The following is a 57671-nucleotide window of genomic DNA, read 5'->3' as shown; positions in this document are numbered from 1 at the left end:
TGCCCGTTCAAATCTTGTCGCGGATAGGCGACTACGAGGAAAGGAGTGGTCATGAATCATCAAATGCGGATATCGCGTAGATCTAGGGCTTTGTTCAGGGCACTGTCAAATGACTTTCTTCTGCGCGAACAGTTCGTCACCGACCCAGCGACGATTCTTTCTGAATATATAGAGGGCAAAGCGATGCCTACGGAAGTGGCCGCGGGTGCGAACCAGCTTCTGTATGCGGTGCTGGCAAACCGTCCGATGTTGAACTGGCTTCGGGAGTACGCTCGCGAACCGGATATGGTTTTAACCAATAGTCGCTTCGCCGACGGCCTGGCGAAGGCAATAGGTCGTCACGGAGACGCTACTGTGGCGGCCGCGCTTATCCGGCTGGGATCGATTGAAGGAGCGCCAGTGGGGCAGGCGCTCGACCTTGTCCGGTTGATCGGGGCAGCGCTTGGAGGCCCGGGGCGGGGAGCTTCTGGAACTGAGTTCACACCGGGGACGGGCACGCAGGTGTCTCCAGGCACGGGTACGCAGGTTACGCCGGGCGGTGGCACACAGGTGTCGCCGGGCACGGGCACGCAGGTGTCTCCAGGCACGGGTACGCAGGTTACGCCGGGCGGTGGCACACAGGTGTCGCCGGGTACGGGCACACAGATAACGCCAGGAGGCGTTCTTGTCCCCAATTGGTGGGTTGAATTCGAGATAACGCTTCGTGCTCTCATCGAATACGCCACGGAACTCTCTGAGGCCGGCGCTCTTGCCGCGACCGGACTTGAAGAACGTTGAACACGCGGGATCCGTTTATCCGTCAATGAGTCTCTCGAAGAGGCGAGCAGCTCTTGTCGACGCGAGTCCTCGATTCAGTGCGAACGCGCAGCCAGAAGGGGCGACGGAAGCACGGCGCCGGCAGGCCGTGGAGCTCTTCATCGCGGGTCGCCTAGAGGAGGCAGCCGGTTTGTTCCGTGCTGAACTGAACTTGGGTGATGAGGGGGTGTCGTGGATGACCGACGTGATCGTCAACGCCATGCACGCCGAGACATTAGGGGACGCTGGCGAGCTGGCCGCCATTTTCGCGCATGCATGCCACGGTGGGCAGCTCACGAGTACAGAACGGGCGGCCGATCGGGATTCCAGCCAGCCGCGGCCAATGCTGTCGGCGGACAAGTTGCGCCACGACATCGAACAACTTGAGTATCTGAGACGGCATCACATTGTCGGTGCGGAGATCGATGTCATTATCGCGAACTATGAAGCGATAATCGCGCGCCTTGATGCACAGGGCAGGGAGACTCGAACGCTGATGTCGGACGAGGATGTCGGACGCATTGGGCACGTGTATAGCCGTATTGTGCACGTGCGCGATACGCCTCGTCTACGGCAGGCACTATCGCCCGGATGGTCACGCTCAGACGTCGAGCAACGTTATCTTCATCATCCGCAAGGCATCGTCGTAATTGACGACTTTCTCACACAGGACGCACTGGACGACATTTGGCGCTTCTGTCTCGAGTCGACGGTTTGGTTAGGCAATCGATACTGGTATGGCCGGCTTGGCGCGTTTTTCTTGTCTGGCTTTAATTGTCCATTGCTTTTGCAGGTGGCCGAGGAAGTGCGGGCGGCGTTGCCGGACGTAATCGGGCATCGGCACCCACTGCAACAGCTATGGGGCTTCAAGTATCCGTCGTATCTGCCACCTGATTCGACTATCCACGCTGATTTTGCTGCGGTCAACGTGAACTTCTGGATCACACCGGACGAGTCAAATCTTGATCGATCGACGGGGGGGCTTGTCATCTACGACCATGGCGCGCCCGCAAACTGGGACTTTCGCTCTTACAACGAGAAGCTGGACATGATAAAGGCCTATCTCCAGCAAAACCGCGCATGCGCCACGCGCATCCCCTATCGTCGTAACCGCGCGGTGATCTTCAACTCCGATCTTTTTCACGCGACGGACGAGATGAACTTCCGGCCAGGCTACGAAGATCGAAGGATCAATATCACCATGCTGTATGGTGTGCGTGAGCTCGATGAGCGCTATTCGGCCGTGTCGGCTGATGGCTCCCCAATGCAACTGCAGTCTGGCGTTTCACGGATGTGGCGCTCTCCTGCGTTACTGAAAATCAGGGTGGGAGGATAGCGTGCTCTCAAGCTATTCTTTCCAGGGCCAGGACCTTTTTGTCATCCATGTGTGCGGAGGTCAACGAGGCGGATTTTTTATCGACTCTGGTGCATCGGACGGTGTGCTGGGAAGCAACAGCTTGCTGCTGGAGACCGAGTATGGTTGGAATGGCATCTGTATCGAGCCTAACGAATCACTTTTCGCGCGTCTGGCCGCACACCGATCCTGCATCTGTCTTAACGCCTGCCTCTATGACAGGGAGGGGGAAGTCGATTTTCTTGAGGCCGCGGATGTATACGGAGGCATTGTTGATGAATACGACCCTGGACATCTCCAGTTCGTACAGGCGTTTATCCGATCCAAGGGGATGTCCAGCTGCGGGAGTCAGGCGATAACGGTCAGCAAGCGATCCCTCACCATCCGTTCGATATTGCGTTCCTGCAGCGCCCCGGATGTCATCGACTATTGGAGTCTTGACACAGAGGGTTCCGAGTTGGCGATCCTTCGCAGTTTTCCGTTCGACGAGTACCGCGTGCGCGTCCTCACGGTAGAGCACAACAACACACCGGCACGCGAAGAGATCGCCGCGTTTCTTGCCACACACGGATTGCGTCGGGTGAAGTGCCTCGGCATTGACGATTGCTACGTGTGGGGCCACGACGTCGAGCGACCTGCGTGGCGAAGTGCTGTGTGGGCAGGGCGGGTCGGTTCGGCTACGTCTGGCTCTATCGTATGAGCCGCGGACCGGGGCGCCATTACGGATGGTTGACATGATGACGTCATCACGAAGTGAACTCGCTCCGGTTTTCGTGCTCGCACCAGCACGTTCCTGCAGTTCGCTTGTTGCGGCCATGCTCGGCCAGCACCCGGAACTCTATGGCTTTCCCGAGCTTCGCCTGTTCCGGGCGGCGACCGTTGCCGAACTGCTCATCGAACCTCAACCGGGGGCGGGCATGCCAGCGCGCGAACGTACAGCGGGCCTCGTCCGCGCCCTTGCCCAGTTGCATGAGGGTCGACAATCCGTCGAGGCGGTGGAGCGGGCTTTCGATTGGTTGCGGTCCCGCGCAGCATGGGATGTTACGGCGGTTTTCGACCACCTGCTCGCGCTCATAGCCCCGCTGACGGGGGTGGAAAAGTCGCCCGAGACAACGCGTTCCGACCATGCGCTGAGTCGCGCATCCAGAGCCTATCCGTCGGCGCGCTATCTGCATCTGGTTCGCCATCCATGGTCCACGGTGGCCTCGATGCTCAGCGCATGGAGCGGGCTTAGCTACTGGAAGGTTCCATCCAGCGCTGCTCCCCAGTTGTGCCTCGATACATGGCGAGAACAGCATGCGCGTATTGCCGCGTTCGGAGAGCAAGTCGGACCGGAGAGATTCCTCCGGGTGCAGGCGGAGAACCTGATCAACCATCCCGGTGAAGTGCTTCCGGTGCTGTGCAGATGGCTAGGAATCAGTTCCGATGAAGCATGCATTACGGCAATGGTTCATCCGGAGCGCTCTCCGTACTCGACGTGGGGGCCGTCAAACGCCGGCGGTGGATTCGATCCAAAGTTCTTGACCAGTCCGGCGCTTCATGAAGTGTCGGTTCCCAGCTCGCTGGCGCCGCCAGCGGAGTGGTCGTTCAGGGTGCCGTCCCTGCAGGGAACGATGGAGCTTGTCCGGCAGTTCGGCTACGACGCAAATCGGGCCAGACGTGAGGATGTCGGGATGACGCGCTTCGGTGCTTCGGCCGCGTCTCGCACGCGCACGCCCGCCTGCCGGGAGTTGACTGTTTCAACGCTGGTTACAGCGCTCGGCGAGACCTGCAAAGTAGCGCCGAAGAGGGCCACATGGCGCGCGATACTTGCAATGCCGCCCGAAGCGTTCCTGATTTCGGGTATCGGAAAGCATCGTAAATATTTGTCGGCAGACAGCATGGGGAGGGTAGGGACTGCACAGCGCGGTGCGACAGTGTGGTTTACTGGTCTGCCCTGTTCCGGTAAGACGAGCGTCGCTTCGGAGGTTGCTAGGGTATTGCTGAATTCTGGCAATTGTCCAGTTGTTCTGGACGGAGACGAGCTTCGCCGTGGCCTAAGCGCCGACCTAGGCTTTTCGGCCACGGACCGGAATGAACACGTACGACGGGTCAGCGCGCTTGCGCATCGGCTCGCGCGGGCTGGAATCGTGGTTCTCGTGGCATTGGTATCACCGTACCGTGCCGGCCGCGGAGCTGCGCGCGATCTCCATCGCGCGTCAGAATTGGATTTTTTCGAGGTTCATGTCGACACGCCACTCGATGAATGCGAGCGTCGCGACACAAAGGGGCTATACCGCCTGGCCAGAGCCGGCCGTGTACCAAACGTAACGGGCATCGACGGACCTTATGAGCGACCGGCCGCGCCGAATCTTCGTCTTACGCCAGCCGACGGCGATGTTCGTGAGCAAGCGGCACTGGTTCTTCGTTTGCTCGTTCATCGCGTGTCGTTAAAGGATAACAATGCGTAAGATTTTTAATCAGTCGGGCATCCAGATCATCGACGACGTGCTCGCCCCTCATGACCTGGCTGTACTCACGCCATGGGCAGAGCGGTTAACCTATCGCGGAGTGCATATCGACAGGTGGAGGTCGGTGTGGCGGCTTGGCGATGGCGAGCCCTTGCGTGGTCCGACGTGGCTAATGTCCAGAGTAGACGCAGTTTCGCGGCATGGCCTTGGGGTGAAGTCATGCCCAGCAGAACTAGAGCCGCTGGCTGCAGTGCTGCGCGTCATGTTTTTGGATGGCAATCGTAGTTCGGCCCGCGCCAGCCTGACGCCCTGGATCTATCCTCCGGGTACTGCACTTGGACTTCATCGTGACGATGGTGATCTAGACGGCTCCTATATTTTTTACTTTTCCCGCGATTGGGATGTGCACTGGGGCGGACTACTGCATTGCATGGTCGAACCTGCAAACGACAGTGTTCCCGCTCGCGCGATTCTCAACCCAGACGAAGAGCGGAAGTCCGTTTGTTTGGCCGGACCGGGAATCTGGGTGAGTCCAGCGCCGAACCGCCTAGTTATCCTAGATTCGTACGTGCGCCACTTCATTTCTCGCGTGGATTCCAACGCCGGTGATCGACCACGCCTGACCATATCTGGGTTCGCACATCGTCCCATATAGCCCGATTGAGCGAGCGCCGCCGGCCAGTCAGATTTCGCCCGTTTGTTATGTTGCACAACCGCTGTGGGCAGGTCTGCCACGCCGGACGCCGGTGAATCGCATCCGTCCTGAGACGACCGAGTTGCCCCGAAAGCAGCCATTAATCTTCCGCAAGCCTGAGCGACCGATGCGGGTCGCGTGCAGCCGATCACAGCCTCTCGACGTTCGGGCTGCACATGCCTATTGCATGAGGCAGCACACGGCCACTAGCTGCCGTTCGCTTTCGTAGTCGCTTAGCGATTCGAGCGGCCGCTCCGCTTCGGTCACCGGCCCTTCAAATCGAGCAAGACTCCAAATAAGGTCTGGCATGTGCTTGGGCGGTTTCGCTCCCTACCGGAAACTACTCCTCAAGCTAAGACCACGCACGTTCTTGTCGGCAAGACACATTCAAATTTTCGGGTGAACGACCGTTTGACTTGCCCCAGCAATCAGGACCGGACCTCAGGAAGTTCGCTTATGGAGAGAGGAAGACGGACATGACGAATCGCCTCGCCCTCAGGCCTCAGATGAGGTCTGTGTCTCTTAGAAAGGCCCCAAGTCCTCCAGCGGTCCCTTCGGCGGCAACTCAGGCAGGCGGACGTTAACCTGCACGTACTCCCATTTTCCCTCATGCCAGGCATCCCGGATACGCTGGTCGAGCGCAGCATCGCCCGTTCGAACGCCGCCCACCGGATCCCCGAGGTCGCCGTCGATGGCGCGGCCGATTTCCGTACCCCATTTGCGCGCGACCTCCGAGCGCGACGGCGATTGCGGAAAGCTGCCGCCCGGCCCCCGGCCCTTGGTGTCACGCACCTGAATCTTCCCAGTCTCCGGATCGAAAACGATGCTGTCGGGCCCATCCGCATTCACGACGCCGGGCCGCTGGATGCCGACCTTGCCTTCCCCACCAAGATGCTTCGGGGCAGTCTGTTGGTTGTAGTCGCCGCTTTCGGCTATAGTCGCGCGATCGAAGGTATTCGCGCCTGACCGTGCTTCTCGCGCGCCCACGACAGGCGACTTCTGACTCGTGAACGGGTCCTCGTAGGTCTTAGGCGAATCACCGAATGCATAGCGTTCGGCGTTCGCCGACTCCACCCTATCGAGCGGGTTTTCAGGAGCCAGAGCGTTCGGCACCTCCGATCCGAGCGCTTCCGACGTTTCGTCAAGCCCGGCCAACCACGGTTCGGTCGCTCCGCCCGCCATTTCTGCGCCTTCCAGCGCGCGAAACTTGGTAGCCGCTGACAGCGCCGACTCTGCCACTCCCTCAGCGCCGAATGGCGCCGCAGCGGTGACGACTGTCGTCACCCAGCCGCCTCTCCGGTAATTGTCCAAGAGTTGGGCGTCGCGTATCAAATTCCCAGTGGGTACAGGCGGTCCGAACTTGGCCCAATCGAGCGTTAGCTTTGGCGGCCTCAAACCCAACGGGGAACCCAAACCTAGCGTGAAAGTGTTTACGACGCCTTCCGGACCAAAGTGCGCGATACCTTCGATCATGCTCACCAGGGAATCCCACATGCCGGCCTTCGCGGCACTCCAATTTTCCTCGGATCGGGAGGCGTCAGCGGACGGCGGCGACGAAACAGGCGGGGGTGCGTCCGGGGTCGGCTGTCCTGCAGCTGGTGAAGATTGTGACCGTGGCGGGGGTGCCAGTGACGGGTTTGGATCGGGTGCAACGTCGGGAAGCGAAGGATGAAGCGAAGGAGGACTCGACGGCGATTCCGGAGGGGACTGCGATTGAAATGAAACCCCTCTACTGCTAAACGAAATCTGGAAGCCTGCCGGGCCGTCGTTGGAAGCTAACCGGAGATCCTGATTTGGCGCGGATGCAACAAACGCATCCCGGAGGTCGCTAAATCCATCCCCGGCTGCCAGTTCATCTCCTGCACTGAGGACGTCTGTCACGTAACCGAAACTTTTCGGGAGCTGGTCATCGCTTAGAGTTGTTTTGTATACCTCACTGGAAGGCCAATCGGCTTCCGTTGTAAAGGCGTCTGCATTCTGGAGCCCGGTCATGGGATCGCCGCCGGGCCCCGAATCCAGTTCTCCATGACTATTCAAAAACGTTCCGACGATAATTCCGAGTACTGGGGAAATGCGGGCTGCCGAAGATGACGCTGTGCCCCACGCAGTGTTAACTACTTGCTGCAGGAGGCTATCGTCACCGGAACCGTCGAACGTGTCGTCAGACATGATTGGTTCTGGCTCAAACAATGGTAACAGACGTGTCGTCAGGGTCGAAGCGGTAGCCCGACGGCACAATTGGATTTGGCGGGCTACTTCCATCCTGGTTGAGGCATTCGACGATCAGGTGCCACGTATCGTCGCCATCGTGGCTCCGTGCGGCCACAACGTACCCGCTTATGGACGTTGGCTTTCCTGCGGATGAACCGAAAAGAGCTGTCGTGATTGTCACGGTTGTCTGGTTTACCACGATTGGCCCACGAAAAATCACAATTGCCTCTATTAGAACCACATCAGAGTACTCGACGCGTAGTACGGGCTCGCCTGCTCTGACGGGGTCGCCGAGATTCTTGTACACACCCGTGACTACGCCGGGGATTGGCGACATGAGAATGGTGTTCAGATAAGCGATCTGCAGTTGATAGACATCGGCGTCAATAGAGACGCGTTCGTTGCCGAATATTGTTGCAAGGTCCGGTATATTCTGAGAAGCCTGTAATGCGGCAAATCGCTGATCAATGAGGCTGATCTGTGCACGCTGATACTTCGCCAACTCATCATAAAATGGATGTCTGAACGCTTGGCTATAGGTCTGCACTTGTTGATCTACATGCGCCTGACTAGCGTTAGAATTTGTTTGATAGCTTGACCCCACCTCACCAGAGGCAGAGGTCCCAGAGGTTTGACCAATGGCGGCCCAGGTGCTAGCCCCCCACAAGGAAGCGGCAGACGATGGTGCAGCCGCAGAATACGGCCCCGGCCCTTGAGGCGTATCCCATGGTTTCGGCGGCGCATTCGGCTGCAAGGCTCCCAGGGTATTGGAAGAGCCAGTTGGAGTGACGATTAACGTTTCGTCGGTCTGGCTGTTCGCCGCATATCCAAAACCGCTGGTGTCCGAACTTAATGTCGAGATTACTGCGTCAACAACTCCCTCGGCCTCGGCTGCCCTCCCTGCATTTGCGTATGCATCATTAAGCACCTGCCATCGACCCTCGTTGATGTTGTTAAGACTGGACAACCTAGCGGTCTTTGAATCGGGATTTGCAGGCCCTTTCAGACCAAAGTCGGGCGGATTGAAATAGTACTGTCGCGCAAAGGAGATGATCGTATCCTGTTTCGCGTACTTCGTTAGGTATGCGTTCTGGCGCAGGCTGATCGCCTTCTCGAGCGTCGCCTTTCTCGGTTCAGCCCGCAGTGCAGCCAAAGTAAACGGCGCCACGTCGGCCTGGATTTTCAGAAAATCGTACAGCAGACGTGAAGAATCTCCCCCGGACAAAGTTGATCCGGACGCGCTAGCCCCCGAAACTGTCGTGGAAATCGTCAACGCATTTCCACGAGAGCCGCCCGTCGCTGCCGTTAGAATGAGGACCGTTACCGTTGAGGCATAAGTGAATTTTTTTGTGTTTTCGTCGTTCGATGCTTGGAGCGTGGTCACGGCAGACGCAAGGGTCAAATCAAGTGTCGGGCCAATGAGAAGCTGATTTCCTGTGGTTAGCGAACTGACAAAAGTCCACTGAGTGCCATTCATAACGATTGTAGTGTCGGCTGCAGGATTCGTTGTGAATGTGATATTTCCACTTGCGGGAACAGTCGGCCTGGAGCCGAGGATCGCATGGAACAGATCAAAGTTAAAGGCGGGCACAGTTGCGCCAAGTAGACCCCGGTTTGGGTTGAGTGTCAGGTTCAGAAACCCGAGAACACCATCCGTATCAAAACAGAGATGCGAAGCCATGAATGGTCGCACTTGCAATGAAACGGCTTTTGCTGGGAGTCCCGGTTGCGATGAATCGGCGGCGGCGGGCGCAAGCACCGGTAAATTGCCCGGTATGACGCTGGCCTTCAGAGATTCGGCTAAGTTCATTTGTCAGTCCGTGATGATGCACGCGACGACAGAATCGAGCCCCGGCTCGCATGTAGCATAGACGCCCGATATCTTTGAAACCTGTATCGAGGCGCACTCGCCAGGTTGAAGGGTTCCTATCTGCGTTTTAGTGCCATTGACCAATGTGCCGAACGTTACGTCTTCCCCGAAAACGTCATTGCGGATATGTAAAATCAGCGGTTTATCGAACGAAACCGGGTTCGGGATACCTAAGGAGCCCCACAGGAAGTCTATGCCGGGCCAAGGCCATTGATCTGGAGTCGCCGCCCCTGGCCCGCGGACTCTGACTTCATAAGCTGGTCGGCCCTGGTGCATGTACAGGGAGCCTAACGCGGTAGTTGTCGATGAAGTAGATCGCACTTTATGGCCTCGGACATTCGCCATTCGATCAATTTTCTTTCAGTTATAGGCGACCAATATTACAATTTCCAGTCGCTTTGCGACCATTGTGCTTGCACCCGCTGTTCATCCGCGGCTTCAAGGTCGGCTTTGTCGACGCGGCGCGCCGGACCGCACAGATGGCCTATGACCTGGGCTTTGACGGGGCGCCGGTGTTTTTCAGCTGGCCGTCGCAGGGCCAGTTCAGCCCGCTGGCTCCATTGACGCCTCGGCCGCCAGCCACGACCTGCTGGGCCACTCGAACTACCGCGGGCGGACCGCTGTCCGACATGTTCGCCGGCCAGCCGGCGGTGCTGCCTGCGGACGTCATCGCTGCAGGGCCGTCTGTACTAGGTGTTCATGAAGTGACGCGAGCACGCTGTGGGCGCTCCAATGCCGCTAACTCCTTAGCGGCAACGCGGATAATGGGAGGAAAATCGACCAAAGCGCCTTGCGTACCTGGTTTTGCCTACGCTTAGTTCTAGGTTCCATTCCCGAAAGGGCGATCGCGAACCCCACGGCACAACACTAATGCACGTGTGACCGATGTTCCTGACAAAGCTGCCTATAAGGACTTCCCTTTTTTTGCAAGCTGGGGTTGATTTATCCATCCATCCTCGTCCATCCATTCGATTGCCATGTCATCGGGGTACACATTCGGCATTCAGCGGCGAGACAGACTGCACACCTATAAACGGCCTTGTTGAGCACTATCATTGCGGGTGCCCGGGCCCGGATAGTAACCGCGCAGCAGGACTCCATCCGTTGGACGGCGAATACATTTCGTGTAGCGCCTCACAGCTTTTCGAGTTCGCCCGCTGCCGGTCTGACCTGTCGCTATCCTTGCCTTTGCGTCCTGGATTACGAAGTCACGCTTTTAGGTGACGCTGCGAATTTACCTGTTCATGCTGTTGTCCTACCGTGGCTGGGCCGGTGTTGAGGGAGTGGAGACATACGAGGGATCGAAGCGCTCGCCCTTGGCCAGAATTGCCCAGAGGATGCGCGCGTGCTTGTTGGCGACAGCCACCAGCGTTCGATACCAACCCACGCGTGCCTGGAGCTGAACGATCCAGCGCGAGAGCCGGTCGGTTCGTCGATGGGCGCTCGTTACTGCCGAGCGCGCGCCTTGGAACAGCAGCGTGCGCAGATACGTGTTGCCCTGTTTGGTGATGCGGCCCAGGTGGGTCTTGCCGCCGCTGCTCTTCTGTTTGGGCACCGTGCCGATCCAGGCGGCAAATTGGCGGCCGTTTTTGAACAGGCGAGCGTCGCCGACGGTAGCCACCGTGGCCGACGCGGTGAGCGGCCCGATGCCGATGACCGCCATCACGCGCTGCGCGTTGCTGTCGTGCTTCACGTGCGTGGCGACTTGCGCGTCGCACCAGGCGATTTGCTGGTCGAGGCCCTGCAGGTGCTCCCAGCCTCGCAGCAGCGCAGTGCGCGCGACACCGTTCAGTTCGGTGGCCCCGTCCTCCAGTGCCTCGACGAAGTGGGCACGAAATGCATTGATGCCTTGCGGCAGGAACACGCCGAACTCGACCAGCTCACCGCGCAGCCGGTTGACGAGCGCGGTACGCTCCTCAACGAAACCGTCCCGCATCCGGTGCAGCAGCAGCACGTTTTGCTGCTCTGCCGTTTTGACGGCCACGAAGCGCATGTGCGGTCGGCCCGCGGCCTCGCAGATGGCCTCGGCATCGAGCCTGTCGTTTTTCACGTGTTTGCCGCCCTTGCGGTAGGGCGCGGCGAGCTGCGGCGCGATCAGCCGAACCTCGTGGCCGAGCGCGCGCAGCTTGCGCCCCCAGTAGTGGGCTGCGCTGCACGCTTCCATGGCGACCAGGCACGGCTCGAGGTTGGCAAACCATTCGAGAAACTTCTGCCGTGAAATGGCTTTCCTGACCACCACGCGTTCCATGCTGTCCACGCCGTGTACCTGGATGATGTTCTTGGCCAGATCCACGCCGATACGAGTAATCTTGTCCATGACTTTCCCCTTCCCAGATGAGTTGTCTAGCACCAACCATCCTGGCATATCGCTATGCCACGAGATCGGGAAAGTCCTTACTAATTCGCTGGAGTCACGCTTGGTCCGGTGGCCGGAGTGGGTCGGTATGCGACCGAGGTGTGGCTGGTGCGCAGGGTACCCTTGCAGTGAGTGCGAACCGCCAAGCCGACTCTCTTGTAGCCGAGGGTCGTGGTCGGTGACTTGCGAAGTATTCCCCCTAAAAGGGGAAAGCTCCACGCGGCCAAGCCCACGACATAGGGGGCTGCATTTCACAGACCCCTTGCAGGTCGCCTGAAAGACAAGGGGGCCTCTGCCACCGCCAATTGCAGGCTGCGCGATGCGTTTGTCAGTTCCTGCATCTGGCCGGCGTTATCCCTTTGTCAGCCACGGATTCGTCACGAGACGCATCATCGCCGGGAACATGTTCCCCACTCCGGCAAATTACTGCCGGGTCGCAAAGTCTTGCCGTAGGGGTGGTGCGCTTCACACCCTCCTGAAGTGCTGCGAGCCACCAGCCGTAGGGGCGACTGAATCGGTCGCCCCTTTGCAGTGCGCCTGCGCTAAGTGCTTGATTTACCTGATAGCGACTCGTGATAGGTCGGATTCGCGCAGCGGATGCAGGCGAGTCGCGCGCCGCCGCCCGTGCGACCGGCCCATGACGCCTTGAAGCATTCCCCAAAAATGGGTATGCCCCCACGCTCTGTTTTTACGTCGAAATGGCGCGCTTACGATTGCTTGATGATTGTTGATCGTTATCTGCGGGTGCAACAGCTATTGCACCCTTTCTTGTCGCCAGTTGCACGCTTTCGGCCGTCGTTTGCACACTTTTCGCGGGGTGCAATTTATGCACCGTTTGACGACCTCAAATGGACTTTGCAAACCGAGCTTTGCGCAGAGATCACGGCGGGCTCAAATGGGCTGGAATTCCGGCGCGTTTTCATGGCGGTCGAATTGCGCTAATTTCGACATTGGCATTGGCCCACCAAACCCTTGCCAGCAAAGGCACTCAGACATACTGGCACGTACCACGACGGCGAGATTGGCCGGAATTTTCCGACACGGAGCGCGCGTGCGCGTGCGGGCGCGCGCGTGCCACGTTCAGTCCGTCGAGGCAACCACGCCGGTTTGCAATTTTGATTACTGAAGTTGGAAAACGTTCAGCCGTGTCACGTTCGGCGGGTGCGAGTATTGGGCCTTCCCAACCCGAATCGAAGACTTCCAATGAGCAAGCTTTCTCAAATCGTGTCACCCGATGCAGACCTCGCAGAGCAGCGCAACTTTTTCGATGCGGTGAAAAGCAACGCCTGCGTTCGTCTAGCGCTCAAGATATCAGCAATGCGTGCAGCGCTTGCCGAGGCGGACGGCGCACGTGGCGTCCTGGCTGAGCACGCGGCGCGCGGCGTCGTCGGCGAAGTCGCGCTGTGCGAGAGTCTGGCCGCTGAGGCGTCTGCACTGAGCGGGATCGTGTCCGAGGCTCAGGTGGCGAATGCCGCATGCGACAGGTTCATCGCGGACGCGCGTAACCGGTTCGCTGCGCAGACCTGCCAGGCAGTTCGTACCACGCTCGACGGTGAGTGCGTTGAAATTCCCGGCCTTGAGGCAAAAATTCGTGGTTACGACCGCGCACGCGCCGAGCACCGCGAACGCCTTCTCGAAGCGGGTTTGGATACCGAGCAGATTGACAGTGCGGACCTGCTGAAGCCTAGTGCAAAAGAGCTTGCCGGGTGGCGGCGCGACCTTGCCGCGAAACGCGATCAGGTTCTTCGTGCGAAGGCGTTTATCGCATCCGGACCGCTGTTCGATGTGACCTTGCTCGAAGGTGGCGCGCATGCCGTCGGCTGACGGTCTTTCGGGTAGCTCGTCTAGCCGCGTCCTGTCGTCGGACTGGGGCGCGCGCTCTTCGAAGCTCATTGCCGTCTTCTAGCCATGGCGATTCGACTTTCTGATGAGGTATGGCAGGAGATTGAAGTCTCGTATCGCGCGGGCTCGACCGCCAAGCAACTTGCAAGACGGCACGGTGTTTCGGCCAGCGCAATTTTTCACCGCTCGTCGTCTGAACGGTGGCGAGATACACCTCGCGCCGCCGCCACGCCGTCGCCGGTTGAACGCCTTGAGCGGGTCGCGGATCGGCTCGAAACTATTCTGAAGCGCATGTCGGAGGGTAGATGAATCAGGTCGAGCAGCAGGTCACACGGCATGGCCGTCCGAGAAAGCCGCGCATACTGCAATCTCCGCAGGCCCGCGAAGAGGCCCGCATTGCGCGCGAAGATGCACAGCGCGAAGCCGAACTTAAAACGCCGCTCACGCGCTTCGTGCGCAACCGTAGCACGCCCGCCGAACTCGAAGACCTGCGCTACAGGCTCATTCAAGGCCGCGTCACGAACGGTTTTTCCGTCGAGGAAGCGGCGGCGCGACTCTGCGAGGCGGGTATGGCCAAGTCACTCAACTTGGCGAAAATCGAATCGGGCAAGTGTCCAACGCCGAAAGACTGGCGCTTTCTCAAACAGGCCGCAGATGCTTACGCCGTGTCCATCGACTGGCTGCTTGGCGTGTCACCCGGCATGACACTCGATGGCAGAGCCGCCATGACTCGTGCCTTGTTGCGCAGCACGGAGGGCATCGTTACCGGCGTGCTGGGCCAATTCGCTGCGGCGTTGGAGAAGACCGCGCAGGCCGTGCAAATCACCCCCGCAGAGGTATCGGACCTCATCGCCGCTATCGACGACGCGGCGGCACGCTTCGAGAAGTTCTCCGCACAGGCTGCATTCGAAGACATGCCGGGCGGCGCGCCGGTCGTCGCTTCGATGCGACGGATTGCCGAGACGGTCCCGCCGCTGCGGCGTGTGCACGCTCGATTTGTGGAAACCGAAAAGCTGTTTGACGCTCTGCGCGCGGGTAAACTGGCACCTATTCCGTGGCTTGTGGCAGAAGACGAAACGCCGGAATGACTATTGCTGAGTCCGCTTTGCCGCCCTAGACGGTGTTAGGAACTTCCGGTCAAAACCTGGTACCCTGGAGGGATGACAAGAGAGAAACGTAAAGCCTACCCGACAGACGTGTCAGACGAAGAATGGAGCTTCGTAGCAGCGTATCTGACGTTGATGGATGAGAGTGCACCACAGCGTAAATACGAGTTGCGCGAGATGTTCAATGCGTTGCGCTGGATGGCTCGCGCTGGGGCTGCGTGGCGAATGCTGCCGACCAACTTTCCGCCGTGGGAACTCGTGTACCAGCAGACGCAACGATGGCTGGCGGGCGGCTGTTTCGAGTGCATGGTGAGTGATCTTCGTTCGATCATCCGTGTCGCGCAGGGGCGGCAGGGGCAGCCCAGCGCGGTGATCCTTGATGGCCGTACGATGCAATCGACATGTGAGAGCGGTCCACGCGCAGGCTATGACGGCTATAAGCGCAAGCGTGGCAGCAAGGTGCATATGGCGGTCGACACGCTGGGTCAGTTGCTCGCCGTACACGTGACACCCGCCAACGAGCAGGAGCGGGCACAGGTGGCAGAGCTGGCGCGCCAGGTGCAGCAGGCAACGGGAGAAACCGTGAAAGTGGCCTTTGCCGATCAGGGTTACACGGGCGAAGCTCCTGCGCAGGCCGCGCGCGCTCAGGGAATTAATCTCCAGGTGGTCAAGCTCGATGAAGCGAAAAAAGGTTTCGTGCTGTTGCCACGTCGATGGGTAGTCGAGCGCAGCTTCGGATGGCTCAACCGCTTTCGACGCCTCGCACGTGACTACGAACGCTTGCCCGAAACACTCGCAGGTCTGCATTTTGTCGTCTTCGCCATGCTTATGCTTGTCCATGCAATCCCAGTACTTCGAAGTTCCTAACACCGTCTAGGGCGGTTTTTTGTGCCGTGGTGGCTGACGCATGCCCGGCCCGTATTCACGCTCTCTTTCGCGCGGGCAGCGTCGCGACATCCGAGGCGTCTGCGCGCGTCAGCAGGTCGAGCCGTTCGCCAAGTAGCCGCCATGCCTCGCGATGCTCTGCGCTTCGGACGTGGCGCACGATCCGGCTGGGCTCGACATGGTCGAGCCCCTTACCTTCATGCGGGGTCCGCTATCCCCGGCTCTCCGACTCACCAAAATTTTAGATTGGGCGACGAAGACGGGCATAACTTTTCTCTCGCCCATTACGGTTCGATATTCCATGTTTGATTTGTACGTTCCGACAACCCCGAATCCATGCCCTACGCTAGCGGCAGCATAGTATTTCTCTTCGAGTTTTTTCGGGACTTCGACGTATATATACAATGGGTTCGCCGTCACATCTGATCTTGTAAGAGCCACAAAGGATGCAGATTGCCCGTCCGGCTTCTCAAGCGTCCCGTACGCGTAGTAGAGCTTCCCGTCCGCCCTTACCTTTGGCGAATTCGCGATGGAGGCTCCGGGCTGGGCATTGACCGCTTGAACTGCCTGCTCGAAATCTTTCTGCTCCCGCCTGCCAGCACGCACGTCGGCGACTTCCTGTGCTGTGATTCTGGCCGCTTCCTCTTCTTTCGCGGCCTTCGCTGCCGCAGCCTCATTCGCGGCCTGCGCTTTCTCTCTTTCGATCTGCTCGCGATTGGGTGCATCCGCATCCCATGCGGCTTGCGCGGCACGCTGCGTTTCGTCCCGTGCCTGCTGCACGACGGGGAGTTCATTTGCGGCATCCATACAAATATCGATTAATTGAGCGTCGGTATTCGATGTCCTCCGCCCAACGCCGTCTGGTACTTCGGCTTTCGTTTCCCTGAAAGCTTCGTCGCACGCGGCTTCCGGGCTTTCACCGGCATTTATTTTATCTTTCGAGACTTCCTTCATCCGGTCAATTCTGTTCGATTGAGAACCGCCACCAAGTACGCTGGAAAAAAGAGACTTAAAGGCAGTGCTGACGGGCGTCAGGTCTTGGGCCAGAGTAACCGCAGGCGCTAAAAGCGATAACGCTACAACGTACCGTTTGATGACGACTTCCCCGAGTGGTTGTTTTCGCCGTTCGCGGAACAGTCTACAAGCTTTCGTTCGCCTTAATACGCCATTCCAACAACTCTTCGCGCACGGCCCCTCAAGACGATGCTCGTACGATGGTTGTTACCATAATCGCGGGGCCAAACCGGGCAAGTTGCTGACCGGTTTCGGCGCGAGCTTTAGCTGTCGAGAAATATCCCTTTCACAACACGGCGGAACTGAAGGATTGGCTTTCAACGCTGAAGCGGTGAGTGACGGCGCTTATGGCGCCGCCACCCTGCCGGATTATTCGACGAAAATCGAATACTTGACGCACCGGAAGTCGGCGACCAGGTCCTTGGCGGATTTCGCGTTCGGTTTGGCGACCAACAGTGAGCGAAGCTCGGCAAGCGCAATGAAGTCCACACCGTCGTCTCCGCCGAATGAGGCGCGTTTGTTCGCCCACCAGGTGTCGAAATCCAGTTTCTTCGGATCGCACTCACGGGCATAGACGATAAAGGCCGGCTCGCCTTCCTGTCTGGCCTTGGCCAGAGTGCCGTCGGTCGTGTTCGGCATCAGGTAGACGCCCTGATCGCCAACGAGCCAGAGCCCTTTTCCAGTCTCCGTTTCGTAGAGGGTGCGAGCTGTCTGGGCACTGTCCAGTTCTTCGATGGCCTTGCGGACCTGGTCGACGGGAAAGTGAAGTTTCATAGTCGGTCTCCTTTGTTGGTTTCAACTGCGGAGACTTCAGATGGATCAGTCAGGGTGGAGGGGTTACCCGGGAACCGGGGAAACGGCCAACGCGGATGCTCGGAGCGGGCCGGCCGTTGACCTGACAGCCCCCCCGCGTCAGAATACTTGTCGCTCCAATACAATCGATGAACCGGGGGCGATGATGAGAAAACGAATTGGCAAAATACGGACAAGCATTCAAGGACAGAGCTGTTGCGCGGTTGCTGCCGCCGGAGAGCGCGGTTTTGGAAGACGTTGCACGTGAGGTTGGCGTGGGGGTGGGGACGCTGGAGCGCTGGCGCAGTGATGCGCTGTCCAGGCCCGCTCGCGAGCGGGCCTGGACAGCGGCGGCCCGATTCGACGCCGTGCTGACGACCGCTGCGATGGATGAGGCTGCCAGGAGCGCATGGTGCCGCGCTAACGGTGTGTATCCGCACGAGCTGGCTTCCTGGCGGCAAAGCGCCACGCAGGCGCTGGCCGAGCCCGAGGAGGCGCGTGCCAGCCCGCAGCAGACCCAGCAGGACCGGCGTCGCATCAAGGAACTCGAGCGCGAGTTGCGGCGCAAGGACCGTGCGTTGGCTGAGACGGCCGCGCTGCTGGTCCTATCAAAAAAAGTCGCGGCGATCTTCAGCACGGGCGAGGACGAATGATCGGCCTCGAAGATCGCCAGTCGCTGGCTCATGATATCCACACCGCGCACAAGGCCGGCGCACGGCTGCGCCTGGCCTGCGAGACGGCCGGCATCGACGTGCGCACGCTGCAGCGCTGGAATACCGGCACGGGCCTCGTATCGGGCGATGGCAGGCCCCGAGCGGCGCGCCCGCAACCGGCACATGCGCTAAGCGCCGCCGAGCGTGCCGAGGTGCTGCGCGTGGCCAACGAGTCGCGCTTCGCCGATATGCCTCCTGCGCGCATCGTGCCCATGCTGGCTGATGAAGGCGTGTACATCGCCAGCGAATCCACCTTCGCCCGCGTGCTGCGCGAGCACGGGCAAACCACACATCGGGGCCGGGCCAAAGCACCCAGGGCTGGCCGAGCGCCGACCACGCACATCGCTGGCGCACCACGGGAAGTCTGGTGTTGGGATATGACCTATTTACCCGCTGAGCTCGCCGGTCAATGGTTTTACCTGTACCTGATCCTGGACCTGTACAGCCGGAAGATCGTCGGATGGGAGGTGCACGAGCGCGACGATGCCAGCCATGCGGCCCATCTGGTGCGGCGCACAGCGCTGGCCGAGGGCATCGCCACTCTGGCGGACAAGCCGGTGCTGCACGGAGACAACGGCTCCACGCTCAAGGCCACGACCGTGCTGGCCATGCTTCACTGGCTTGGCGTGAAGCCCTCGTACTCGCGCCCACGCGTCAGTGACGACAACGCCTTTGCCGAGGCGCTGTTCCGCACGGCCAAGTACCGCCCGGAGTTCCCTAACACGGGCTTCGCCGATCTCAATGCTGCACGCGACTGGGCGAGCGACTTCGTGCATTGGTACAACTTCGACCATCGCCACAGCAGCATCCGCTACGTGAGCCCGGCGCAGCGCCATGACGGCGACGACCACGTGATCCTCGCGGCGCGTCACGAGGTGTATTTGCAGGCGCGGGAACGCAACCCGGCCCGCTGGTCACGCTGCACGCGAGACTGGACACCAATCGGCGCCGTCACCCTCAATCCGGAGCGCGAGTCAGTCGTCACGATAGCCTCGCACGCCACACTTAAACAGCCTTTGGCTGCATGACTGAGGCGACAAGTACCTTGACCCGCGCCGCAGCCGATCCGGCTACAGTCCGCAGCTCCTCTTTGAAACCGGCCAAGGGACGGTCTTTGGACTGACGTCTGGTTCCGGAAACGGACAGCCCCTTTGAAACAGGCGGCATCGGTGTGGGGTGAGATCGAATAGGGATGGATCGGCAAACCTGCTAAAGTGAAAGGCACGATAGTCTGGAAAAACGCTAAACAACGTAGTCACCGATCGGGCGGGAGGTGAAAGTGCGGGAAGAGGAAGAGGAAGAGGAAGAAGAAACTCGAGGCTCCGCGCTCTCTCGGCTTCTATCGATCCGGGACGTCGATCTCGTTCACCTCGCAATGCGGATCCTGATCGTCTTCGGGGTCCTCGCGTCGGTTAGCGTCAAGGTGCTTCACTGGGCGGATGGACCACCCCTTCAGCTTTTGCGGGTCGCTTTAGTCTGCCTGCTTGCCTCGTTCACGATCGGCTTTTTCGCGACGCTCGTTTTCGGCCGTGTTTCCGAAGGCCAGTGGCATTACATGAGGACCTTCGAAACTCCGCTTCCGCCCTGGCGGGCCGGATATTTCGTCGCAGTGAGCGCCGTTGCGACGATAGTATTTATTTATTTCGTTTGGCATCACGCTGCCAGCTGGAGAACCATTCAAGTTCTTGCGTGCATAGCGGTCGCGATCGCGACCACGCATATTCTGGTTGGTATCGGGAGCAGACAAATCAGCAAAATCCTGCGCTACGGGTACTATGCAACGGCCCTGATTCTGGTTGCAGAGGCCGTGATGGTCATGCTTCTCGGAGGGCCTGCAGAGAATGGATAAATTCATAAAGCTCGCCGTGAATGTCGTCGTGATCGCGATCTGCGTCGGCCTCGCTTACGGGTTCTATAAGGTCTTCGATGCCGAAACCCATGACGTGATCGAGCAGATCCAACATGGTGGGCTCCGGGGGCTGTCGCTCCAGGACAAGATCTGGCTGATGGAACTGCTTGGGACCTATGTCTTTCTGGCGATGCTGACGATGCACCACTTTCTTGAAACCATTATCAACATCAAGGCGATCTTTGATGATAAAGAGGTCAAAGAATCTAATCTCTTGTTGCACGCCTATGGCTTTTTCGCAGTGATTGCGGGCTCGATGATTTTCCTTATCGTCGGCAGCACCTATGCTGGCCCATGAACCTGCAGCTTAGGCTCGCCCGAAACCGAGCGCTGCCGGGCGACTGTAGCCCGCATGCTTGACCTTCAGCCAGTTGCGCGACCTGCCGCGTAGGTACGGAGCATCGAGGCGCTTTGCAATCATGCCTTCGAGGTCGTGAGCGATCGCCTGCTCGAAGACCCATTCGCCGATATCGGGAATCCCGGTAATGTAGATCAGCGTCTTCGTATCATCAAAGGCTGCGCGGAGAAGATGCTTGCGCTCGGCAAGCGGCACGCCGCGATAATCGAGTGTGGCACCGCCATTTCCGGCAGCGAGGATGTCGAACAGATAAAGACGGGCAGGGTGCCGGAGGGCGGCCTGGCGAACATTGGTCGGAAGGGTGGTCTTTGCGCGCGTTTGCAGCGTCTCAAATGACGGCCGGCCTTTGGCGTCATCGACGGTGAGCTCGGCATCCGTGACAAAGTCCCCGGGAATCGCGTCAACCGCCACGACGATGTCGGGAAATGAAACATTGAGGGAATTGCCCCAGCCTGGAAATCAGCTCGACCCGGTCGCCGAACTTCCTGACCAGGCAGCGAAACCCGTCATATTTGAGCTCGAAAAGCCACCCGCACGCGGAGAACGGCCTTCGGTGCAGGGTGGCGAGCATCAGATCGGAGGCTTCGATCGGCCGCGCAAAGGCAATCTCCGGCACGGCCGATGATCCTCCCAGGATTTATTGGGTGGTGGTAAGCAGGACGGAGCAACCGGCGTACCGAACGGGATCAGGCGTGGAAAACCTCGGTTTCCTGCGGACGGACCACGAGTTCCCGTCCCGGCCTGCGTGTGCGGCCATGCGGGCTCAACAGAACGGCGGACGGGCGGAGCGCGATCGCGACTGGCCCGGCGGCTGCCGGCCCGCGGCGCTTGATGATCTCGACGCTCAAGGCCTCGTCAGCGGGGCGCAGGGCCAGACGGAGCTCGGCCGGCGAGGGATCCGCTGCTTGGGGAAGCGGCCGGACCATAAAAAATAGGGTTTCGGCAGTTTTCGCGGCAAGCTGCAGCCTTCGAAGGGATTCCTGCCGGATATGCTTTTGCCAAAGCAGAACGGCGGCGCAGGTCCCGGCGCGCAGGACCTGCTCAGCGGACCACAAGGCGTCAGCGCTCCTGCTCGGACGGAGCAGCATCAGCCGATCCGCTGACAGGCCGATATAGGCCAGCCCCTGTACGTTTGGCGTCTGCGGCGGATCGATCAGCACGATCTGCCGCTGTCCCGCCGTGGCCAATGCCGGCGCTAGCAGACGAAGCTCGCCGACGCCAGACTGTTGCGGCAAGAGCTCGATCATGGTCCCGACCGGCCATCCTTTGCCTGGAAGCTCCGCGGAACGGGCGTCATCGCCCGTCGCCACTGTCCGACCGACGCCGCGGGCAAGCTGCGACGCCCGCCAAAGCGCGGGGTGGATCTGCTCGACATTGGCGGGAAGGGCTGACATACCAATACTGTACATCCATACAGTACGGCACCGCAAACCAGCCGGAACGTTTGGCGACCCCAGCCGCCTGCTGCATCGGCGGGCATCGCGGCCCAATGGTGGCCATCTCAGCTTTGACGGGCTGCGTGCGGCGGCTTAAAGTCGGTAGACCCTGCTGCCGATGACGAATGAGGGGCGACCATGGTGAAAGTCCGGTTCGATATCGCCGATGAGATAATGAGGAAGTTGACTGAGCTGCGCCAAGAGGAGGAGAAGGCACGGCGAAGTGCCTTTCTCATGGAGGCTATCAGGAAGTCCGTACTGATTTCAAATGCGCGGGAGAGTGGAAAACTTAGCTTTCTCCGTCCAAACAAAACCAAGTTCAAGGTCTTCTCTGCCCCTACGAAAGACGAATTAAACGAAATCGATAGACTGGAGGCTGAAGATCTTGCCTCGTTTCATTCGCGAGTGGACAGAGAGTTGAAACAGGTTCTCGAGCAAAGTAGGCAAGCCCAGGCGCGGCGGGGTGCGCAGGCTCGTCACGAAAAGAGCCCTTACGCAAAAATCAAAGCTTTGGTCATGGCCGAATACGAGGCTCATGGTGCAGAATTGAGCTCAGACGGGCAGCCACTCTATAAGAATCAGCAATCGTTCATCCGGACAATGATGGCGCTGCATTTGGACGTTGCCGATGAACAGACGATAAGAGGCTGGATCAAGAAAAGCCCGATCGTTGTCCCGCATTGGAAGACCCGGGCTCGCAAAAACACAATTTAGTGGGTCTGCCAGGCACACCCATATGTCGCCGAACCACGTCCCTGTAACGTCGACTCCAGACGATGGCAGAGGAGGTGGAAAATGTTCTATCTGATGATTTCCGCACTGGTGTATGGGGGCATAGGGCTGGCCTAAGCGATCGCCGCGATCCGGTCGCGTGAAGACCACCATGACAGTTCCAAACCGATTCATCGACACTTCTATGTGGCCGTCTCCTGCATGTATTTCGGTTTGTGCGCTATTCACTTCGCCGAGTGCTTTGAGGAAACGCTTAAAAGCCAGGAGTCGGTGAGTGCTGCTGTCACTGATATCGCATGCTGCGGCGACAAGCATAAATTGGCGGCTTTCCCGCCGGCAGCATAGGGCAAACGACCGTTTCAGAAAGTGACAGTTCCGACCCGGAAACCAGCAATGCAGCAGACAAAAGCCCCCTTGAGTTTCCCAGGGGCTTTTCAATGGCGCGGTTATTCGCCGAGATGCGTCGCGTCTGGAAGGTAAGCACCTCACGACGACCGTCGTAGACGGCGGCGAGAACCGACATCAAAGTGGTGCCCATCATTTTCGATTTGATGGACATCACTGTGACAGAGTCGGAAGCCAAGCCGGGTAGCCGCAAGGGACGCCCGAATTATGATCGCGAGTTTCGACGCCGGCTTGCGGCCGCGGCATGTGAGCCTGGTGCGTCGGTCGCGAAGCTGGCGCGGGACAATGGCATCAATGCAAACATGCTGTTCACCTGGCGGCGTCGCTATCGCGAGCAATTGCAGGCGGAAACGACGTGCCTGATTCCAGTGGCGGTGGTTCATGAGACGCCGCCGCAGCGCGTGGCGATGCCCCCAGATGCAAGGGACGTCTGCAACCGGACTGCACGAGCCGGGACGATCGAGATCCGGTTCGGTGACGTGGTAGTCAAGGTCGACGGCGTTGTCGACGCCGACACGCTACGCGTCGTCCTGGGGAGCGTGCGATCGTGATCTCTCTACCCACGGGTACACGCGTCTGGCTGGTGGCAGGCGTCACCGACATGCGCTGCGGGTTCCAGGGGCTGGCGGCAAAGGTGCAGACGGCGCTCGAGGACAATCCGCTGGGTGGCAACGTGTTCATCTTCCGGGGCCGGCGCGGCGATCTCGTGAAGGTCATGTGGGCGACCGAAGACGGGCTCTGGCTTCTTGCGAAGCGGCTTGAGCGTGGTCGCTTCGTCTGGCCACACGCCGATGGCGGCAAGGTCCATCTGACGGCGGCGCAACTGTCGATGTTGCTTGAAGGCATCGATTGGCGGCAGCCGCGTCGCACCGCTGCACTGTCGATGTTGTAAACCGCGAGGAAGGCTCGTAAACTGCGCCGCATGTCGAACGGCGCCGAACTTCCTGACGATGTTGAAACCCTGCGGGCCTTGCTGATCGAGGCCCGTGCCCAGCTTGCCGAGCGCGATCTGGAGATCGAGCAGCTCAAGGCGCAGATCGACAAGCTCAAGCGCATGCAGTTCGGCCGCAAGTCCGAGCAGTTGGACCGGGAGGTCGCGCGGCTCGAAACCGCGCTCGAGGACTTGACCGGTGAGCGTGGTGTCGCTGATGTGCGACGCGCCCACGAATCAAGCGCGAGCACGCCTGTGGGCGACGCATCGCCGAAAGAAGCGCTGCCGCCGCATCTGCCACGCGAAGAACGCGTACTCGACGCCGACGCGACCTGCCCGAAGTGCGGCAGCGCCATGCAGCCGCTCGGAGAAGACGTGTCCGAGCAGCTCGCCCGCGTCGCGGCAATGTTCAAGGTGATTCGCACGATCCGGCGCAAGACGGTCTGTCCGTGCGGCCACCACTTCTCGCAGCCGTCCATGCCCGGCCTGCCGATCACGCGCAGCATTGCCCATCCGAGCCTGCTGGCCGACATCCTCGTCTCGAAGTACGCTGACCACGCGCCGTTGTACCGGCAGTCGCAGATTGCCGCGCGCGACGGCGTGAAGCTGGATCCGGCCAGCATGGGACGCTGGGTCGGCCAGTGCGAGGCCCTTTGCGTGCCGCTGACCGAGGCGCTTCGCCGCCACACGATGGCACCGTCGAAGCTGCACGCGGATGACACGCCGATCCCGGTGCTTGAGCCGGGCAAGAAGAAGACAAGAACCGGGCGCCTGTGGGTGTATGTGCGCGATGACACCCGTTCGGGCTCGACCGAACCGGCCGCGGTGTGGTTTGCTTACTCGCCCGACCGCAAAGGCATCCACCCCCAGACCCATCTCGCTGGATTCGAGGGCATCCTGCAGGCCGACGCCTACAGTGGCTTCAACGAACTGTACGAGAGCGGCAAGATCCGTGAAGCTGCATGCTGGGACCACGCGAGACGGTACCTCTACGACGTGCATGCCCGAACGCCTACCGAGGCGACCCGAGAGGTGCTCGAACTGATCGGTGGACTTTACGGCATCGAGGCGGACATCCGTGGCAAACCCGCTGCTGAACGGCTGTGCGTGCGGCAGGAGAAAAGCGTGCCGCTGCTCGCGACCATCAAGACCTGGATGACGGACAAGCTCGCCACGCTGTCGAAGAAATCCGATCTGGCCAAAGCGATCCGTTACTCGCTCAACCAGTGGGATGCGCTCGTGCTGTATGGCGAAGAGGGCCGTGCCGAGATCAGCAACGCCCTGGCCGAAAACGCGCTGCGCTGTGTGAGTCTGGGCCGCAAGAACTTCCTGTTCGCCGGCTCCGACAGCGGAGGCGAGCGGGCAGCCGCGATGTACGGTCTGATCGGCACATGCAAGCTCAACGGGATCAACCCGCGCGCCTACCTCGAATACGTCCTGACCCATATCGCTGACCATCCCATTAACCGCATCGACGAACTGTTGCCCTGGAACGTGGCCACGAAGCTGCCTCGGCAGTCTGGCCCATCGGCGTCTGCTGACACGTAACCCGATTCCCGATCATGCCTCACGCGGGCGCCGCGTTGCGGACGGCCGTCGCGAGGTGCTTACTCTGGAAGTTGGCGTACGGATGACCGTTCTGCGTCTCGCCGCCGACCGACGAGTTCGGGGTCACGTCGACGCGGTGCGTGTCCGGGTTCCAGCCCGGGTATGTCTTCGGCGACGGCTGCGCCGGCGGCAGCGGGGCCGGCGGCGTCCACGGCTTTCCATTGTGGTCTCCCCGCTTTCGGGGCGTTCTGGGAGTTGCAGCTACAGGTTGCGTGCCTACAAAAAAGAGCCCGCCTAGGTGGGCGGGCTAAATCCATAGTCCAGGGGATAGACATGGAGGAGACGCGGATAACGGGCTTGGCTGCTGGTCCCGCTGACGAGGCACATCGCCATGAACTAAATCTACATGCGGTGTGTACGTCGTGCCATCGTACAAAGGTGTACAGGTTCGCTGACAAGAGTCTGGAAAGCTCATACAAAGGTTTGCGTGGCCCACGGAGGCGCTACATGGCGAGATTGAATCTCACGAACCGGCGGCGCGTTGAGCGAATCCGGTTACATGGCGGTTACACGGACTCCAGAAAACAAAAAGCCCAGTCGCAAGGACCGGGCTAAGTGTTTGATTCTCTTGGGGTGGCTGATGGGACTCGAACCCACGACGACAGGAATCACAATCCAGCCGTCAAAATGCCTCGCAGCCGCGTCAGACAAGGATCTCACAAACTAAATTCGGAACAGACAGGCGCTTTCACCCACGGTGGCATGCGGGGTTCGCGGTGAGTCGTTCCGAAAATTTGGACTGTGAATTGCGCTTCTGGAACTGTGTATGCATGCACTGGTGTTGGTGGTGGCCCGCTCGTTGTGAATTGCAACGACGAGGACAGGCTCAGATCGGACTGATTTGTGCGGTTGTGGGCTGCAGCTTGTCAACGGCGCTTGTTGGCCCAACGCGGGCCGACGGCGAACGCACCAAACCGACCCACTGCGGACGGCCACATTTCTCCAAAGCGGTCGTTCAAACGCCGCCACTGTTTGCCAAGGGACGACCTCATGACAACGCCGAGGTGCACTCACTGGACACCGTGCAAGAGCGCAAGACGCGACGCGATCTCTTGGATAGCCGGTATTTTCTTATTGCGGGAGAGCCGACAAAGGCCGCTTCGGGTTGAAAATCCATCCTTCGCGGGCTGCCGGCCGGCCCCGAGGCGCAGCGGGTCGTCCATCAGCTTGATCACTGGCCCCCATGTCGCTTGCTCGGCGGCGTTGTATTGGAAACGCACGACGACGAGCACGTCTTTGCGGATCGCCACCTTCTCGTAGACAATGCGTCATTTGGGCGTCAGACGGGAGGGCGCCACTAAGCCGGACCTGCTTAGCTCACAAGAAAACTTCCATGGCGCACAGTCGGTTTCGTCGTCGCAGCGATTAATCAATACGAGATGTGAATGGCAACTTCTAGCGAAAAATCTTCGGGACAAGCACGTTACGCGAGCTATCCCAGCCTAGTAGACCGGGTCGTGCTCATTACGGGCGGCGCGAGTGGCATTGGCGCTTCGTTCGTCGAGCACTTTGAGCTTGCCCGTAAAAAATGGATCCCTTGCTGAGTGTGTAAAACTCACGCGAGGAGGAAGGAAAGATGGGTAATCCGAGAGCACGGTACACGCAGGAATTCATGATAGAAGCCGTGCGCATGGTCCGCAACGGCCAGAGCATGGCGGCGGTGGCAAAGATACTAGCCATTAGCCCGAAGACGCTGCACAACTGGGTTAAGGCCGATGCCGCTGGCAAGCTGAACGGCGCAGGCAAGCAGGTTTCTCCCGAACAGATGGAGATTGCCCGGCTGCGCGCGGAGTTGGCACGCGTGAAGATGGAGCGCGACATATTGGAAAAAGCCACGGCGTACTTCGCAAAGGTGTCGGATTGAAGTACGCCTGGATTGAACTTCACAGCCGACAATGGCCGGTTTCCCTGACCTGCCAGGTGCTGGGTGTCAGCCCCAGCGGTTACCATGCCCGCAAGGCCCGGGACGTCGATACGGAGCGTCCGCGCCGACGTATCAGCAACGACGCCCTGCTGGTCCACATCAAGGCCGTGCACGCTGAATCCAAAGGCGAGTACGGCTGGCCGCGGGTGTGGAAGAAGCTGCTTGCCCAGGGCATTCGCGTCAGCAAGGATCGTGTCCAGCGGCTCATGAAGCTGCATGGCATCAAGGCGAAGACCAAACGCCGCTTCAAGGCCACCACCGACAGCAACCACAACCTGCCGGTCGCGCCGAACCTGCTGCAACGCGATTTCTCGCCTGCTCGCCCCGATCAGGCCTGGAGTACGGACATCACGTACCTCTGGACTGACGAGGGCTGGCTGTACCTGACGGTCATCCTCGACCTGTTCAGCCGTCAGGTGGTGGGTTGGTCGATGCAGCCACACATGCGCACGGAGCTGGTGTCTGACGCGCTGCGTATGGCGTGGTTTCGCCGCCGGCCGGAAGCGGGCCTGATCGTCCATAGCGACAGGGGTAGCCAGTATTGCAGTCATGACTTCCAGGACCTGCTTAAGGGCTACGGCATGCGCAGCTCGATGAGCCGTCGAGGAAATTGTTGGGACAACGCGCCGACCGAAAGCCTGTGGGGATCGCTCAAGCGAGCACGCATCCTTGGCCAGCGCTTTGCAACGCGTCGCGAAGCGATGGACGAGGTAATCGACTGGTTGAGCTTCTACAATCATTCGCGCTTGCACTCGACGTTGGGCTACGTCAGCCCGATGCAATTCGAGCAGGACTGGCACGCCGCCCAGAACCAACGGGTGGCATAATCTCCGCTCAGTTAAGGGATCCGAAATTCGCGGGCAACGTCACTTCGTTGCGCAAGGCGCACGTGTGGGCTTTCTCGACATCGACACGAACGCGGGAACAGCTCTTGCCAAATCGCTCGGTAACGCGCGCCATAAACCGCTCTTCGTCGCCTGCGACGTCACCGACATTCCCGCGTTGCACGCGGCCATCGCCGAAGTGCGGGCAGCATTCGGGCCGATCGAGGTGCTCGTGAACAACGCGGCGAACGATCGCCGCCACGCGCTCGCCGACGTTACGCCCGAGTCGTTCGATGCAGGCGTTGCAGTTAACGTGCGGCATCAGTTGTTCGCAGCGCAGGCCGTGGTCGAGGATATGAAGGCCGCACGCGCGGGCTCGATCATTAATCTCGGCTCGCATTGCTGGATGCTCAAGAGCAGCCAGTTCCCGGTTTACGCAATGAGCAAGGCGGCAGTACAGGGCCTGACGCGCGGGTTCGCCAAGGACCTCGGCGCGTATGGGATCCGCGTAAACACGCTCGTGCCGGGCTGGGTGTTGACTGAGAAGCAGCGCAACCTGTGGCTCACCGACGAAGGCCGCGAAGAGATACGACGCGGCCAGTGCATCGACGAGGAAATGGAGCCCGGCGATCTCGCGCGCATGGCGCTCTTCCTCGCGGCCGACGACAGCCGCATGATCACGTCGGAGGATGTCATGGTGACGGGTGGCTGGTCGTAATAAGGCCGATTCTCGCTCGGCGGTTTCGCCCACTGACGAGCGGTAGTGGCATGGCAACTTCCGAGGAAAGGTTGGCCGATGGTGGAAGCGCGTTCGCGACCTCGCGCAACCAAGCGAGGCCTCGAAGATTGTCGACGATTTCACCCGGATCGTCGACTGACCGCTGATGGCGGATTGGGTGAGGTCCCCAACGGCCGCTTAGTGGCACTCCAGTTCGCAAAACCCGAATTTGGCTGACTGACCGGTTTGGAGAAAGTCGTCTGGCCGGAGAGGGTCGATCGGAGACGTTCCGTAAAGTAGTGATACGGTGGAAGACGCCGCATACATCTGGTAGACACGCGCCTCCGGCTGACCATTGAATCTCTGAAGGTGCCGTATCGACGATCTTAGGCGCGGATTTGCGTACAGCGATCCGCATCTTCCATCGCGAGTTTTCGAGTTTGATCTGTGTGCGAGAGACAAGGCAATGGTTCGGTCTTCGAGCCTGCCCGGATGGCGGCGGCACGTCATTGCGTTCAGCCGCACGGAAGCGGCGGAGGCGAAGCGGAGATCGAGGATTCGACGCAGCGCGGATTTGTTCTTCACTGAATTGCCGGCACTGCACGTCGAAGACTACACACGTGCAAGGAAAATCTCGGTCTCACTTAACCGCATATGGTGTCTCCGACTGAGCGCACAGCGAAGTGAAGCAAACACGTGCTGACAAATTATCGGCACACCACAAGCTCGCTAGCGCGCGAAGCAATCGCGCAACGCCTTCGTCAACGGTTCGCAAATAGTAATTCGCAATTCCCGAGCGAATAGCTTGAACGATGGCTGCGTCATGACTAAGGTAGACATGACGGGAAGCTTACCTGCGGAGGACGCGACGAACGCCTTATTTCGCTCTCTGGCGGACGGTCTTCGGAGGTGAGTTCATCCTGGCCGGTGACGCGGGTCGCCGCGATACCCGCGCGCTATAGATGTATCGATCGATCTGCGTGCGGTACTGGTCACGTCCAGGTTGACGCTGGCGAGGTTGAGAGAAGCCGGTGGCGCAACGGTCGATTGTCGCGTTTGGGGTACTGCATCTACGACCGTCTCACGGCCTTCGACAGGCGGCCGCCGATGGAGCCTTCCATGTTCAAGCGACCCGTGCAATCGGTCCGGTCATCGATCATTCTTCTCGCGATCTTCCTTGCGGGTCTGATGGCAATCGGGTCCGTCACCGCCCAGACCTCGAAGGCCATCCGGATTGGCGTGCGCGGCGGCGATCCAGCTTCGGGTCGGTCGCGACACCGTCGACGCGGTACGTATGGCCATCGAGGAAATCAACGCCGATGGCGGTGTGATGGGGCGCCAGCTCGAAATGGTGGTGGCCGACGAGACGGAAAATCCGGAGCAGGGCATTAGTGCGGTACGAAAACTCACCACCGACGAAAGGGTCGATGTACTGATCGGCGGTTACGCGAGCGGCGTCGTGCTGGCGGAAATGCCGCACGTCGCCCAGTCGGAAACGATCTATCTCGGCGTCGGGGCCGCTTCGCCTTCCATTACCGCGAAAGTCAAAAGCGATTACCCGAGCTTCAAATACTTCTTTCGCGTGAGTCCGGTCAACTCCACGCATCTGGCGGAAGGGCTCGTCGCTTTCGTGTCGGGCAATGTTGCCGGAAACCTGAAGTACACCCGCGTGGCGATCGTCGGGGAGAACGCAAAATGGGCGCAGGAAATCGTGCCTACATTGAAGAAGGGCATCACGGACGCCGGCCTGAATGTGCAGATGACCGAATTGTTCGACCCGCAAACCAGCGACTTCTCACCGCTCTTTTCGAAAGCCCGTGAGAGCGGCGCGCAACTTATGCTGGTGCTGCTCTCTCACGCATCGAGCGATACGTTCGTCAAGCAGTGGTATGACGCCCGTGTGCCTGTGCTGATCGGCGGAATCGACACGAAGGCTCAGGATGCCGACTTCTTTCAGCGCGTCGGCGGCAAGGCAATCGGCGAATTCACGACTGCGTCCGCTGTCCGCGCGCCCGTGACACCGAAGACCATCGCGTTCTGGGATGCTTTCGTGAAGCGCTATGGGCGCGCGCCTGTCTATACTGCCCCGGGCGCGTACGATGCCACCTTCATCTATGCGGCTGCGGTACAGCGCGCACACGGCACGAGTCCGGACATACTGATTCCACAGCTGGAGAGAACGGACTACGTGGGCGTCGTGGGCCGAATTGCATTCGATGACGCGCATGATGTCCGGGCAGGTCCCGACTACGTGAGCGTACGGTTCGCGCAATGGCAGGACAATGGTGCGCGCGTCATCGTCTGGCCCAAAGCCTTGCAGACGGGAAACCTGATTGTGCCGCCGTGGATGAGACGGTAGCGTCCGGCAGCCGTGAACGAAATCCTCATCTACGGCGCAGTGACCAGTTCCGTGTACGCGATGCTAGCCGTGGGGTTCACCTTGATCTTCGGTGTCGCGCGGACCCTGAATCTGGCGCACGGATCGTTCTATGCGCTAGGCGCGTACGGCACCTATCTGATGACGACGTCGTTCAAGCTCTCTCTGACCGTTGCCGCGGCGCTCGCCGTGCTCATCGTCGCGGCTCTCGGCGTCGCCATGGAGCGTATGTTGATCCGTCCGTTGAGAGGAGCGGGGCTGGCGGTTCCAATGATGACGCTCGCTATGGCCCTGGTCGTGGAGCAAGTGCTTTTCCTCGGATTCGGTTCGGAGTATCGCAATGTGCCGTCGTTCATCGCCGCCAGCGTGATCGTCGGCGGAGTCGACGTCAGTGGACAGCGACTTCTCACCGTTGCCGTGAGCTGGTGCGTGTTGGCGTTCTTATGGGTGTTCGTGTATCGAACGCGCCAGGGTTCGGCGATTCTCGCCCTTTCGCAGGATAGGGAAGCCGCTCAGTACGTGGGTATTCCGGTTGATCGCATCTACGCGCTCGTGACGGGCATATCTGCGGCGCTTGCGGCGACCGCAGGCGTGCTGATCGCGCCGTTTCTGACGGTCCAGCCCGGCATGGGGCTCATGCCGATGATCAAGGCCTTCTCGATTGTGATCGTCGGCGGCCTTGGTTCGGTTCGTGGCAGCATTGTGGCGGCGTTGTTGCTGGGCTACGCCGAGACCATCGTTGCCTACGAAATCTCCGCCTCGTGGACCGAGCTCGTCTCTCTCGTCGCCGTGTTCATGACCCTCGTTCTCCGGCCCGCTGGCCTGTTCGGCATACGGGCACGCTGAGGAAATCCCATGTCGAAAGCTTACGCAAACCTGGCTGGCGCCACTGGCTTCACGGCGGTGATGATCGCGCTGCCACTGGTCGTGCGCGGAAGGTATTTCGTCGGCGTGCTCACGCTCGGCCTGATCTACGGCATCTGGGCGGCAAGCTGGGACTTCATGTCCGGACTCACCGGCCGTGAGAATTTTGGTCATGCGCTGTTCATTGGCGCCGGTGCCTACATGGCAGCATTTCTGAACACGATCTGGATGGCGAACCCGTGGTGGAGCATGCCGGCTGCGGCATGTGTCGCAGTGGCGTTCAGCCTGGTCGTCGGCATACCGACGTTGCGTCTGAGCGGACCTTATTTCGCATTGGCGACGCTGGCGGCGGCCGCGATCATGCAGCGTCTCACGCTGATCTTCTGGGAGCGGACGGGCGGCGAGGATGGCCTTCAGGGGATCGCGCCCCTGCTCAAGTCGCCTCTCGAACTGTACTACCTGAGTCTGTTCTGCCTGGTGGTGATCGTTGCGATTCTGCTCGCGATATCGGCATCGCCATGGGGCCTGATTCTTCGTGCGATCGGCGCAGATGAACTGGCTTGCCGCGCGAGCGGCCACAACACGACGCTGTACAAGGTCGTGGCGTTCGCCATCGGCGCGGCGCCCGCGGGCCTGGGCGGGGCGCTTTATGCGCACCATCAGTTGCAGGTGGGGCCGCAGCTGCTTTCAGTGTTCGTGTCGGTCTCGGTGATCACGATGGCCTACGTAGGAGGGATCGGCTCGATCTACGGCGCAGCCGTTGGAGCAATCCTGCTGACGGTGCTGACGGAACTGTTGCGCGGTGCGGGAGAGTGGAGATTGCTCGTCTACAGCGCCTTGCTGGTTCTGATGCTGTTTTTCAGGCCGCACGGACTGGTGGCGCCGCTTTGGCAGGCTCTGAGCGGAGCCGGTGAATGAGCGCGCTCCTGCAAGCGACCGGACTATCGAAGCACTTCGGGGGCGTTTATGCGATCAGAAACGTTTCGCTCAGCATTTCCGCCGGGAAAATCACCGGGATTGTTGGTCCGAATGGCGCGGGCAAGACCACGCTGTTCGATCTGCTGACCGGCTTTCTGACAGCCGACCGCGGCGAAGTGCGCCTTGGAGACACGCTGTTGACGGGCAAGGGCGCGGACCGTATCGTGAACCTCGGATGCGCACGGACTTTTCAGTTGTGCCGCCCTTTTTCCGGGATGAGCGTCGTCCAGAACGTCATGGTCGGGTGCCTCGCGCCCAGAGTTCGCGATTTCAAGACGACGCGTGCCCGTGCGCTGCATATTCTCGGAGGAGTCGGCCTGAGGGATAAGGCGTCGCTGCCTGTTCACGCATTGTCACAGGGTGACTTGCGACGGCTGGAAATCGCCCGCGCGCTCGGAACGAAGCCTCTCCTGCTGCTATTGGACGAACCGTTTTCAGGTCTGGGAGCGCATGAGGCGGAAACATTATCGGCGTTGATCAGGCAATTGAACAGACACGAAGGAATCACGGTGTTGATGATCGAGCACCGGGTTCGCGATCTGATGCTGTTGGCCGAGCGCCTGCTGGTCATGGACTCAGGGAAAGTCATCGCTGACGGCGAACCCGACGCGGTAATGCGTGAGCCATCGGTCGTGGCCGCGTATATCGGAACGCGGGAGAACGGCCATGCCGCTGCTCGAGGTACGGAACCTTGAAGTGAGGTACGGAAAGGCGGTTGCCATAGAACGCGTTTCGCTGCGCGTCGGGCTGCATGAAGTCGTCGGCGTGCTGGGCTCGAACGGCGCGGGTAAAACGACGCTATTGCGGGCGATCTCGGGAGTGCTGTCCAGCGCCGGCACGGTGCGCTTCGAGGAGCGGCGCATCGATGGCATGCCGCCCCACAGGATCGTCGCGGCGGGCATCTGTCATTGTCCCGAGGGCAGACATCTGTTCCGCGAATTGAGCGCTGAAAAGAACCTGCGGCTCGGCGCGTACTTGCGGAAAAACTGCGACGAGATCGAATGCGACCTGGAACGGGTGTTCGGACTCTTTCCGATTTTGCGAGCACGCAGATCGCAGCGTGCCGGGACTCTGTCAGGGGGAGAGCAGCAGATGGTTGCAATCGGGCGGGCGCTGATGGGCAAGCCGAAGCTGTTGATGCTGGACGAGCCCTCGGCGGGGCTGGCGCCAAAACTGAAATCGACCATTTTTCGCGCCATCGATGACATCAGGCGCGATGGGACTTCGGTTTTGCTGGTAGAGCAGGATGCATCGTCGGCGCTGCGCATCGTCGATCGCATTTATCTGCTGGAGCACGGCCATATCGTTCGCGAGGGCGTCAGCCGGGAGTTTTTTGATGATCGCGAGATCCGTCGTTTCTATCTCGGAGTCTGACATCCGGTACTCAGGGTCGAACGGCAGGACGTGGCTGCGGCCTGAAGCAGCGCGTGTTTCGAGTGATCGCTGGGGCAATGTCTCCGGACCGGTAAAAATGAACCTGGTACCGTCCATTCCGAAAACATAGAATTCCTACAGCGCGTGCGCTCGTTCGTCATGGCCATGAAACGGACTCAGACGCCGGCTTGCACCGGGCGCAACGCAACTGTGCCGGCGGATGTATCGTAATCCTGCTTTGCAACCGGATGCTCGCTATGCTGCCAGAGACTCGATATGCCCGAAGCGGCGATGTCAATGTAGCCTATCAGGTGATCGGAACGGGACCTCCCGACATCGTCGTCGTGCCAGGCTGGGTTTCCAACGTCGACTTCTGCTGGGAAGAGGCGGCGTTCGCAAGATTCCTGACCAGGCTCGCTTCGTTTTCGCGTGTCATCCTCTTCGACAAGCGAGGAACCGGTCTGTCTGATCGCGTCGTGGATCTGCCGAGTCTCGAAGTGCGTATGGACGACGTATGGGCCGTGATGCGCGCAGTCGGAACCGGCGTCGCGGCGCTGTTCGGCTACTCGGAAGGCGGCACCATGTGCGCACTCTTTGCCGCCACTTATCCTTCGCGAACTTCGGCTCTGGTCATGGCGGGCGCGTTTCCGCGCCGCAGGTGGGCGCCCGATTATCCATGGGGGCAAACCGACGAGCAGATACAGGGCGCGCTCGACGAAGTAGAGCGGGAATGGGGTGGGCCGGTCAAGATCGATGCGCACGCGCCAAGCATGGCGCGGGACGAACACTTTCGCCAGTGGTGGGCGCGTCGGCTGCGCGCCAGTGCAAGCCCGGCCGCCGCCAAGGCGTTGCTCCGCATGAATGCGGACATCGACATCAGACATGTCCTGCCGAGCATTCGAGTGCCGACGCTGATCCTGCACAACAGTCACGATCGTGTAGTCAGTCCCGGCGCGACCCGCTATATGGCCGATCTCATACCCGGTGCGAAGCTCGTCGAGCTGAACGGAACGGACCATATCCCGTGGGGCGACAACAGCGACGCCATCCTCGAGGAGATCGAGGAGTTCCTGACGGGAGTCAGGCACAGCCCGGAATATGATCGCGTACTGGCGACGGTTCTCTTCACGGACATCGTCGGATCGACGGATAAAGCCGTCAGCCTGGGAGATCAGCGTTGGAGCGATCTGCTGGAATGCCATCACAACTTTGTGCGACGCGAACTTGAGCGTTTTCGCGGGCGGGAAATAGCGACGACGGGAGACGGCTTTCTCGCGTCTTTCGACGGACCCGCGCGCGCGGTGCGGTGTGCCTGCGCGATCTCCAGAGATGTACAGTCGCTTGGTATCGAGATAAGGGCCGGCGTGCACACCGGCGAATGCGAAGTGATCGGAAACAACCTTGGCGGGATAGCGGTGCATATCGGAGCACGCATCGCCGGTCTCGCGCAAACTGGAGAAGTGCTGGTATCGGCAACGGTGAAGGATCTCGTCGCTGGATCCGCGTTGCATTTCCAGGATCGAGGCGTTTATTCCCTGAAGGGCGTTCCTGGGGATTGGCGGCTCTTCGCAGTCGATCATTAGCACCTAGGTGTGCGCTCAGGGAGCCGGAAAAGCAGTCGACGGCAACCGGCCACAATCCGCCGTTCACATCCGTCGTCGGCCGGACGTTCAGGCGTCGGCTCTACCCCGTAACCGGCCATCGCCCGCAACCGGGAGGGGACGACGAACAACATCGACGTCGTGCGCTCGCGTGGGGCACGCTTGTAACCCCGTATTGCTCTGAGTCTTCGACGCGACAGCTTCGAGGGTTGTCAGGCCGCCGCGTCCGGCGCCCGCAACGGCCTTCCGTCAAAACAACCGCCCCCCACCGAGCAAGTTGGATCCATTCTGGATCAGTGCGGTCATGTCGTCCACAACGCCTTCGAATCCTTACTCAGCTTAGATGCGATTGCGTTACGAATGCACAGCGTGCTCTACAACCGCCGCTTGCGCGGCAGCGGCAGCCGCTTCCGCCGCGGTGACGGCAGGCGACACGATTGCCGGCTGACCCGTCTGCCGGCGCGAACGTCCGGAACTCAGATAATCCGCGATCGAATCCTGCGTGACTTCGCCGACATAGCGGCCGTCGCCATCCAGCACCGGCATCCATGACGAATTGAACTGATACATCTTCGACAACACGATGCGCAGATGTTCGTCGGCGCTGACCGTCGCCTTGAACGCGGTCCGATGATCGCCGCACACGCCCTGGCCCGCGCGCGCCGCGCGCCGCGTCACATAGCCGAGCGCCTGCCGCTTGTCGTCGACGATGGTCAGATAGCGATTGTCGCTGTCGTCCATCATCTGGAAGGCGCGTGCAACCGGCAGGTCGGCATGGGCGGTTTCCGGCTGCGTGGCGGCGTCGCCGGCCTTCACCAGCAACAGGCGCTTGAGCGTGCTGTCCTGCCCGACGAACGCGCCGACAAACTCATCGCGCGGATGCGCAAGCAGCGTATCCGGATGATCGTATTGCACCAGTTGACCACGGCGGAACACGGCGACACGGTCGCCGAGCTTGATCGCCTCGTCGATATCGTGGCTCACCATGATCACCGTCTTGTTCAGTTGACGCTGCATCTGGAAGAACTCGTTCTGAATCGACTCGCGATTGATCGGGTCGACCGCGCCGAACGGCTCATCCATCAGCAGCACCGGCGGATCGGCGGCGAGTGCGCGAATCACGCCGATGCGCTGCTGCTGCCCGCCCGACAGTTCACGCGGATAGCGCTTCAGATACAGCTTCGGATCGAGCGCGACCATCGACATCAGCTCCGTGGCCCGTTCGCGGCAGCGCTTCTTGTTCCAGCCGAGCAGACGCGGCACGACCGTGATGTTCTCCTCGATCGTCATGTTCGGAAACAGACCGATCTGCTGGATCACATAGCCGATGTGCCGGCGCAATTCGACTTCGTTCAGGCCCGAGGTGTCCTCGCCATTGATCAGCACGCGGCCCGAAGTCGGCGCGATCAGACGGTTGATCATCTTCAGCGTGGTGGTCTTGCCGCAACCCGACGGGCCGAGAAACACGCAGATTTCACCTGCGCCGACCGTCAGGCTCACCGAGTCGACCGCTTTTACCTGCTGGCCGTCCTTCTGCGTAAATGTCTTTGTCAGTTGGTCGAGTTCGATCATGTCTTTTGCACTCCCTTCGGTGTCAGCAGGCGTTGCAGCGCTTGCAGCAGCAGGTCGGCGACGATCGCGAGCAAGCTCACGAGCACCGCGCCCACCAATAGCTTCATCATGTTGCTCTGGCCGATTGCGCGGATGATCAGCGTGCCGAGGCCGCCCGCGCCGATCACCGCGGCGATCGTCATCACGCCGATGTTCGTCACCACGGCCGTCCGCACGCCGCCGAGAATCACCGGCACCCCGAGCGGCAAATCTACGAGCCGCAGCCGTTGCCAAACGGTCATGCCGATGCCGATGCCGGCTTCCTTGATGCCGGCGTCGACGTTGCGCAGCGCGAGGTAGGTGTTGCGCATGATCGGCAGCAGCGAATAGAGGAACACGGCGGTGATCGCCGGCACCGCGCCGATCCCCTGGCCGAAGCGCGAGAAGACCGGAATCATCAGGCCGAACAGCGCGATCGACGGCAAGGTCAGCACCACGGTTGCGATGCTCAGCAACGGCGCGGCGAGCCACTCGTGCCGATTGATCAGGATCCCCAGGGGAACGCCGACGATGATCGCGCAGCCCACCGCGATCCCCACCAGCCATACATGTTGCGCAGTCAGTTGCAGCAGCTCAGGCCAATTGGCCGACAGATAGTCGAATACAGTCATGGAAAAGGTCTCCGCTCAGGGCAGCTTGTGCGTGCGCAGGAAATCCGCCGCGACTTCACGCACCGGCTTGCCGTCGATGTCGACCTGCTTGTTCATCTCCAGCATGGTGTCGTTGTTCAGCGCGTCGGATAGTGCGTTCAACTGCGTCGCGAGTTGCGGGTTCTGGTCGAGCGTCGCCTTGCGCACCACCGGCGTGGCGTTGTACGCGGGAAAATAGTGACGGTCGTCTTCGAGCGGCATGATGTTGAAGCCCTTCACGCGGCCGTCCGTCGTGTAGATCAGACCGATCGGCACCTGGTTGTTATGCAACGCGGTGTAGACGAGGCCCGGGTCCATCTGACGCGTTTCCGCGCGGCTGAACTCCATGCCGTAGGCGGCTTCGAGCGGCTTCAAACCATCCGGGCGATTGGCGAACTCCGCATCCATCGCGAACACGTGCTTCCTGTTCGGCTCCGCCGCGAGCTTCGCGGCGAGCTGCGAAATCGTGCGGATACCGGTTTGCTGCGCCACTCGTTGCGGCAAGCCGAGCGCGTACGTGTTGTTCAGCGGCGATGCATCGAGCCAGACGAGGCCGCGCTTCGCGTCGAGCGTTTTCACGCGTTCGTACATCGTCTTCGGATCGAGCTTCTCGGTGATCTTGTTGTAGACGATCGCGGCGGTGCCGGTGTATTCCCACACCACGTCGACCTGGCCGTTCTCCTGCGCACTGCGCAGCAGCGTGCTGCCGAGCCCGGTGCGCGCGTCGATCGTGTAGCCCTTCGAGCTTAGGTATTGCGACGTGATCTCGGTCAGCACGTACTGCTCGGTGAAATTTTTTCCACCGAGCACGAGCGTCGCCGCGCTCGCGTGAAGGCTCGCGAAGAACAGTGCGCCGGCTGCAACCCAGCCGCTGCGTTTGAACAGACTCATCATGCCGTCACCCCGCGTCGTGCGAGCAGGTAGCGGCTGCCGGCCGAAACGATGCCGTCCAGCACCAGCGCGAGAATCGCGGTCGCCGCGGCGCCGAGCAAAAGCTGCTGCTGATTGTTCAGATAGATGCCGGGGAAAATCAGCGTGCCGAGACTGTCCGCGCCGATCAGATACGCAAGCGGCGCGCTGCCCACGTTGATCGCGAGCGCTGTGCGCACGCCGCCGATGATGATCGGCATCGCGTTGGGCAACTCGACGCGCAGCAGCGACTGCCTGCCCGTCATGCCGATGCCGCGCGCCGCTTCACGCAGCGCGGGCGAGACGTTTTTCATGCCTTCGTAAGCGTTGCGCGTGATCGGCAGCAACGACGCGAGGAACAGCGCGACGAGCGCCGGAATGTCGCCGATGCCGAAGATGCCGAGCGCAATCGCGAGTACTGCCAACGACGGGATCGTGTTGCCGATGTTGAAGATCTGCATGAAGCGTTCGGCGTGACGCGCAAACGACGGGCGGCTCAGCAGGATGCCGGCGGGTATGCCGACCAGCAGCGCGAGCGCCATCGAGTAGCCGACGAGCAGCAGGTGACGTTTCGTGTAGTAGACCAGATCGGGCGCGTACTGATGCAATGCGCCGGGGTCGATCGCGCGCCACAGCAACGCGACGACAATGCCGATGGCTACAAGACTGCCGATCAGTCTGGCAGGACGATGAATCATGAAGATGCGCCTCCTTGTTCGGGCGACGCGCGGAAATAGCCACGCCGCACAGGCATCGTGACGACGCTGCGAATGGGAAGTTCGGGACGCGGCAGATGCCGCGAGTTGAACCGAGTGGTGCCGGGAGTGTGTTGTTGCCCGGCGCGAGGGTCTCGGCGATGAGTTGCTCGTGCCCTCGGTGGCTTGCCAGCTAACAAAACTGGCGCCAGATCCATCGATGATGATGTTGTGGACAGCGGCGCTGGGTCGCTTGTCCGGCGGGGTTTGGGTGCCCCTTGGAAGACCGGCTTTTTTACCGGTGACGGGATGGGTGCAATGTGCTGCTAATTTGCATCCAACCCCTTCTAACGAAGGCTATTTAGCTACGATTTCGCGGTTAGGGTGCAAAGGATTATACGGGCGTTGGGAGGGTTCGTCTACCCATGTGGTTAATTCAGGGGCGGCCCGGCGGCCTGTCGGCGGGGAGTTTTTGCCATTTGATGGCGATCCACGGGTTCTGTCGCAGTAAGCGTGACGAGACGACAAATGTCAATATAATCAGTATTGCTTACATAACAAGTGAATAAAACTGCCGGGAAGCAGACAACGGGTCTTTGCCCACACATTTCATCTGTCTTTTCCTGATCATGTGCATTACCTCGATGCCGCCGAGAATGACCCTCGCACTGTGGAAATCCTTGAACCCTAACATAGGACGGGTCCGGCGTTTGATAGCCCGATGGTCCTGTTCGACGATGTTATTCAGGTATTTGATCTGGCGGACCTTGATCGGCGTCTCGCGATCGGCATTCACCGCGTTCAACGCGGCCAGATTGGAGCCGCTTTTGTCGATGGTCACGGTCTCTGGCGCACCATTGTGGGCGATGGCTTTTTCAAAGAACCGCCGGGCTGCAACCTTGTCCCGCCTGGCCCTGAGCAGGAAGTCGATCGTGTCGCCCGCCTTGTCCACCGCCCGATAAAGATATTTCCACTTGCCTTTGATCCTGATATAGCTCTCGTCCATTCGCCAGCTTTTCCCAACCGGAAGCTTGTGCTTGCGGAATGTCTTTTCGAATAGCGGCAATAGCTTCCGTACCCAGCGGTACACCGTGGAATGATCAACCGCGATACCACGCTCGTCCATCATCTCCTCGAGATTGCGCAAACTTAACGAATAGGCGACGTACCATCGCACGCACAGCAAAATCACTTCAAGCGGGTAATGAAGCCGCTTCAGGACCTTGGCCAGGCCCGGGGCAAGCGTGGTTCGCGGTGTCTTCGTCTTCTTCATCAGACAGCTCAGAAATTTTTGCTGCCCAATTTTAACCCGGCCCCTTACTGCACCAAAACCTTGATAACCGCATTATCACAGGCGTGGTTCACCCGAATCTCGGGCGACTCCCACGTGGACGTAGCGGCCATCCAGACGTCGCCCTTACGGCGGCTGGCGAATGTCAGCTATTGGCTGCGGGTTTGCGACGATCGTGACCGGTCGAGATCGCCCCTCGTCAGTGAGTTCTCACGGGCGGACGAATTTCCGCTGCACACGGCGAACACTCACGCTTAACCCGGTTTTCCGTTCCACTGCGCCTCAAACCCCGGCAAGGCGAGCTCGAGGCAGATGCTGCAACACATCGATCGCCTGAAACTGCTGCAGGCCGTCGATTTGCCAGCCGGCCTCGACCGGCTGGTCCACCGTAACCGGCTGCTCAAGATTGCCCGTGAAGGCGGGCAGATGACGCCACACGACCTCGCGAAGTTCGAACCGCAGCGCCGGCACGCGACGCTCGCGGCGAGTGTGATGGAAGCGACGGCGACGGTGACGGACGAGATCGTCGAGCTGCACGACCGCATCGTCGGGCGGCTCTTTAACACCGCGAAGAAAAAACACCAGGAGCGGTTCCACCGCGCGGGCAAGGCCATCAACGACAAGGTGAGACTATTCGGGAAACTGGGCCGGGCCCTGCTCAAGGCGAAGGAGGACGGCGTCGATGCGTTCAAGGCGATCGAATCCGTCATCTCATGGGACGCCTTCACCCAAAGTGTCACCGAGGCCGAGCAACTGGCGCAGCCCGAGGCGTTCGATTTCCTGCACGAGATCGGCGACCACTACGCAACCTTGCGCCGCTATGTGCCGGCCTTCCTCGAGGTTCTGAAGCTGCGCGCGGCGCCGGCGGCCGTCGACGTGCTCGACGCCATTAACACGATTCGCACCATGGATAGCGACGGCACACGCAAGTTGCCCGCCGACGCGCCGACCAGGTTCATCAAGCCGCGCTGGAGGCCGCTGGTATTCACGAATGCCGGGCTCGAGCGCCGGTACTACGAGTTGTGCGCGCTCTACGAGCTGAAGAACGCTCTGCGCTCGGGCGACGTCTGGGTGCAAGGTTCCCGCCAGTTCAAGGATTTCGACGACTATCTGTTGCCGGCCGAAAAATTCCAAGCCATCCGGCGGGAGAACCTGCTGCCACTGCCTATCACGACCGACTGCGAGCAGTATCTCCTGGAGCGGCGGCAGTTGCTCGAGCAGCGGCTGGAAACGGTCAACCGGCTCGCGGCGGCCAACGATCTGCCCGATGCCATCATCACGGACTCGGGCCTGAAGATCACGCCGCTCGATGCGGTGGTACCGGACGACGCGGAAGCGCTGATCGGCCAGACCGCGCTGATGCTGCCGCGCGTGAAGATCACCGAGCTGTTGATGGAGGTGGACGCGTGGACCGGCTTCACCTCTCACTTCACGCACCTGAAGACCGGCGAGACGACTCAGGACAAGACGCTGCTGCTCACAACGATCCTCGCGGATGCGATCAACCTCGGCCTCACGAAGATGGCCGAGGCCTGCCCAGGCACGACCTACGCAAAACTGGCGTGGCTGCAGGCATGGCACATCCGCGACGAGACGTATTCCCAGGCGCTGGCCGAACTCGTCAACGCCCAGCACGTCCATCCGTTCGCCGCTCACTGGGGAGATGGCACGACCTCATCATCCGATGGCCAGCGCTTCCGCGCCGGCGGCCGCGCGCAGAGCACCGGGCACGTCAATCCCAAGTACGGCGCCGAGCCGGGCCGGATGTACACGGGCTTTGGCCGTAAGGCGCTATGGCTCGACGACGCCGATGTGGTGCAGCACACGCGGCAAGTGGAGAGGCTTGACGTGGCCGAACCAAAATAGTTAGGCAGACTGAAGAAGTCTATAGTCACCCCGTCGCGACCGGCAAGCTGGCCAAGACCTTCCGATGTACAAACGGCACGCGTTGGCTGAGGTATCGGTCGCGGCGGCATCCGGAGAATCGCGTCTTTCAGGGCTATTTTTATGTGTTCAATGCCCGCATATAGATTGGCCGAAAAAAACGATCGTCCAAATGCCGGCCGCGATTCCCCGTTGTGGAAGCATTCCCATGGCGAGAAGCAAAAGGACGGATGCTCGAACGGAAGGCGCCGTCGGGTCGAAACCTTCCATGTCTGGCACCCGCTGACCAAGGAACAGTTCTCGCGACGCCCGGATATGGTCGGTGATAGTGTGCCATAGCAGGTGCTAGGTAGTGCTGGCCGAGACCAGTGCTACTGTGAACTCGCAGCCCCGAGAGTGTTTACCCTTCATGTCGAAAATCGAGAGTAGTTTGTCGCAGTCGATAATATTCTGATTCGTTGAACTTCTACTATTCGCTCACACCTGCTGGCGTTTTTTCACCAAGGAGCGAGCGCATGAAACTGGAAAATCTGATTCGGATTGAGAATGGCGAGAAGGTGAAGCACACCTTCTCGGATGCGGAGTATGCGAGCCGCCAGGGCAAGCTGCGCGCATTGATGTCCAACGAGAATATAGATGCCGTGCTGTTCACGTCGTATCACAACATCAACTATTACGGGGACTTCCTGTACTGCTCGTTCGGCCGTAAGTACGGGCTCGTCGTAACGCCGAACAAGGTGGTGTCGATCTCGGCAAATATCGATGGCGGCCAGCCGTGGCGTCGTACGGTCGGCGACTACAACGTGGTCTACACCGACTGGCAGCGCGATAACTTCTTCCGTGCCGTGCAGCAGGAAATCGACAACAAGGGCCGCGTCGGCATCGAGTTCGATCATGTTCCCGTGGATGTGCTGGAAAAGCTCAAAGCCGCGCTGCCCTCTGTCGAATTCGTCGATATCAGTGCGCAGACGATGCACATGCGCATGATCAAGTCCGCTGCAGAAATCGAGGTCATCAGGCATGGCGCCAATGTGTGCGATGTGGGGGGAGCGGCGCTTGCCGCCGCTGTTCATGAAGGTGTGCCCGAACACGAAGTCGCGCTCGCGTCGACCCAGGCGATGGTCCGTGAAATCGCCACGCGTTTCCCCGATTCAGAGCTGATGGACACGTGGACGTGGTTCCAGTCCGGCATCAACACGGACGGCGCCCACAACCCGGTGACCACACGCAAGGTGCAGAAGGGCGACATCCTGAGCCTGAACTGCTTCTCGATGATCGCCGGTTACTACACGGCCCTCGAGCGCACGATGTTTTTCGACCACTGCTCCGACGAGCACCTGCGTTTGTGGAAGGTCAACGTCGAAGTGCACGAGGCGGGCCTGAAGCTGATCAAGCCGGGCGCGCGATGCAGCGATATCGCCCACGAACTGAACAGGATTTACGCGGAGTACAACCTGCTGCAATACCGCACGTTTGGCTACGGCCACTCGTTCGGTGTGCTCTCGCATTACTACGGACGCGAAGCCGGGCTCGAACTGCGCGAAGACATCGACACGGTGCTCGAACCGAACATGGTCATTTCGATGGAACCGATGATCATGCTGCCGCAAGGTTTGCCTGGCGCGGGCGGTTATCGTGAGCACGACATCCTGGTGGTGGGCGAGAAAGATGCCACCAACATTACTGGATTCAGGTACGGCCCGGAGCACAACATCATCAAGGCCTGACACTGACGCTTTCGGTTCAGCCGGAAGACTACCTTAGCTCCGAAAATTCTCGAAGCGTAGGATTCGGTGACCCCGAGCGCTACGGCGGCACATCGCCGCCGTTCTCCTCATCGACGTCGTTTTGCCTGCGCTGCGGGAATGTCGAAAATGGGAAGCGATTTGTCGTGAATGGAAACATTTCCGGATTTTTAGGCTTCTACGATAGTCTGATGGTTCGCGTGGTATCGACATAAACAGAAACGGCAGGTAAGGAGGAGTATTTCCATGGAAAAAAGCGTGGTAATAGGCGAGCTCGCGTGGCCCGAGTACGCGCGCCGGGTGAAAGAGCAAGCGCAGCCCATCCTGATTCCGATTGGTGCGCTGGAGCAGCACGGCCCGCACATGTCGATGAACCCCGATGTGCTGCTGCCAAGCGCAATTGCGGTTGCAGTAGGGCGGCAAATCGACGCGCTGGTGGCCCCTGCCATTGCGTATGGCTACAAATCCCAGCAGAAGAGCGGCGGCGGCAACCATCTGTGTGGCACAACCAGTCTGGATGGCCACACGCTGTCGTTGACTGTGAAAGACGTCCTCAAGGAGTTTGCCCGTCACGGCGCGCGGAAGGTCTGCCTTGTCAATGGACATTTCGAGAATTCCATGTTCGCCGTCGAAGGGGTTGATCTGGCGATTCGCGAGCTGCGCTGGGAAGGCATTCACGACTTTCAGGTTGTGATGCTTTCTTACTGGGATTTCGTTACTGAAGAAACGATCGCCCGGATCTATCCGGATGGTTTTCCAGGCTGGGCGGTGGAGCACGGCGGTGTGCTGGAAACATCGTTGATGCTGCACCTGCATCCACATCTGGTCGACATGTCGTGCGTTCAGGCGCATGCACCGGCGAGCTTTCCGCCGTATGACGTCTTTCCGCCGATTCCGGAGTGGACGCCTGCGTCCGGGTGCCTGTCCTCGGCCGCGGCCGCTTCTGCGGAAAAGGGGGCGTTGCTGTTCGACGTCTGTGTTGAAGGGATCTCGCGCGCACTTCGCGAAGCCTACGATGCGCGCGTCAAAGCGTCACGCGCCTGAAGCATCCAAAAAGGGGAACACAATGGGAAACTACGATAGCCGTAACCCGCATGCCGAAGTGACAGCCGACAAGGCATGGAGCGTCGAACAGCACGGCATCGATCCGATTCCTTTAAAAGATCGTCACGGTACGCCCGCCGAGCTGTTCAAGATGTGGATCGGTGCGAACACCAACTATGTGGTGGTGGTGACGGGGGCACTGGCGCTGTCGCAAGGACTGTCACTGTGGCAGTCACTGGGTGCGATTCTGGTCGGTAACCTGTTCGGCTGCTTTGTGCTGGGCCTGACTACGATCATGGGGCCGCGTACCGGCACGTCCGGCATCATGACCTCGCGCAGTTCGTTCGGCCAGCTGGGATCGTTCCTCCCCAAAGCGGTGAGTCTGGTTTCCGCACTCAGCTGGTTTTCGATCAATTCGGTGGTCGCCACCCAGGCGCTCGAAACGCTGCTGAAGATGGGTGGGTTCCACAGCCACGGGGTGGTCTGGGTCTCACTGGCGATCATTCTCGCGGCGGAAATCCTGCTGGCGATCTTTGGACACGCGACCATCATCGCCGCGGAAAAATGGATTGCGGTCGTGCTCGCCATGCTCTTCGGTGGGTTGGCGGCCTTCGTGCTGCCGCATACGAGCTTCGCGATGGCGTCGGCGATCAACCACGGTGGCGGATCGATCAGTACGTGGCTGATCGCCATGGGGATCATCTTTTCCTATCCGATCGGCTGGGCGAATTTCGCCTCCGACTACAGCCGCTATTTCCCCGCGGAAACCAGCTGGAAAAAGATCGCGCTGGCGGCCGGTGGCGGGCAGTTCGTCGCGCTGATGTTCTGTGAAGTGATCGGCGTGCTGTTTGCGACGGCACTGGGTGGCACGCTCGGCGACGACCCGGTCAGCCAGCTTGGCCGATTTTTGCCGACGTGGTTCATCGTGCCACTGCTGTTCGCGATCATCCTCGGCGGCATCGCGGCCAACGTGCCTAACGGCTACACGGCGGGACTGGGGCTGCTGGCGTTGCGCATTCCGATCAACCGGATCACGTCGCTGACCATCATTGCGCTGTTCACGCTGGGCTTCCGGGTGGTGACCGTGTTCTACGGGCAGTTCTTCGACATGTATCAGGTGTTTCTGAACTACATGGTCTTCTGGACCGCACCGTGGGCGGCCATCGTGATTGTCGACTACTTCATGCGCCGTGGCCGGTATCAGGCGGACGCCTGGATGAAGTGGGGAAGCGGCGCGTACTGGTACAACGCGGGGATCTTCTGGCCGGGTGTGATTGCGCTGCTGGTCGGGATCGCGGCGTCGCTTTTGTTCTCCAATTCGCCGACCTATGTCAGCCCATTGATGCGCGACTACCTCGGCTGGGGCGATCTTAGCTTTGGGTTCGGTCTACTCTCCGCGGGCCTGACCTACTTCACGATGGCCCGGCGTAGCCCATACTTCCGAGCCACAGTAGACGCCGTCGTTCAAGTGGCGAGTTGAACTCCGCACGATCTTGTTTTCCTGGATTACCCGCGTCAAACCTCGACGGGATACCGTCGCCGTTGTGAAGCGCGGGTATTTTTTGACGCATCAGCTGATTTCGTCAACCACCGCAAATTCATTGAGCCAACATGTATAAAAGGTCCCTACTCGCGGTCATGCTCTTTTGCGCCTTTACTGTTCCGGCGCACGCGCAAAGCAGCGTGGCACTCTACGGTCTGTTCGATACTGGCCTGATCTACACAAACAATCAACTCGGGCATAGCAACTGGCAGGAAGTAACCAGCTCGACGCAGAACACGGTGTTTGGCCTCAAAGGAACAGAAGATCTGGGCGGTGGCTTTCGCGCGCTGTTCAAACTTGAGCAATCCTTTCTTTTGAATAACGGCGCCCAGGCTTTTGCCGGTAGCGCGTTCGGTTCTCAGGCATGGGTCGGCCTGCAAAGCGATCCGTACGGCACCCTGACGTTTGGTCGCCAGTTTGACGTGATGAACGACCTGGTCGGACCGCTCACGGCCGGATACAACACGTGGGGTGGCAGTATCGCCGCACATCCATTCGAAAATGACAACCTCGCCGCCAACTCGGTCGTCATCAACAACTCGGTCAAGTACGCGAGCCCGACGTACCACGGCGTCATGTTCGAAACGATGTATTCGTTCAGCAACAAGGCAGGCGACTTCGCGAATAACCGCTCGTACGGTTTCGGCCTGTCGTATGCCGAGGGGCCGCTGAATCTTGCCGCGGGCTACCTGCAACTGAACAACGCGGGTAACGGCACTGGCGCCGTGACTACCAGCGATACAAGCGCAAACTTCATCGCCGAGCGTCAGCGTATCTGGTCGCTTGGCGGTAACTTGACGTTCGGACCGGCCACTGTCGGGCTGGTCTGGAGTCATACGCAGATCGACAACGCGGCGGGCGTCTTCTCGTTCGGCACGGGCAGCTACCTCGGCGCCAACGATGCCTCCGCCGGCACCCTCGCCGGTTCGCTGCGCCTCGACAACTACGAAGCGAATGCGAAGTACGCGCTCACGGAGGCGGTGAGCGTATCGGGCGCGTACACCTATACGCATGGCGCCTACAACGGCTCTTCGCCGGGATGGAACACGGCCATGTTGCAGACCGACTACTCCGTCAGCAGGCGCACAGACTTCTATCTCGAAGGTGTGTATCAGAACGTGCATGGCGCGCCAGCGGACTCCGTGCTGTCGCATGCGATGATCAACACGCTGTCGCCGTCCGCGACGACCACGCAAGTGGCGGTTACGGTAGGCATGCGTCACGCGTTCTGAGCGCCCGCTATTAAACGACCAGCGGCAACGTCTGCCTGGGCCTTGCCAGGCAGACGCCCATTTCGACCACGTCACAGCCTCGGGCCGCCCCCGCTATTGCGCCGCTCGCGGATCGGCGTTCTTCACTGGAAATGACTGGGTGCTGGAGGTAGGATGCCAGGAATCCGTCGACCGAAGCGTTTGTGGGCGAGGTAGCCTGCAGGCGAGCCGGGTCGTTGCTGACCAGAACCCGTCTATGCCAACTCGCCCTATCAAGCTCGAAGAGCGTCACGCTGACGGACTTCATGACCTCGGCGTCAGAAAATATGGATTTCTGCTGCTCGACAATTTCTCATTGATCGCACTGGGTGCCGCAGTCGATCCCTTGCGGATCGCCAACATGGTCGTCGGGCGCCGTGTCTACGACTATCAACTCATCAGCGCGGGAGGAGAGTGTGTTCAATCGAGCGACGGCATCCGCGTACTCCCCGACGCAACGATCCGGGACCCGGGCTCGTTCGACGCCGTATTCGTAGTCGGCCCCAATCCGATTCCACGCAAGGGGATCGGCGCAGTGCTGGATTGGCTACGGCTGCATGCGCGCGGCGGCACCGCGCTGGGCGGTCTCGACACCGGCAGTTACTTTCTGGCCCGCGCCGGTTTGCTAAACGGCTATCGGTGCACGATTCACTGGGAAGATCAGGACGTGCTGATGGGCCAGTTCCCAAAGCTCATCGTCTCCAATCGCCTCTACGAAGTGGATCGGGATCGCTACACATGCAGTGGCGGTGTCGCGCCGCTGGACCTGATGGTGCATCTGCTTGGCATGCCACCCGGCAGCCGTTCGCTTGCCGCACGCGTGCTCGAATTGCTCGTTGCAGAACGACGCAGTCACGAGCAACAGCAGCGGACATCGCTTCGCCAATACATGGGCGCGGAACATACGAAACTCGACGAAGCTTTGCAGATCATGGAGAGCAATGTCGAGGAAGCGCTCTCGGTCGCGGAGGTAGCTTCGTATCTGGGCGTCTCACAGCGCCAGCTTGAGCGCTGGTTCAACGATCGGACAGGTAAGACGCCGGCTCAGGCCTATCTTGAGATTCGCCTGCTCCGCGCCCGCCAGTTGCTATACCGGACGGGCAAGCCGCTCGAAGAGGTCTGTTCACGAACAGGCTTCACATCACTGACGCACTTCGCGACGCGTTACAAAGCACAGTTCAAGATTTCGCCCATGGCGGACCGTCGGCGATACCAGAACGCATTGTAAGGCAGCACCCGCCACACAGTTTCCTTGCTCCAGCCCACGCACGATCGCTGCGGCGGAGGCGCACGCTCGTTGAACAGGCCAATCCGACAGCTAAACGAGCTCACGGAGGTAAACCCTCAATGTCGAAATTGAGGATCGTCGTGTCGTTTTCGAAAACGTTCTAAATCCCCGACCTTCTACTATTCGCTCACACCTGCTGGCGTTTTTTCACCAAGGAGCGAGCGCATGAAACTGGAAAATCTGATTCGGATTGAGAATGGCGAGAAGGTGAAGCACACCTTCTCGGATGCGGAGTATGCGAGCCGCCAGGGCAAGCTGCGCGCATTGATGTCCAACGAGAATATAGATGCCGTGCTGTTCACGTCGTATCACAACATCAACTATTACGGGGACTTCCTGTACTGCTCGTTCGGCCGTAAGTACGGGCTCGTCGTAACGCCGAACAAGGTGGTGTCGATCTCGGCAAATATCGATGGCGGCCAGCCGTGGCGTCGTACGGTCGGCGACTACAACGTGGTCTACACCGACTGGCAGCGCGATAACTTCTTCCGTGCCGTGCAGCAGGAAATCGACAACAAGGGCCGCGTCGGCATCGAGTTCGATCATGTTCCCGTGGATGTGCTGGAAAAGCTCAAAGCCGCGCTGCCCTCTGTCGAATTCGTCGATATCAGTGCGCAGACGATGCACATGCGCATGATCAAGTCCGCTGCAGAAATCGAGGTCATCAGGCATGGCGCCAATGTGTGCGATGTGGGGGGAGCGGCGCTTGCCGCCGCTGTTCATGAAGGTGTGCCCGAACACGAAGTCGCGCTCGCGTCGACCCAGGCGATGGTCCGTGAAATCGCCACGCGTTTCCCCGATTCAGAGCTGATGGACACGTGGACGTGGTTCCAGTCCGGCATCAACACGGACGGCGCCCACAACCCGGTGACCACACGCAAGGTGCAGAAGGGCGACATCCTGAGCCTGAACTGCTTCTCGATGATCGCCGGTTACTACACGGCCCTCGAGCGCACGATGTTTTTCGACCACTGCTCCGACGAGCACCTGCGTTTGTGGAAGGTCAACGTCGAAGTGCACGAGGCGGGCCTGAAGCTGATCAAGCCGGGCGCGCGATGCAGCGATATCGCCCACGAACTGAACAGGATTTACGCGGAGTACAACCTGCTGCAATACCGCACGTTTGGCTACGGCCACTCGTTCGGTGTGCTCTCGCATTACTACGGCCGCGAAGCCGGGCTCGAACTGCGCGAAGACATCGACACGGTGCTCGAACCGAACATGGTCATTTCGATGGAACCGATGATCATGCTGCCGCAAGGCCTGCCTGGCGCGGGCGGTTATCGTGAGCACGACATCCTGGTGGTGGGCGAGAAAGATGCAACCAACATCACCGGATTCAGGTACGGCCCGGAGCACAACATCATCAAGGCCTGAATCTAAGCCTGTTCCGGTCTCATTCGAATCACCCTGCGGCTACGGCCGCAGGCACCCCAGGATGTTGCAGGAGACGTTTCAATGTTTTCAAAGGAACAAACCATTGCTGGGTTCGATCCGGAACTGTCTGACGCGATGCGCCTTGAGCGCCAGCGTCAGGAAGTTCACATCGAGCTCATCGCATCGGAAAACTACACCAGCCCCCGCGTGCTCGAAGCGCAGGGCTCGGTGCTCACCAACAAATACGCCGAAGGTTATCCAGGCAAGCGTTACTACGGTGGCTGCGAACATGTCGACGTAGTGGAGTCACTGGCGATCGCGCGTGCGAAGCAGCTCTTTGGCGCAGATTATGCGAACGTCCAGCCGCATAGTGGCTCGCAGGCGAACGCCGCGGTCTATCTGGCATTGCTGAGCCCGGGCGACACGATTCTCGGCATGAGCCTCGCACACGGTGGTCACCTCACGCATGGGGCGAAGGTGTCATTTTCCGGCAAGCTCTATCACGCAGTCCAGTACGGCGTCGATACAGAAACCGGCCTGATCGATTACGACGAAGTCGAGCGCCTGGCGGTCGAATACCAGCCGAAAATGATCGTGGCGGGTTTCTCCGCCTACTCGCGTGTTCTCGATTTCGCGCGTTTCCGGAAGATCGCGGATCGCGTCGGCGCCTTACTCTTTGTCGACATGGCACACGTGGCAGGACTCGTGGCGGCAGGACTATATCCGAATCCTGTGCCGTTTGCGGACATCGTCACGACGACTACCCACAAGACGCTGCGCGGCCCGCGCGGCGGGCTTATTCTCGCCAGAGCCAACGCCGAGATCGAAAAGAAGCTCAATTCGATGGTTTTCCCCGGAACCCAGGGCGGGCCGCTGATGCACGTCATCGCGGCGAAGGCCGTCGCGTTCAGGGAAGCCCTCGGCTCCGACTTTGTCGAGTACCAGAAACAGACGCTGGCGAATGCGCGCGCGATGGTTTCGGTATTCGTCGAGCGCGGCTATGACGTGGTGTCCGGCGGCACGGACGATCACCTGTTTCTTGTCGACCTGGTCGCGAAAGGAATCACCGGCAAGGACGCGGACGCGGCACTGGGCCGTGCGCACATCACGGTAAACAAGAATGCGGTGCCGAACGATCCGCAATCGCCGTTCGTGACGAGCGGGATCCGCATCGGCACACCTGCCATCACGACACGCGGATTCAGGGAGGTTGATGCCGTGCTGACCGCCGCGCTCATCTGCGACGTGCTGGACAACCTCGGCGATGCCCAGGTCGAGCAGCGCGTGCGCGAACAGGTGGCGAAGTTGTGTGCGCGCCTGCCGGTATACGCTGGACTTTAATGAGAAAGCCATGAACGTCAGCACCTTCGATCTCTTCAAGATCGGCATTGGGCCCTCGAGCTCTCATACCGTCGGGCCGATGATCGCGGCTTGCCGGTTCGCGACCCGCATGCGCGACGCCGGAAAGCTTGGTGAGGTGAGCGCGATCCGGGCGGACCTGTACGGCTCGCTCGGCGCCACCGGCAAGGGACACGGCACCGACAAGGCTGTGCTGCTTGGGCTCGAAGGGAATCTCCCCGATGCGATCGATCCCGACTACGTGGAAACCCGGTTGGCTCATATTCGCTCAACGAAGTCGATCGAAGTCGCTGGAGTCCAGCAGATTGCCTTCGACGAGAAGACGCAGATGGTGTTCCTGCGCCGCGAGGTGCTGCCGTTCCACGCTAATGGAATGCGCTTCACCGCTTTCGACGCAAGCGGCAAGGTGGTCGACGAGCAAGTCTATTACTCGGTTGGGGGCGGCTTTGTTGTTGACGATGCAGGGGAGCGCCTCAACGGCCAGGAAGGTGCCACACGGGTTCCTTATCCGTTCAGGACAGGTGTCGAACTGTTGCGCATGTGCGGCGAGAGCGGCCTGTCTATCGCAGGGTTGATGCTCGCCAACGAAGCAACCTGGCGCACGCCCGAAACCGCGCGCCAAGGGTTGCTGAAGATCAGGGACGCGATGTCTGCAGCGATCGCGCGCGGATGCTCGATGGAAGGCACCTTGCCGGGACCCATGAAGGTGAAGCGACGCGCGGCCGATCTGTTTCGGCAGTTGAAAGCGCAGTCAGAAGAAAGCCTGCGCGATCCGCTATCGATGATTGACTGGATCAACCTGTACGCGATGGCGGTGAATGAAGAAAACGCCGCTGGCGGACGGATCGTCACGGCGCCGACCAATGGAGCGGCGGGGATCATTCCGGCTGTCCTGCAGTACTACGTCAAGTTTGTGTCCGGTTCCAACGACGATGGCGTTGTTGAATTCCTGCTGACGGCCTCTGCGATCGGGTTGCTCTACAAGGAAAACGCGTCGATCTCGGGCGCGGAGGTCGGCTGCCAGGGCGAAGTCGGCGTCGCGTGCTCGATGGCGGCCGCCGCGCTCGCCGCGGTCCTCGGCGGATCACCAGAACAGGTCGAAAACGCCGCTGAAATTGGCATGGAACACAACCTGGGCATGACCTGCGATCCGGTGGGCGGCCTGGTGCAGATTCCCTGCATCGAGCGTAACGCGATGGGCGCAGTGAAAGCTGTGAACGCCGCCCGCATGGCACTGCGCGGCAATGGCAAACACTACGTATCGCTGGATAAGGTCATCAAGACGATGCGCGAGACAGGCGCCGATATGAAGACCAAGTACAAGGAAACCTCACGCGGGGGCCTTGCGGTCAACGTGATTGAGTGTTGAGGAGACAGACGATGAGCCGGTATTCGATATTCAGTTTGTTGCGCAACGGGTTGTCGTATCACGAGAACTGGGAGCGCGCATGGAAGAGCCCCGAGCCGAAGAAGGAATACGACGTGGTGATCGTCGGCGGCGGCGGCCATGGTCTTGCCACCGCGTACTACCTCGCGAAGGAACTCGGCGTGCGTAACATCGCGGTGCTGGAAAAGGGCTGGATCGGCGGCGGCAACACGGCGCGCAATACGACAATCGTGCGCTCGAACTATCTGTGGGACGAGTCGGCCGCGCTGTACGAAAAGGCTCTCCAGTTGTGGGAGGGGCTCTCGCAGGACATCAACTACAACGTGATGTTCAGTCAGCGCGGCGTGATCAATCTCGCCCACACGCTGCAGGATGTGCGCGACACCGAACGTCGCGTCAATGCAAACCGGCTGAACGGCGTCGATGCTGAATTCCTCACCCCCGAGCAGATCAAGGAGATCGTGCCGGTGATCAACCTGCACAGCCGTTATCCGGTGCTGGGCGCCTCATTCCAGCGCCGCGCCGGTGTAGCCCGGCACGATGCGGTCGCATGGGGCTATGCGCGCGGTGCGGACCAGCATGGTGTCGACATTCTGCAGAACTGTGGCGTGACCGGCATTCGCCGGGCCAACGGCGCAGTGGTCGGAGTCGATACCGTCAAAGGCTTCATCAAGGCGAAGAAGGTCGCGGTGGTCGCAGCAGGTAACAGCAGCGTGCTCGCGGAGATGGCGGGGATCCGCCTGCCGCTTGAAAGCCATCCGCTGCAGGCACTGGTGTCCGAACCGATCAAACCGATTGTTAATACGGTGATTATGTCGAATGCGGTGCACGCCTACATCAGTCAGTCCGACAAGGGTGACCTCGTGATCGGTGCGGGCGTCGACCAATACACCGGATATGGCCAGCGCGGTAGTTTCCACACCATCGAAGGCACGCTCCAGGCGATTGTCGAAATGTTCCCGGTGTTCTCGCGCGTGCGGATGAACCGGCAGTGGGGCGGGATCGTCGATGTGTCGCCGGATGCGTGTCCGATCGTCAGCAAGACAGACGTGAAAGGACTGTACTTCAACTGCGGCTGGGGCACGGGGGGCTTTAAGGCCACACCGGGTTCCGGGTGGGCCTTCGCTCACACCATTGCAAACGACACACCGCATCCGCTGAATGCGCCGTTCTCTCTGGACCGGTTCTACACCGGCCATCTGATCGACGAACACGGCGCGGCAGCGGTCGCGCACTAACCAGGGAGAGATCCATGTTGCTCATTCAATGCCCCTGGTGCGGGCCGCGCGCCGAGTCCGAATTCTCGTACGGCGGCGAAGCCGAGATCGTGCGTCCGCTCGACACCGAGAAGCTTACTGACAGGGAATGGGGCGAGTACCTGTTCATGCGCAAGAACACGCGTGGCCTGCACCGTGAACAGTGGAACCACGCGCAGGGATGCCGCCGCTGGTTCAACGCCGAGCGCGATACGGTGACGTACGCGTTCAGGTCGGTCAGCAAGATCGGCGTTCCGGAAGAAGGAGAATCAGCATGAACCAGCAGAACCGTTTGCCATCGGGCGGGCGCATCAATCGCGCGATTCCCCTGACGTTCACGTTTAACGGCCGCACGTTCCAAGGCTTTCAGGGCGACACGCTGGCGTCGGCGCTGCTTGCCAATGATGTGCATTTCGTTGCGCGCAGCTTCAAGTACCACCGGCCGCGCGGCATCGTGACCGCGGGCGTCGAGGAACCGAATGCGCTGGTGCAGCTCGAGCGCGGCGCCCACACGATCCCGAACGCGCGTGCGACGGAGGTCGAGCTCTATCAGGGGCTCGACGCGACAAGCGTGAACGCGGAGCCGAGCCTCGAACACGATCGCATGGCGATCAACCAGAAGTTCGCCCGATTCATGCCGGCCGGCTTCTATTACAAGACCTTCATGTGGCCGCGCAGCTTCTGGCCGAAGTACGAGGAACGCATTCGCCACGCCGCGGGTCTGGGCAAGTCGCCGGAGGTAAACGACCCGGGCCGCTACGACAAGCGCTTTGCGCATTGTGACGTGTTGATCGTCGGCGCGGGTCCAGCGGGACTGGCTGCGGCACGAACGGCGGGCGCGAGTGGCGCGCGGGTCATTCTGGTTGACGACCAGCCCGAACTGGGCGGAAGTCTGCTGTCGGGCACAGAAAAGATTGACGGCAAGCCGGCCAGCGACTGGGCGCGCGCGATCGAGGCCGAGCTTTCGTCTATGCCGGAAGTGACAGTCATGAGCCGTAGCACTGCGTTTGGCTATCAGGATCACAACCTTGTCACAGTCACACAACGTCTGACCGACCATTTACCCGTTTCAACGCGAAGCGGCACGCGTGAACGGCTCTGGAAGATCCGCGCGAAGAAGGTGATTCTCGCAACGGGCGCACATGAGCGGCCGCTGGTCTTTGGCAACAACGACCTGCCCGGCATCATGCTGGCGTCGGCGATCTCGACGTACCTCAACCGTTACGGCGTTCTGCCAGGTCGGCGTGCGGTGATATTCACAAACAACGACGAAGGGTATCGCGCCGCACTCGATCTCAAGATACACGGGGCAGACGTGACGGTTGTCGATCCTCGCGGCGCTAGCGCGGGTGCGCTGCCGCAACAGGCAGCGCGCAGCGGGGTCGCCATCGTCAACAACGCCGTTGTGATCGACGCAGGCGGCAAGGAACGCGTGCGCAACGTCACTGTTGCCCGCTATGCACAGGGACGCGTGGGGCAGCGCATTGCGACGCTCGGCTGTGACCTGGTGGGCATGTCGGGTGGCTGGAATCCCGTGTTGCACCTCTTTGCGCAGTCGGGCGGCAAGGCACTCTGGAACGACGACAAGGCTTGCTTCATTCCGGGCGCGGGGGTCCAGGAAGAATGCAGCATCGGTGCCGCTCGCGGTGCGTTCCAGCTGCCGGAGACGCTCGATGATGGCGTCAAGGCTGGTCGACGGGCTGCCCGGTTCGCGGGCTTACCAGATCCTGCCGTGCAGCAGTGGCAGGCGAAGGTCTCGAATGAACAACCGCTGTTCCCGCTCTGGCTGGTTGCGAACTTGGATAAAGCATCGCGCGGTCCCAAGCGGTTCGTTGATTTCCAGAACGACGTGTCGGCGTCTGACATTCTGCTCGCTGCACGCGAGGGCTATCACTCCGTCGAGCACGTCAAGCGCTACACGGCGATGGGTTTCGGCACTGATCAGGGCAAGCTTGGCAACATCAACGGGATGGCGATCCTCGCCCAGGCACTGGGCAAGACGATTCCCGAGACCGGCACAACGACGTTCCGGCCGAACTACACACCGGTGACGTTCGGCACGATCGCCGGGCGTGAACTCGGTGACTTTCTCGATCCGGTCCGCAAGACCTGCATCCATCCGTGGCACGAGGCGCATGGCGCGGCGTTCGAAGACGTCGGCAACTGGAAGCGCCCGTGGTACTACCCGAAAAACGGCGAGGATCTGCACGCGGCGGTGGCGCGCGAGTGTCTCGCGGTACGCAACAGCGTAGGCATTCTGGATGCGTCGACGCTCGGCAAGA

The 57671-nt window shown here is 60.3% G+C and carries 48 protein-coding genes, 1 tRNA gene and 3 pseudogenes; 36 read left to right on the top strand and 16 right to left on the bottom strand.

Translation table 11 applies throughout. From position 1 onward, the window contains the following. Positions 1-51 precede the first annotated feature (51 nt). The 4 genes from OKW35_RS00260 (at position 52) to cysC (ending at position 4599) form a co-directional block, all read left to right on the top strand. Positions 52-777 (top strand): hypothetical protein, encoded by a 726-nt coding sequence (locus OKW35_RS00260; protein ID WP_429550872.1) that lies wholly within the window; start codon positions 52-54, stop codon positions 775-777. A 127-nt stretch (positions 778-904) separates the two neighbouring features. Continuing rightward, on the top strand, positions 905-2131 hold the full coding sequence (locus OKW35_RS00255; protein WP_429550871.1) for a hypothetical protein: 1227 nt from the start codon (positions 905-907) through the stop codon (positions 2129-2131). A 1-nt stretch (position 2132) separates the two neighbouring features. Further along, positions 2133-2849, top strand: a complete 717-nt coding sequence (locus tag OKW35_RS00250) for an FkbM family methyltransferase (protein ID WP_429550870.1) — start codon at positions 2133-2135, stop codon at positions 2847-2849. A 34-nt stretch (positions 2850-2883) separates the two neighbouring features. After that, the gene (gene cysC, locus OKW35_RS00245) at positions 2884-4599 is read left to right on the top strand and encodes an adenylyl-sulfate kinase (protein WP_429550869.1); all 1716 of its coding nucleotides are present in this window, start codon (positions 2884-2886) and stop codon (positions 4597-4599) included. A gap of 1216 nt (positions 4600-5815) precedes the next feature. On the opposite strand, the gene OKW35_RS00240 is transcribed toward cysC, so the two are convergent. Beyond that, entirely contained in the window at positions 5816-6787 is a 972-nt protein-coding gene (locus OKW35_RS00240) for a hypothetical protein (protein ID WP_429550868.1), read from the bottom strand. A 688-nt stretch (positions 6788-7475) separates the two neighbouring features. After that, positions 7476-9314: a hypothetical protein gene (locus OKW35_RS00235; protein ID WP_429550867.1), complete on the bottom strand. Its 1839-nt coding sequence runs from the start codon at positions 9312-9314 to the stop codon at positions 7476-7478. Positions 9315-9772: 458 nt separating this feature from the next. Between OKW35_RS00235 and OKW35_RS00230 the strand changes: the two genes are divergently transcribed. Next, a complete protein-coding gene (locus tag OKW35_RS00230; protein WP_429550866.1) occupies positions 9773-10192 on the top strand; it encodes an alpha/beta hydrolase in 420 nt (139 codons plus the stop codon). A gap of 437 nt (positions 10193-10629) precedes the next feature. Here the strand turns inward: OKW35_RS00230 and OKW35_RS00225 are convergent, their stop codons facing one another. Continuing rightward, on the bottom strand, positions 10630-11691 hold the full coding sequence (locus tag OKW35_RS00225) for an IS110 family transposase (protein WP_090812806.1): 1062 nt from the start codon (positions 11689-11691) through the stop codon (positions 10630-10632). Positions 11692-12933: 1242 nt separating this feature from the next. On the opposite strand from OKW35_RS00225, the gene OKW35_RS00220 reads away from it, so the two are divergent. The 3 genes from OKW35_RS00220 to OKW35_RS00210 all read left to right on the top strand — a co-directional run bounded on the left by OKW35_RS00220 (position 12934) and on the right by OKW35_RS00210 (position 15545). Beyond that, positions 12934-13554 (top strand): hypothetical protein, encoded by a 621-nt coding sequence (locus OKW35_RS00220; protein ID WP_429550865.1) that lies wholly within the window; start codon positions 12934-12936, stop codon positions 13552-13554. A 323-nt stretch (positions 13555-13877) separates the two neighbouring features. Continuing rightward, positions 13878-14660 carry a hypothetical protein gene (locus OKW35_RS00215; RefSeq protein ID WP_429550864.1) on the top strand — a complete coding sequence of 261 codons (783 nt, stop codon included), beginning with the start codon at positions 13878-13880 and terminating at the stop codon, positions 14658-14660. 72 nt (positions 14661-14732) lie between these two features. Continuing rightward, on the top strand, positions 14733-15545 hold the full coding sequence (locus OKW35_RS00210) for an IS5 family transposase (RefSeq protein ID WP_429550863.1): 813 nt from the start codon (positions 14733-14735) through the stop codon (positions 15543-15545). 108 nt (positions 15546-15653) lie between these two features. Here the strand turns inward: OKW35_RS00210 and OKW35_RS00205 are convergent, their stop codons facing one another. Together OKW35_RS00205 and OKW35_RS00200 are read right to left on the bottom strand one after the other, a co-directional pair. After that, complete coding sequence (locus OKW35_RS00205; protein WP_429550862.1) at positions 15654-16517, bottom strand: hypothetical protein; 864 nt, start codon at positions 16515-16517, stop codon at positions 15654-15656. 429 nt (positions 16518-16946) lie between these two features. Continuing rightward, positions 16947-17351 (bottom strand): DUF3085 domain-containing protein, encoded by a 405-nt coding sequence (locus OKW35_RS00200; protein WP_429550861.1) that lies wholly within the window; start codon positions 17349-17351, stop codon positions 16947-16949. Positions 17352-17548: 197 nt separating this feature from the next. On the opposite strand from OKW35_RS00200, the gene OKW35_RS00195 reads away from it, so the two are divergent. From OKW35_RS00195 to OKW35_RS00185, 3 genes are all read left to right on the top strand, one after another. Further along, positions 17549-19110 (top strand): IS3 family transposase gene (locus OKW35_RS00195; RefSeq protein ID WP_429550860.1). Its coding sequence is split into 2 segments (ribosomal slippage): positions 17549-17987 and positions 17987-19110, totalling 1563 coding nucleotides; the frame shifts between segments, so codons are not numbered across the junction. 251 nt (positions 19111-19361) lie between these two features. After that, positions 19362-19931, top strand: a complete 570-nt coding sequence (locus OKW35_RS00190) for a hypothetical protein (RefSeq protein ID WP_429550859.1) — start codon at positions 19362-19364, stop codon at positions 19929-19931. Further along, positions 19924-20289, top strand: coding sequence for a hypothetical protein (locus tag OKW35_RS00185; protein ID WP_429550858.1), 366 nt, complete (start codon positions 19924-19926; stop codon positions 20287-20289). Before OKW35_RS00190 ends, OKW35_RS00185 begins: the two co-directional genes overlap by 8 nt. Before the next feature lie 9 nt (positions 20290-20298). Here OKW35_RS00185 and OKW35_RS00180 read toward each other — a convergent pair whose 3' ends face one another. The 3 genes from OKW35_RS00180 to imuA all read right to left on the bottom strand — a co-directional run bounded on the left by OKW35_RS00180 (position 20299) and on the right by imuA (position 21743). Then, entirely contained in the window at positions 20299-20760 is a 462-nt protein-coding gene (locus OKW35_RS00180) for a DNA ligase (RefSeq protein WP_429550857.1), read from the bottom strand. After that, complete coding sequence (locus OKW35_RS00175) at positions 20750-20965, bottom strand: hypothetical protein (RefSeq protein ID WP_429550856.1); 216 nt, start codon at positions 20963-20965, stop codon at positions 20750-20752. Before OKW35_RS00175 ends, OKW35_RS00180 begins: the two co-directional genes overlap by 11 nt. Before the next feature lie 70 nt (positions 20966-21035). Further along, positions 21036-21743, bottom strand: a complete 708-nt coding sequence (gene imuA, locus OKW35_RS00170) for a translesion DNA synthesis-associated protein ImuA (RefSeq protein ID WP_429550855.1) — start codon at positions 21741-21743, stop codon at positions 21036-21038. Between the two features lie 180 nt (positions 21744-21923). On the opposite strand from imuA, the gene OKW35_RS00165 reads away from it, so the two are divergent. Then, complete coding sequence (locus OKW35_RS00165) at positions 21924-22499, top strand: hypothetical protein (protein WP_429550854.1); 576 nt, start codon at positions 21924-21926, stop codon at positions 22497-22499. A 301-nt stretch (positions 22500-22800) separates the two neighbouring features. Here the strand turns inward: OKW35_RS00165 and OKW35_RS00160 are convergent, their stop codons facing one another. After that, complete coding sequence (locus OKW35_RS00160; protein ID WP_429550853.1) at positions 22801-23076, bottom strand: hypothetical protein; 276 nt, start codon at positions 23074-23076, stop codon at positions 22801-22803. Between the two features lie 4 nt (positions 23077-23080). On the opposite strand from OKW35_RS00160, the gene tnpA reads away from it, so the two are divergent. From tnpA to tnpC, 3 genes are read left to right on the top strand one after another with little or no spacing between them, the layout of a single operon-like run. Next, positions 23081-23473, top strand: coding sequence for an IS66-like element accessory protein TnpA (gene tnpA / locus OKW35_RS00155; protein ID WP_429550852.1), 393 nt, complete (start codon positions 23081-23083; stop codon positions 23471-23473). Beyond that, entirely contained in the window at positions 23470-23814 is a 345-nt protein-coding gene (gene tnpB, locus OKW35_RS00150) for an IS66 family insertion sequence element accessory protein TnpB (RefSeq protein WP_026225368.1), read from the top strand. The genes tnpA and tnpB overlap by 4 nt, the downstream gene beginning before the upstream one ends. A 30-nt stretch (positions 23815-23844) precedes the next feature. Continuing rightward, positions 23845-25401, top strand: coding sequence for an IS66 family transposase (gene tnpC, locus OKW35_RS00145; RefSeq protein WP_429550851.1), 1557 nt, complete (start codon positions 23845-23847; stop codon positions 25399-25401). A gap of 629 nt (positions 25402-26030) precedes the next feature. On the opposite strand, the gene OKW35_RS00140 is transcribed toward tnpC, so the two are convergent. Both OKW35_RS00140 and OKW35_RS00135 read right to left on the bottom strand, forming a co-directional pair. Further along, positions 26031-26103 (bottom strand) — tRNA-His (locus tag OKW35_RS00140). A 368-nt stretch (positions 26104-26471) separates the two neighbouring features. Continuing rightward, a complete protein-coding gene (locus OKW35_RS00135) occupies positions 26472-26711 on the bottom strand; it encodes a hypothetical protein (protein WP_429550850.1) in 240 nt (79 codons plus the stop codon). A gap of 135 nt (positions 26712-26846) precedes the next feature. On the opposite strand from OKW35_RS00135, the pseudogene OKW35_RS00130 reads away from it, so the two are divergent. The 9 genes and pseudogenes from OKW35_RS00130 to OKW35_RS00090 all read left to right on the top strand — a co-directional run. Then, positions 26847-26972 (top strand): annotated as a pseudogene (locus OKW35_RS00130) (3-oxoacyl-ACP reductase); the annotation flags it as partial. 65 nt (positions 26973-27037) lie between these two features. After that, positions 27038-28212 (top strand): IS3 family transposase gene (locus OKW35_RS00125; protein WP_429550849.1). Its coding sequence is split into 2 segments (ribosomal slippage): positions 27038-27293 and positions 27293-28212, totalling 1176 coding nucleotides; the frame shifts between segments, so codons are not numbered across the junction. A 40-nt stretch (positions 28213-28252) separates the two neighbouring features. Further along, positions 28253-28927: pseudogene (locus OKW35_RS00120) on the top strand (SDR family NAD(P)-dependent oxidoreductase); the annotation flags it as partial. A gap of 1294 nt (positions 28928-30221) precedes the next feature. Beyond that, positions 30222-31286, top strand: a complete 1065-nt coding sequence (locus OKW35_RS00115) for an ABC transporter substrate-binding protein (RefSeq protein ID WP_429550848.1) — start codon at positions 30222-30224, stop codon at positions 31284-31286. A 12-nt stretch (positions 31287-31298) separates the two neighbouring features. Then, the gene (locus OKW35_RS00110; RefSeq protein ID WP_429550847.1) at positions 31299-32150 is read left to right on the top strand and encodes a branched-chain amino acid ABC transporter permease; all 852 of its coding nucleotides are present in this window, start codon (positions 31299-31301) and stop codon (positions 32148-32150) included. A gap of 9 nt (positions 32151-32159) precedes the next feature. Then, positions 32160-33086 (top strand): branched-chain amino acid ABC transporter permease, encoded by a 927-nt coding sequence (locus OKW35_RS00105; RefSeq protein ID WP_429550846.1) that lies wholly within the window; start codon positions 32160-32162, stop codon positions 33084-33086. Next, positions 33083-33841 carry an ABC transporter ATP-binding protein gene (locus OKW35_RS00100; RefSeq protein ID WP_429550845.1) on the top strand — a complete coding sequence of 253 codons (759 nt, stop codon included), beginning with the start codon at positions 33083-33085 and terminating at the stop codon, positions 33839-33841. The genes OKW35_RS00105 and OKW35_RS00100 overlap by 4 nt, the downstream gene beginning before the upstream one ends. Continuing rightward, positions 33813-34520, top strand: coding sequence for an ABC transporter ATP-binding protein (locus OKW35_RS00095; protein WP_429550844.1), 708 nt, complete (start codon positions 33813-33815; stop codon positions 34518-34520). Before OKW35_RS00100 ends, OKW35_RS00095 begins: the two co-directional genes overlap by 29 nt. Before the next feature lie 248 nt (positions 34521-34768). Further along, positions 34769-36103, top strand: coding sequence for an adenylate/guanylate cyclase domain-containing protein (locus OKW35_RS00090; protein ID WP_429550843.1), 1335 nt, complete (start codon positions 34769-34771; stop codon positions 36101-36103). A 372-nt stretch (positions 36104-36475) separates the two neighbouring features. Here the strand turns inward: OKW35_RS00090 and OKW35_RS00085 are convergent, their stop codons facing one another. The 5 genes from OKW35_RS00085 to OKW35_RS00065 form a co-directional block, all read right to left on the bottom strand. Continuing rightward, positions 36476-37693, bottom strand: coding sequence for a betaine/proline/choline family ABC transporter ATP-binding protein (locus OKW35_RS00085; protein WP_429332227.1), 1218 nt, complete (start codon positions 37691-37693; stop codon positions 36476-36478). Then, entirely contained in the window at positions 37690-38343 is a 654-nt protein-coding gene (locus OKW35_RS00080) for an ABC transporter permease (RefSeq protein ID WP_429332228.1), read from the bottom strand. Before OKW35_RS00080 ends, OKW35_RS00085 begins: the two co-directional genes overlap by 4 nt. A gap of 15 nt (positions 38344-38358) precedes the next feature. Further along, on the bottom strand, positions 38359-39255 hold the full coding sequence (locus tag OKW35_RS00075) for a glycine betaine ABC transporter substrate-binding protein (protein WP_429550842.1): 897 nt from the start codon (positions 39253-39255) through the stop codon (positions 38359-38361). Continuing rightward, on the bottom strand, positions 39252-39968 hold the full coding sequence (locus OKW35_RS00070; RefSeq protein ID WP_429332230.1) for an ABC transporter permease: 717 nt from the start codon (positions 39966-39968) through the stop codon (positions 39252-39254). The genes OKW35_RS00075 and OKW35_RS00070 overlap by 4 nt, the downstream gene beginning before the upstream one ends. Positions 39969-40515: 547 nt before the next feature. Further along, positions 40516-41238 carry an IS6 family transposase gene (locus OKW35_RS00065; RefSeq protein ID WP_429550841.1) on the bottom strand — a complete coding sequence of 241 codons (723 nt, stop codon included), beginning with the start codon at positions 41236-41238 and terminating at the stop codon, positions 40516-40518. A gap of 303 nt (positions 41239-41541) precedes the next feature. Here OKW35_RS00065 and OKW35_RS00060 point away from each other — a divergent pair. The 12 genes and pseudogenes from OKW35_RS00060 to OKW35_RS00005 all read left to right on the top strand — a co-directional run. Next, positions 41542-43026, top strand: a pseudogene (locus tag OKW35_RS00060) (Tn3 family transposase); the annotation flags it as partial. A 629-nt stretch (positions 43027-43655) separates the two neighbouring features. Beyond that, complete coding sequence (locus tag OKW35_RS00055; RefSeq protein WP_429550836.1) at positions 43656-44867, top strand: M24 family metallopeptidase; 1212 nt, start codon at positions 43656-43658, stop codon at positions 44865-44867. A 264-nt stretch (positions 44868-45131) separates the two neighbouring features. Next, positions 45132-45929 (top strand): creatininase, encoded by a 798-nt coding sequence (locus OKW35_RS00050; RefSeq protein ID WP_429550840.1) that lies wholly within the window; start codon positions 45132-45134, stop codon positions 45927-45929. A gap of 22 nt (positions 45930-45951) precedes the next feature. Then, a complete protein-coding gene (locus OKW35_RS00045; RefSeq protein ID WP_429550839.1) occupies positions 45952-47409 on the top strand; it encodes a purine-cytosine permease family protein in 1458 nt (485 codons plus the stop codon). A 131-nt stretch (positions 47410-47540) separates the two neighbouring features. Further along, the gene (locus tag OKW35_RS00040) at positions 47541-48704 is read left to right on the top strand and encodes a porin (protein ID WP_429550838.1); all 1164 of its coding nucleotides are present in this window, start codon (positions 47541-47543) and stop codon (positions 48702-48704) included. A gap of 235 nt (positions 48705-48939) precedes the next feature. Continuing rightward, positions 48940-49950, top strand: a complete 1011-nt coding sequence (locus tag OKW35_RS00035) for a GlxA family transcriptional regulator (protein ID WP_429550837.1) — start codon at positions 48940-48942, stop codon at positions 49948-49950. 225 nt (positions 49951-50175) lie between these two features. Continuing rightward, complete coding sequence (locus OKW35_RS00030) at positions 50176-51387, top strand: M24 family metallopeptidase (RefSeq protein WP_429550836.1); 1212 nt, start codon at positions 50176-50178, stop codon at positions 51385-51387. A gap of 81 nt (positions 51388-51468) precedes the next feature. Next, positions 51469-52728: a serine hydroxymethyltransferase gene (gene glyA / locus OKW35_RS00025; RefSeq protein WP_429550835.1), complete on the top strand. Its 1260-nt coding sequence runs from the start codon at positions 51469-51471 to the stop codon at positions 52726-52728. A 10-nt stretch (positions 52729-52738) separates the two neighbouring features. Then, positions 52739-54115 carry an L-serine ammonia-lyase gene (locus OKW35_RS00020; RefSeq protein ID WP_429550834.1) on the top strand — a complete coding sequence of 459 codons (1377 nt, stop codon included), beginning with the start codon at positions 52739-52741 and terminating at the stop codon, positions 54113-54115. Between the two features lie 11 nt (positions 54116-54126). Beyond that, the gene (locus OKW35_RS00015) at positions 54127-55371 is read left to right on the top strand and encodes a sarcosine oxidase subunit beta family protein (protein WP_429550833.1); all 1245 of its coding nucleotides are present in this window, start codon (positions 54127-54129) and stop codon (positions 55369-55371) included. A gap of 14 nt (positions 55372-55385) precedes the next feature. Next, positions 55386-55667 (top strand): sarcosine oxidase subunit delta, encoded by a 282-nt coding sequence (locus OKW35_RS00010; protein WP_187637129.1) that lies wholly within the window; start codon positions 55386-55388, stop codon positions 55665-55667. After that, positions 55664-57671: 2Fe-2S iron-sulfur cluster-binding protein (locus OKW35_RS00005; RefSeq protein WP_429550832.1), on the top strand; the 2008-nt coding region annotated here is incomplete at its 3' end. The genes OKW35_RS00010 and OKW35_RS00005, both read left to right, overlap by 4 nt.

This window comes from Paraburkholderia sp. MM5477-R1 (genome assembly GCF_050436385.1).
GTDB classification, from domain to species: domain Bacteria; phylum Pseudomonadota; class Gammaproteobacteria; order Burkholderiales; family Burkholderiaceae; genus Paraburkholderia; species Paraburkholderia tuberum.
This window is presented reverse-complemented; position numbering and strand designations above follow the sequence as displayed.

What these genes read in the sequence shown, in the direction of transcription:
- OKW35_RS00260 (WP_429550872.1), top strand. Translation starts at nt 52, where the DNA reads ATGAATCATCAAATGCGGATATCGCGTAGATCTAGGGCTTTGTTCAGG.
- cysC (WP_429550869.1), top strand. Translation starts at nt 2,884, where the DNA reads ATGATGACGTCATCACGAAGTGAACTCGCTCCGGTTTTCGTGCTCGCA.
- OKW35_RS00240 (WP_429550868.1), bottom strand. Translation starts at nt 6,787, where the DNA reads ATGTGGGATTCCCTGGTGAGCATGATCGAAGGTATCGCGCACTTTGGT.
- OKW35_RS00235 (WP_429550867.1), bottom strand. Translation starts at nt 9,314, where the DNA reads ATGAACTTAGCCGAATCTCTGAAGGCCAGCGTCATACCGGGCAATTTA.
- OKW35_RS00225 (WP_090812806.1), bottom strand. Translation starts at nt 11,691, where the DNA reads ATGGACAAGATTACTCGTATCGGCGTGGATCTGGCCAAGAACATCATC.
- OKW35_RS00220 (WP_429550865.1), top strand. Translation starts at nt 12,934, where the DNA reads ATGAGCAAGCTTTCTCAAATCGTGTCACCCGATGCAGACCTCGCAGAG.
- OKW35_RS00215 (WP_429550864.1), top strand. Translation starts at nt 13,878, where the DNA reads ATGAATCAGGTCGAGCAGCAGGTCACACGGCATGGCCGTCCGAGAAAG.
- OKW35_RS00210 (WP_429550863.1), top strand. Translation starts at nt 14,733, where the DNA reads ATGACAAGAGAGAAACGTAAAGCCTACCCGACAGACGTGTCAGACGAA.
- OKW35_RS00205 (WP_429550862.1), bottom strand. Translation starts at nt 16,517, where the DNA reads ATGAAGGAAGTCTCGAAAGATAAAATAAATGCCGGTGAAAGCCCGGAA.
- OKW35_RS00200 (WP_429550861.1), bottom strand. Translation starts at nt 17,351, where the DNA reads ATGAAACTTCACTTTCCCGTCGACCAGGTCCGCAAGGCCATCGAAGAA.
- OKW35_RS00185 (WP_429550858.1), top strand. Translation starts at nt 19,924, where the DNA reads ATGGATAAATTCATAAAGCTCGCCGTGAATGTCGTCGTGATCGCGATC.
- imuA (WP_429550855.1), bottom strand. Translation starts at nt 21,743, where the DNA reads ATGTCAGCCCTTCCCGCCAATGTCGAGCAGATCCACCCCGCGCTTTGG.
- OKW35_RS00165 (WP_429550854.1), top strand. Translation starts at nt 21,924, where the DNA reads ATGGTGAAAGTCCGGTTCGATATCGCCGATGAGATAATGAGGAAGTTG.
- OKW35_RS00160 (WP_429550853.1), bottom strand. Translation starts at nt 23,076, where the DNA reads ATGTCCATCAAATCGAAAATGATGGGCACCACTTTGATGTCGGTTCTC.
- tnpC (WP_429550851.1), top strand. Translation starts at nt 23,845, where the DNA reads ATGTCGAACGGCGCCGAACTTCCTGACGATGTTGAAACCCTGCGGGCC.
- OKW35_RS00115 (WP_429550848.1), top strand. Translation starts at nt 30,222, where the DNA reads ATGGCCATCGAGGAAATCAACGCCGATGGCGGTGTGATGGGGCGCCAG.
- OKW35_RS00105 (WP_429550846.1), top strand. Translation starts at nt 32,160, where the DNA reads ATGTCGAAAGCTTACGCAAACCTGGCTGGCGCCACTGGCTTCACGGCG.
- OKW35_RS00100 (WP_429550845.1), top strand. Translation starts at nt 33,083, where the DNA reads ATGAGCGCGCTCCTGCAAGCGACCGGACTATCGAAGCACTTCGGGGGC.
- OKW35_RS00095 (WP_429550844.1), top strand. Translation starts at nt 33,813, where the DNA reads ATGCCGCTGCTCGAGGTACGGAACCTTGAAGTGAGGTACGGAAAGGCG.
- OKW35_RS00090 (WP_429550843.1), top strand. Translation starts at nt 34,769, where the DNA reads ATGCTCGCTATGCTGCCAGAGACTCGATATGCCCGAAGCGGCGATGTC.
- OKW35_RS00085 (WP_429332227.1), bottom strand. Translation starts at nt 37,693, where the DNA reads ATGATCGAACTCGACCAACTGACAAAGACATTTACGCAGAAGGACGGC.
- OKW35_RS00080 (WP_429332228.1), bottom strand. Translation starts at nt 38,343, where the DNA reads ATGACTGTATTCGACTATCTGTCGGCCAATTGGCCTGAGCTGCTGCAA.
- OKW35_RS00075 (WP_429550842.1), bottom strand. Translation starts at nt 39,255, where the DNA reads ATGATGAGTCTGTTCAAACGCAGCGGCTGGGTTGCAGCCGGCGCACTG.
- OKW35_RS00070 (WP_429332230.1), bottom strand. Translation starts at nt 39,968, where the DNA reads ATGATTCATCGTCCTGCCAGACTGATCGGCAGTCTTGTAGCCATCGGC.
- OKW35_RS00065 (WP_429550841.1), bottom strand. Translation starts at nt 41,238, where the DNA reads ATGAAGAAGACGAAGACACCGCGAACCACGCTTGCCCCGGGCCTGGCC.
- OKW35_RS00055 (WP_429550836.1), top strand. Translation starts at nt 43,656, where the DNA reads ATGAAACTGGAAAATCTGATTCGGATTGAGAATGGCGAGAAGGTGAAG.
- OKW35_RS00050 (WP_429550840.1), top strand. Translation starts at nt 45,132, where the DNA reads ATGGAAAAAAGCGTGGTAATAGGCGAGCTCGCGTGGCCCGAGTACGCG.
- OKW35_RS00045 (WP_429550839.1), top strand. Translation starts at nt 45,952, where the DNA reads ATGGGAAACTACGATAGCCGTAACCCGCATGCCGAAGTGACAGCCGAC.
- OKW35_RS00040 (WP_429550838.1), top strand. Translation starts at nt 47,541, where the DNA reads ATGTATAAAAGGTCCCTACTCGCGGTCATGCTCTTTTGCGCCTTTACT.
- OKW35_RS00035 (WP_429550837.1), top strand. Translation starts at nt 48,940, where the DNA reads ATGCCAACTCGCCCTATCAAGCTCGAAGAGCGTCACGCTGACGGACTT.
- OKW35_RS00030 (WP_429550836.1), top strand. Translation starts at nt 50,176, where the DNA reads ATGAAACTGGAAAATCTGATTCGGATTGAGAATGGCGAGAAGGTGAAG.
- glyA (WP_429550835.1), top strand. Translation starts at nt 51,469, where the DNA reads ATGTTTTCAAAGGAACAAACCATTGCTGGGTTCGATCCGGAACTGTCT.
- OKW35_RS00020 (WP_429550834.1), top strand. Translation starts at nt 52,739, where the DNA reads ATGAACGTCAGCACCTTCGATCTCTTCAAGATCGGCATTGGGCCCTCG.
- OKW35_RS00015 (WP_429550833.1), top strand. Translation starts at nt 54,127, where the DNA reads ATGAGCCGGTATTCGATATTCAGTTTGTTGCGCAACGGGTTGTCGTAT.
- OKW35_RS00010 (WP_187637129.1), top strand. Translation starts at nt 55,386, where the DNA reads ATGTTGCTCATTCAATGCCCCTGGTGCGGGCCGCGCGCCGAGTCCGAA.